Below are 40,411 nucleotides of genomic sequence, written 5' to 3'. Positions count from 1 at the left end.
TTGCTGTACCTCTTCTCGCATTGATTCTAATATGGCATCTACTTTTTCTTCGGATTTCATAACTCAGGTTTTGTCGGTTCATTTACAAGTTACGATTTTGTGCAATTTGTTATACACACGGCACATACCCTCTTTTTACGTAGAGGATCTGCGCCGGACCGTAATCCCGCGTCATACCGACGCCGATACCCGCCCGCACCGATACCCGCTTGATGCGCATTTCCGCTTCGTCCAGCAGCGCACTGCCGATCCCTCTTCGCTGGTATTTTTTCAACACATTAAAATCCACGATCTCCGGAATTGAAGCTTCCCGGAAAGGCTGGTAGTGAGAGATCCACTGGATGGTCAGGTATCCGGCAAAATCGCCGTCCCACTCGGCCAGTAGCACATCGCGGGTGCCCTCATTCTGTAGCCGGCAGTATCGCTCGTACTGGCTTACCGGTTTATTCCACCCCTGACGGGTAAAGGCCGCACTGATCATCCGGCAGTCTTCCGGACGGATCGGCCGTATGGCCAAGGCAGTCAAACTCATTCGGAATTTGTTTTAGACAATTTTCCCTTTTGGCAGGGAGATGAAGGACGCACGCTAAGGAACGAAGAAAAGCCGGTTAAAATTACGGGATTGAATACTGGATTATTTCAGGATTTGACCGCACCGCGAAAAAAGTCATACAGCAAATGCATTTCATCGTGCCCGAGTTTCTGCCCGGCCCGCGCCGTCAGGTAAGCCAGCACGAATAACGCCAGCAGTACCGGCAGGGCCCAGAGAATGCGGGCCGATAAGCCCAGATTGAGTTGGGAAAAACCCATGATCATTACGATCACGCTCAGGAAAGCCATCAGGGCGTAAAAGAAAATGTACATCAGCCAGACCGATTCTCTCGGTCCGAATAAGCCGTTGATCTGACTTCCTTCTTCCGCCGCCTCCACTTCCAGAGCAAGTTGCGGAGACCAGAAATGCTGGTCCTCGTGCGGGATGCGCAGGTAAACGTGATGATCAATCACCAGACCGTTGATGGGAGCATTTTCCCGGGATAAAGCCTCTTCCAAAGCCTGCAGGACCTTTTCCGGCGGCAAAGGGCTACTGTACTGAAAACGGGGACGGATCTCTATCTTTTCCATGTGATACAGCTTTATCAGTTCATCCAACAGTCAGTTTATTGATCCGTTCAATTTACAAACTCTGACGAAACCCGTATACTTTTCGGTTAAAGATTTAGCGAAAATAATAAGTTCTGAATTTGGAAATACGGTAAAAATGATAGCCGAGCAACAAACCAAAATGACGGGTCTTCACGGCATGAGGAAAGATCTCCCGGCGCTGTTGGTCGGATAAACCGTGCCGGTAAAAGACCCGCAAACTGTAAGATCTTAAATACTTCGGTAAAACGAAACCGACCGATATTTCCAGACCGGCATTCCAGCGGTTCCAGATTGCACGCTGGCGAACCTCCAGTTGCTCTTCTTCCGTACTTTGATCAAACAGGTTCCAGCGTTTCCGGCTAAGGTCTATTTTCGGATCGTTAAAGGTAAAACCTGCGTACCCACCCACACTGAAAGCAGTCTGGATAGATCCGTCCAGCCGAATGGCCGGCAGCAATGATAGGTAGAGCTGGTCAAAGGTGAACTGCCCCGACTGGCTGCTACCGCCGCCGTAAGCATTTTGGTAGAGTTCAACGGTAGGCTGGAAATGGGCCCAGGCAGCGTACAGGGAAGTTTTCCAGGCCCGCCGCTGCCATACGTCATGCTGCAATCCGATCTGAAAGCCGATGGGAGCACCAAGCTCTACCCCAATCCCCGGATCATCTTTGAAATCCGGAACTGCGAATAGCGTCCGGGCCGGACCGGCTTCGAACCCGATCACATAGTTGCCCTCTTGGGCAAAATTCGGGTAGACCAGAAACAAAAAGAGGATGAACAGAGAAAGACGAATTGCGGGCACCGTTTTAACATTTTTGGTACTCACACAATTTATCCTTTTTCTTTGGGAAGCACAAGCCGCAATAGGAAATGACACCAAAGGGCTTCTACTCCATCACGATCTGCCGCTCGGCAATCTGCGGCGAGTAGGTATCCAGTGCATCGTAAACGACCTGATGCATCCGTTCCCGTACCCGATTCTGGAACAATTTCTTGTTCCGTACGCTCGGATTGATCCGGTTGGACAGGAACACAAAGACCAGATCGTTATCCGGATCGGCCCACACGCAGGTGCCCGTAAATCCGGTATGACCGAAGCTTCTCTGGGAAGCACTTTCGGCGAAGGCCGAACGGCTGTCCGGATGGGCCGTATCAAAGCCATAACCCCGGTGGTTGCCGTGGTCGGCGGTGGTGAACAGATCAATCGTTTCGGGCTCCAGATACTGACGATCTCCGTAGTAACCCTTATTGAGCAGCATCTGGAAGATCACGGCCAGGTCCTCAGCATTGGCAAACAGCCCGGCATGACCGGAAACGCCCCCCAGGAGCGCCGCCGTTTCATCGTGTACATAACCGTGAACTTTCTGATGGCGCCAGCGATCGTCGTCCTGCGTCGGTACGATACGATCCAGTGGAAAGCGCTCCAGCGGACGGTAAGTCGTGTAGCGCAAACCCAGCGGGGTGTAGAAATACTGACGAACGAGATCATCCAGCGGGATACCGCTTACACTTTCCAGTACCTGCTGTACCAGAAAGAAATTGGCGTCACTGTAGCGATACCGGCGTTGGCTACCCACGGAGATTTTGTGAATATCTTCCCAGATCTTATCGTGGTTGGCTTTATTGAAGTAGAAATTATCGGCTATCTGGTAGGGATAATCCTCGCTGACCTGACTGCAGAAGAAACTGTCACAGCCAACATTGTCGGTATCCCGGTACAACAGATAGGGCACCACCGGCATATGCGGCTGCAGTCCGGACTGATGTATCAGCAGTTTTTTAACCTGAATATTCTTGATCGTGGAACCGGACGGACAGTCGATGTAATTTTTCAAGCGGTCATTCACCTCATATTTGCCCTGTTCGTACAGCTTCATCGCAGCGAGCGTCGTAGCGGCTACTTTGGTGATCGAGGCGACATCGTAGAGGTCGGTCATTTCTACCTTGCGCTTGCGGTCGTAATCGTGGTAACCGAAAGCTTTGGAATAGATCACCGAACCGCTTTTGGCCACCAGGACCTGACACCCGGGAAAAGCACCGTCTTCAATGGCACTCTTCGCGATGGCATCGATACCAACCAGTTTTTCGGGCGAGATGCCCAGCGCTTCCGGTATCTGATAAGACAAGCGGGTCACCGGCAGTTCATCCCCGATTCCGGCCCGAAAATAGGCATTGACGTCCTGCGGCAACTTGCCCTGCGGACTGGCCCCTCCAAACAGGATCTGGGCTGCCAGTTCCTGCGTGGTGCGGTTCATCTCGGGGAAGTGCAGGATGGAAAAGGCCGTATCCAGCGCGGCCAGCCCGGCTTCCGTACCGAAATGTAACAAGACCACTTCCCGGTCTTTGGCCAACTGGCGGAGATCGTGCAGCAGTACAGAATCCTTTTTAGCTTCCAGGTCCTCGTGCATACTCACCACACAGATCTCCCGCTTGGTAGGCGTGATCCGCAGGCGGGGATAGCGACCTTCCGCTTCGGGGAGGTGATAATATTTTGAAAAATCGGCATAATGACCGAAAGCGCTTTCCAAATCGTCACGACTTTCTCCTCCCAGATGGACCAGCCGGAAATAATGGCGATAAAGGTCCCGGAAGGGCAGCAACTGATGGCGGTTGTTCAGCAGTACGCTTGATCTTTCGTAGAACTGACGGCTCAGAAGACGCCAGCGATTTTTGTCGAAATGCTCATCGATCGTCTCCGGCTCCGATCCGGACAAGGAATCAGCAGTTTCCCGGCTTTTACCCAGCACAGGGGGCAGTACACTTGCCCGGTCGTAGGTTACATTTTCCGAAGCGGCTTTTGCCAACTGGGCGGCTTCCACCTCCACGGCCTGCTGCCGAAGCCACTCTTTGGCCTGCAGGACTTTAGAGACCCGTACTTCCAGTTCACGATCGGTCAGCACTTCGCTCCGGTAGGCTTCGCGGAGTTGATCGACCACCGGGATTGGATCCCCGTTTATACGTAAAAGGTCAACTGTGCCGGCCAGCAACAACAGTGCATCTTCGGGTTTGGCCTCCGCGACGAGGAGTCCTTTAAAATCCAGCTGATTGCGGAACAAGTCCGCCAGCTGGACCGGAGACAGATTATTTTTTTCCAGAAAACCGGTAGGCAGGGAAAAGCCGGCCACTCCGCGGTTCTGTAGGTATTGAAGTTGATTCTTAGCGGTGAAATCCCAGTATACGCTATCCTGCACCCGCTGAATGGCATCTGCGGGCAGATCTTCCACAAACTGTAAATGGTATTGGGCCAGCAGGTCTTCCGATGGATCTGCAAACAAGCGGTAAGGGCTGAACTGCGCATTGAAACCCAGGCCGCTCATCTGCTGCCGGAATAACTCACGGCTCAGCTGACGTAAGCTATCGTTTTCCGACAAATAGGGCAAAACGTCCGCTCCGGGCACCTCTCCGGCTTCCGCAAATTGATTGTTGAGCAGCACCTGCTCCTTAGTTCCGATAAGCGGTGAGATCCGGCTTTCGGTACGGATCTGCTGTTCCAGCTTCCGGTAATCCGCAACGGAAAGCCCGTATACCTGCAGTCCGCCGAAATAATTGATGCGGTTCCATTCTATGATCTCGCGGGGGCTGTGACGGGCCGCATTCACGTCCAGGTACAGCAATTGCCCCATTTTTTCATCCAGACTGAGGGATTGGAGGTTGGAATCAACCCAGGGTGAGCTTACATTAAGGTAAGGGGTATCCGACCATTCAAGTGGCTCCTCATGCCTACAGGCTACCAAACACAACATAACAAACAACAGGCCCAGAAAGGTCGTTTTCATCTTTTTCCTATTTTTCCAATTACAGTGGAGGTCGTTCGAAACAATGCGCGACGGTAATAGGTCGAGTCGCTTTGTGTAGTCTCAAACTAGCTCCTAGATTATGATTTTCCCGTCTTAATTTGGTCTTGGTGCAGATAGAATGATGTCGCTCGAAGGCTTCCCAAATATTCTTACGTCCGAGCTTCGCCCTAAGTTCCAAAAATTCGGGAAAATATTAATGCAAAAACCGTATATTTTTTGTTAAATAGCGTCATCAAAATCTTAAGAAGGGTTAATGTTTGAAAAAAGTCTTCTGGATGACAGCCTGGGTAAGGGAATTACCGACCGACTGCGTCTTGTTATTCACTCCTCTTCTTCGCCGGAAGTATTCACCATTTGGGCAAATTCTGCCGCCGCCTGCTCCGGACGTTTCCACCAACTGACCGACCAGACCGGATAGATCCGGTAGCCTTCCGCTTCCAACGCCCGGCGTTGATTCCATTCCCATTCGTAACTCGCAAAAGGCGTCTCGGCCAGATATCCGTTCAGCAGTAGAGCCAGGCGGCCTTCCTCCCGCAGCGGAGTGACTGTCAGGGGCAGATTGGCGCGCTGGAAAGGCACCGCAAAGGCCAGGCGGTCGGTGCGTACCTGATCCGCAACGTGCCAGGCGATCTCCGCCGCCAGCGGATGAACGGGATCCTCTTCTCCCCGTTGCGGGGGTGCATCTACCGGTTCGGCCCGCAGCCGGAGTAACCAGCGGGCGAGTTGCACGGTATTGCGATCGGAGCGATCGCGGGAAAGCCGGTAGAGGTCCTCCTCCGGAATAGAATGCAAAATGATCTGTCCCTCCCGCGCACGCGAGCGCAGCAGCGGTACCAGTCCGGGAGTGATTATATGGTCCAGATTTTGGATGTCCGTAGTCAGTTGATCCGCCGCCCCGGTACGACCGTAGGTACAGGAAACGATCAGCAGATCGGTCGTCAATCCGTAGAGTTCATCCGGTACGTAAACGCCCAGGCCGTTCCGTTCCAGCTGTTGTACCTTTTCAAAGCCGGCCAGCCGTTGTCGTTTGATCCGGTCCAGATACTGCAGGATCAGATTGCGCTGGGGTCGGGTGAAACAGACGATGCTCAACTTAGGCAGTGTGCGCTGGGGATTTTCCTCCACGGTATTCAGCAGACTCAGCAATTTACGAGCCTCTTCGTCATTGATCGACTGCCGGGAGTTGTAACGTCCTTCCACCTCCTCCAGTTGAATGTTCGGGAGGCGCTCCGAATAGTCTCCACCGAGTTCTATCTGTGGCCAGGCCTGCCGACGGGCCCATTCGGCCAGTTCCAGGTTACCGTAAGCCGGATTTTGGAACAGGACCATCCGGCGGCATTTTTGCTCCCAGACCCGAAGGAGATCAGTCGATAAAGTATGGGCTTCGTCCACCAGAATAAGATCGTAGCCCCGTTCGGGATCGAGAAAAGGATAATCGGACAATGGCGAGGAAAGGATGACCGGAAAAAAGCTTGACAGTGCTTCCTTGAAGGTGTGCAGGGACAACCGCCTGCCCTGGTCCTTTTTTGCGGTGAGGTAATCGTACAGTGGCCTCCTTTCTTTTTTCAGCTGGTGGAGTATCCCGGCGCGTCGATCGGCCCAGTGATCACGGATCTGATCGGGAAGTTGACGCCGTAACTGGTGCAGGCCCGTCACAAAATCCTCCAGTTCGCTCTCTTTCTCGGGCAGATTGGGATCAGCCGTATGGAGTAGCTGGTGGTGTAGGTACCAGGACGAAAAAGCGGCCGGCCAGTCGTCCGGTTTTACCTTCACCAGCGCTGTAATGATCCGACGGGCTTCGGCGGGCAGTCCGAACCAGTAGCGTTGCCACTCGTAAAAACGGTCAAAATCCCGCATATTGAACCGCAGCAGGTCCATTTTTTCCAGGATCTCTTCCAGGAAGCGCTGCCGCTTGGGTAGGGTCAGGTTCTTGTTTTCCAGGGGCAGCTGAAACAAGCCCGAATCGTTCAGTCCTTCAACGAGCAGGTCAAGGTCTGTTTCCAGTTCTTCGATCCGCTGGTAGCCCGGCAACTCGGCGTGCACCGTTTTGGAGCTGAGCCGAAGGAGTTCATCCTGGACAGACTGACCGAGTTGTTCCCGCCAGGCCCTGAGCTGATTCTGCAGACTTTCCAGGTTACTGCTCAGTTTGCCGAGTAGGTGTCTTTCCGTTAGCGGCAGAAAATCATGGTGGAAATAGGGACGGTCCTTTAGTGTCTTTTCCAGCTCCTGGTAGCTCCGGGCCAGGTCTTCTTTGGCAGCGAGTGTCCTGCGAAATTTATCGGAGAAACGGGCGTAGAGTTTCAGGGTCGTTTTGGTAGATTCCAGAGGATCGCGGCCGAAGGTCTTGCGGTAAGTATTGACTTTTTCGTAAAGACTTCTGGTTTGTTCATTCAGTTGCCGGTAAAACTGTTCGTAGCTCTCCACCAGCCGGTCTCCGTAGTCATTTTGCTCCAGGATAAAGCGATGCTGGAGCGTTGTTGCGGCTTCGGTGATCTCCCCCATTCTGGCAAAGATGAAGGACCGGGCTTCCTCTTTTTCCTGGTGCACAAATATTCCGGCATTGAGTACCGTCAGCGGATGATTTAGGGTTCTGATCTCATTGAACAGCGCCTGGCTGTAATCCAGTTTGTCGCGCAGCAGCTGGTAGCGTTCAAAGCCGAGATCGAAATCCTGGGCGTTGAGCTGGCTGCCCAGCAGGGCTTTGCTTTCCAGGCGGGCTGCGGCCAGGTACAGGCCGCTCACCTGGGTCCAGGTATAGGGGCCCAGTATCTTCTTGTTAGCGGCCCGGTAGGCGCGATCCAGTTGAATTTTCAGTTTGTCCAGTTTGCCGAGTTGCTGGCGAAAGGTGTTAGCGGCAAAAGTGCTTTTTTTCTTTTGTTTGGCACTATTTCGGATCAGTTGCAATACCAGCCCGGATTCGTCCCGCACCTGGTGGAAGAGCACCACCAGTTCCTGCAGGCCGATCTCCGCCAGGCCTTCCTGCACTCCTTTGAGTACCTCCATCCGATCCGACAGGACCAGGCAGCGTTCTCCCCGGCTGAGTGCATTTACCAGCATATCTTTCAGCAGGGTGGATTTCCCGCTTTTGGCGGCACCGTGTACGAGCGTGCCCCGGTTCGTCCGGGTTAGCTGAAAAGCGGTTTCCTGCCAGGGATCCCGTTCCAGTAGGCCAAAAGAATGTTCAATCGTTTTTTCACCCTTTTTCTCCGGCGGTAAGTCCTGCGCAGCGGCTGCTTCCGGAAAAGAAGGAGGAAAGATCCCCATCAGGCCGGACCAGATCAACTTCCGTCCGTCCTGCCCCGCGGGCAGAAAAGCTCCCGCCGACCAGGGGCTGATAGAAACCGACTGACTGTAACTGTCGATCTGCATCTTGTCCACCAGTACACTCACCAGACTGGAAAGTTCCGACAAGCTGTTGAGCTCTCCACCGGCAGATTGCCACCAGGGCGCAGCATCTTCCCACCCCAACTGTTCGCGAAAGATGGCGTCCAGGCGGGGATTCAGCTGGGGTGGAGTATCCGGCGCCGTTTCCAGCAGCCAGCCCTCCCGGGTATCGGTGGGCGCCTTCAGCTGCAGCGGCCACAACCAAAGGGGGGCGATAAAGGCCCGGTCCGCTTTTGCAACCTGAATAAAGGGAAAACCCAGCCACAGCCAGTGGCCACCGTACAGGCGGGTGCGGTTTTGGAGTTCCACACTTTGCTCGAAAGCCCACTTTACGGTCTTAAAATCCGTGGATAATTCCTGAGACAGTTTGCCGCGAACCAATTCTTCCAGCAGGGAAACGGCCATTTCGGGACGGCCGTTCGCGAGTTGGAAAATATCAACAACATCGTCCGGTAAAGGCAGAGGCATGACAAAATCAAATGCCTCAAATCCCCTGCGCTCCGTATTGCTTTTATTTTGACGATCCATATTGTTGCTTATGATTACCCGGTGGCGCTCCAAATATAGTGGACCCGCTTTGATTATGAAAATAAATTGTTTGCAGAGGACGGGGAAAGCGCCCGTGCCCGGAAATGGGCGTCAAATATGACGAAAATCATGTAAGCGTAGTGTTTTTACAAGTTAGAAATATTGGAATTGCCATTTTTTTTAAGTAGTTTTCCCTTAATAACTTGGACCTATCGGAAACATTATTTCGGTGCACCAAGTAAACTATTTTAGCTTTCATCTATTCTTATGAATAGAAACACAAATCGCAAATATGGTACCTAATATTGCGGTTATCCTGACGGACGCCAGAAAACATATACTCTGGGTAAACAACGACTTTACCGAACTTACGGGCTACACCCTGGGTGAAGCCATTGGTCGCCAACCCGGAAGATTGCTACAGGGAGCGGATACCGATCCCAATGATGTAAGGCGTATCGGTCAGGCACTGTCCGCTCAAATTCCGTTTAAGGACGAAATCCTCAATTACCGGAAAAACGGTGAGGCCTACACCTGTAGGCTGGTCATCCATCCGGTATTCGATGCCCAGCACGAATTGTGCAATTTTATCGCCTTCGAAGTAGATGGCGATAAGGTAAGTGACGACGAATTGAATATTCCGCTGCTGGACCTGGATAACAAATACAGCACCAGTAGCCTGAAAGGAGTGGAGGAAGTACAACTGTTCCTGAAACTGAAGCACTTCCTGGAAAAAGACCAACCCTATCTCGATCCCAACCTTACTCTCAAGTGCACTGCCGACCATTTGCATACCAATACCAAATACCTCTCGCAGGTAGTGAACCATTTATCCAACCACAACTTCCAGTATTTCATCAATACCTTCCGGGTGAATGAGGCCAAGCATAAACTACTGAGCGACGACTATCAGCACCTGACGCTTTACGGTATCGCTCTGCAGTGCGGCTTTAAGAATAAGTCTACTTTTTATAAAGTATTTAAAGAAATTACGAATCTGACTCCCCGGGAATTTATTATGTTCCACAAGAACCGTAACAATTAATTGCTTTTCTTTCGAAAATGAAACGACGTCGCCTTAGCGAATGGGTCAAGCGGCTGGGTGTGGCCGGCTTTTTATTTTTCCTGGTAAAGGGCCTGGTTTGGCTGGCTATATTTGCCGGTATTGGTCGTTGCGCGTTCTGAGGCTACCTCCCCGGCGATCGAAAACTTCATTTTTTTGCAAACTATTTCTTCGGCTCTCCACGTTTCCTTTGGTATGAGAAAATGGTCAACGTCAATGCTGGGCGTTTGTGTTGTATATAGCCTGGCCGCACAATCTACAGTCATCCAATGGAGTAACCCGTCTTTCGAAGATATTCCCGGTCCGGGAAGACCGCCTCTGGGCTGGTATTTCTGCGGACCACCGGAAGAGACCCCGCCCGATGTTCAGCCCGTCGCTTTGATGAACGTCACCCAGCGGGCGATCCACGGGAAGACCTACGCCGGATTGGTCGTTCGGGACAACAACACCCAGGAAACCCTCGGTCAGTCCCTGGAGCAACCCCTGCAAAAAGATAGCTGCTACCTGCTGCGATTCTACGCCTGCCGATCCAAATCCTTTGCCAGCTACAGCCGCCTGACGGGCGAACCGATGGATTTTTCCGAACCGGTTAAACTACAGATCTGGGCTGGAGACCAGCACTGCCAGCGTAAGCTGCTACTCGTCGAAACCCAGGCCATTCGCGATACCAACTGGCGGGAATACGAAGTCCGCCTGCAACCTTCCTACGACTGTTCCCAACTGTTTTTTTCCGCCACTTACTACAATACCGGAAAAGCGTACAACGGTCACCTGCTGATCGACCACCTGTCTCCGATCGTCCCGGCCAGCTGCAACGGACCGGCCGAACCTCGCGCTGTTCCGGTGGATTACGGTGGCGGATCAGAAAATGCGGATCTGAGCCGGAAAGTACAGGAAAAACTGGCGGGTATTCGCTGGGAAAGGAACGGATTCAGCCTGCATCAGGAATTTTTTACTGCTCCCGGCTCCTCCGGGCAATGGATCGCCGGCAACCGGGCTATTTACGAGATCAGCCAATATCTGAAAGCCGTTCCGGATGCGTTGCTGACGGTAGCCGTTGGGCCCCGGAAAGATCCCCTGGTCCAGCACCACATTCGCCTGTTGGCCGCAGAGTTCATGGCGGCCGGTTTACCACCGGAGCGTTGCCTCATCCGGCCGATGAAAAAACGGGATCTCAAAAAAGAAGACTGGCTGAATGCACCGGACGAGCCGGTGGATGTCCTTTGGGGCCTGAGTTACCAGTGATCCCCTGAAGGCTCAGAAATAGGTTTCGTAAAACTGCACGACCCTTTCGTCTACCATGACATCCCGCGGCCGGATGGGTTGGGTCAGCACAATGCCTTCCAGAGTACGACAGCGGCTGAGGGCCACGTAGGTTTGACCGTGTTCGAACGCTCCCCGGCCGAGGTCGATGATCACCTTATCAAAAGTCTGTCCCTGCGATTTGTGGATCGTGATGGCCCAGGCCGGCTTCAGCGGGAACTGGCAAAAGGTACCGATGGTTTCCGTTTCGATCTGACTGGGATCGTTCTCCTTCAGCTTAAAGCGCACGATCTCCCAGTCCATTTGTTCTACTTCCACCCGGCTGACGTTGCCGCGATCTTCCAGTTCTACCGTGATCTTTTCGTCCGTCATGTCCACGATCTTTCCGATGCTGCCGTTGACGAAGCGTTTTTGCGGATCGTTTTTCACCATCATCACCTGGGCGCCCAGTTTCAGCTGCAGACCGCCGTCCGTAGGGAACAGGTGTTCGGGAAACTGGCCGGTTACCTTGGCCACAAAAGTGCGGGCCGGCAGCGGTATTTTATCCATTTCCTGGCGATTGATGGAATCCACCCGGGCATTGCGGGCCGACAGCGTCACGAAATTGCCGTTGGGTTTGAATCCGGGAACGTGGCGTTCGTTCAGGTCTTCCAGATCTTCAAAATCCATCTGGTTGAGTCGCAAAGCGTCCAGCAGGCGCAGGAAATGGCGATTTTCCTGTCGGTAGACTTTACGCAACTCCATCATCTCCAGATCGTAACCATCGCGGAAAACGTTCGCGGAAAAGAAATAAGGAGATTCGTAAACGCTCTGGAATAGCTGGTGTTCAGCCGGGGAAGACACCACCGGCGGCAACTGAAAGAGATCACCGAAAAATACCATCTGGACCCCGCCGAAGGGAGCCGGATTCTCGCGGTTCAGCCGCAAGAAATAATCGATATTATCCAAAAGATCCGCCCGGACCATGGAGATCTCGTCGATCACCAGTACCTGCAGGTTCTTGTATAGCTTTCGGTTGCGTCGCTTTTTAATGTCCTCCCGGGCCAGCGGCCGCGGCGGGAAACCAAAAAAGGAATGGATCGTTTGCCCCCGTACGTTCAGCGCAGCCACCCCGGTGGGTGCTACCACCACGGTCTTTTTCCGGGTCGTATTGCGAAATAACTGTAAAAGCGTCGATTTTCCTGTACCGGCACGACCGGTAATGAACATGCTGTTGGGCGTCTTTTCCAGCGTGTCCAGTGCGTATTGAAAATCTCCGTTGAGTTCGAGTGGCGTTTTCGTCAGATCCATGCGGCGAAGATAGTCAATTGCGCCACAGCATCAAATCCTGCCATCACTCCATTCGTATTCGCTCGGCTGCTACCGATTCCACCTTCGCCCGGGAATAAAAGACCGGAAAATACTGATCCTTCGCCCAGATGTCGAATAAATTGCGGTAGTGGACATCGTCCGGATTGCCCGCCTGCCCCGGATTATTGGTGCCGAGCGAGTAATCCCAGTCGCCCGTATCGATCAGCATGCGGAAGGAGCCGCCACTCGACTGGTTATCGTTATTGCTCGTACTGTTTACGGTATAACCGTTGCCTCCACGGGGCACCGGACCGACTTCCAGTTTGGCCCGTACCTCGTCCTTAACGGCCATGCCGAATGGATGCTGCAGTACAATGTGTTTGTAATTCGGTTGTCCGTATTGCCATTTGCTCATATCATTGCCCAGGCGAAGTTTCAGACTGCGCACTGCCCGGCGCAGACTGGTAACCAGGATCTCGTCCCGGGCGCGGAGCGGATCGTCTCCCCAGTTCCCGTCCGGAGCGTACAACCATTGAATGATGAGCCTGAGTTGCGGACTTAAATACTCCCGGGCCCGGGCCGGTACCATTTTTTCCGTAACGGCGTCTTTCAGTTGCCGTTCCCATTCGTTGTAAATACCGGCAGCTACGGAGTTTGCGGCCAACACATGATCCCAGTCCCGGAGGTAGTCCATCGCCCGGTTCAGTTCCGGATCGGTTATAGGGACCCGCTTTAGCAAGGGAAGCAATTCGCGGGAAGGAATGGATAAATAATCGGTCTGCAGACGGGCCATATCCGCCATACTGAATTTATGCCCGGAGAGCAATACCTCGCGGATCCGGTTGCCGCGGTAGGGGTCCGCCCAGGTGTAACCCAGCGCTTCCGGATATTCGTATCCGGCCGGGGTTACATTTTCGTTCGCCGTGATGATCACTCCGGATTCCGGATTGTAGACGTGGGGTTTGGCCTGGATCGGCAGATAACCATCCCACTCGTAACGGCCGTCGCCGGGTACGGCCACCATGCCGCTGAAATTGCGCCGGATGGGTGCGATGCCCACCGCCTGCCAACCGATGTTTCCGGCCTTATCGGCCCAGACCATGTTCTCTCCCGGAATATGGCTGTAGGTGCACGCCTCCCTGAATTCTGCAAAATCCCTGGCCTGATTCATCCGCAGGCTCGCCAGATAAGGAGATCCGCCGATCTCCAGCCAGCCGCAACGCAGGGCACAGGCCTGCTGTCGATCCGGATTTTCGTACAATACCGGTCCGTGCCGGGTATATCGGTGTTTCACGATCACCGGATCCTGCCCCTTAACCGGGATAGTATCCGGTATGATCAGCATATTTTCCCAGGCGCCCCGGTACCAGTACTGATCGGGATTCTCCGGATGGGTCCGGTAGACGTACAGGTCTTCTGCATCCGTTTCAAAAACCGTAAGCCCCCAGGCGCCGTATTCATTGTGACCGATGGAAATGCCGGGAATTTCCGGTTCACCGCCTCCGATCACATTCCAGCCCGGCCCCACCAGATGAGCCATGTACCGCAGCGACGGTACCGCCTGGGTTCGGTGTGGATCATTGGCGAGCAGTGGATAGCCGCTCTGGCTGAGTTCGCCCTCAATGGCCCAGTTGTTGGAACCGATCGAACGGGTGGTTCTTTTTTCTTCCCGCTCCGCGGCTGCATCCTGGGCGGCCGCCCAGTTCCGGAATGCGTCCCGATCGGGATTAGCTACGGATGCTACAAAATCTTCCGGTTGAAATTTGACCCGCTGCCGGTAGGCGTCGTACAATTCCATGATATCCTTGAAGAGCAGTGCGGTATCGATGGCAGGATCCAGGGTCAGATCCGGTTCATTGGGATGGAACCAAAACAGTTCCTTCACCTTTTCCGGTCCGAGTAGGGCAACCGCCCGGGTGACATCCATTTCATCCCCGATATTGCCCAGTAATCCCTGGTGGCGGGAGATCACAACCTCCGGCGTCCAGGGTTCCGGCAACATATCCAGCATTTTGAACTCGATGGGCAGGGATTCCGGATCTTTCCGGGCTTCCGCGATATAAGCGTTCACGCCGCGCACAAAAGCGGTAATGATCAGTTCGCCGCGCGGATGGTAGTGGTTCATTTCCGCTTTTATATCCCCCCGAAATTGAAACAGGCGGGTGCCGATGTCCCGCTTCAGTTCCCGCGGCCCGAGCAGTTCGGCCACGGTACCGGTAGATTGGCGGCGCCATATTTCAAACTGGAACAGCCGGTCGCGCGCCGCATAATACCCCTGGGCGAAGAACAGGTCCGCTTCCGTCTGGGCGTAAATATGTGGGATGCCCCAGTGATCGACGATGATCTCTACAGCTTGTTCGAGACCTTCGACCTGGAGTCGTTCTTCGGTTTGAGCCAGGATCAGATTGGATGAAAATAAAAGTAGGAGCAAGAGTTGGTTTCGGAACATGGAAGATGGATTTCTTCCAAATATAAAAACAAAAACCAGTGCTGCCCGATTTTTGCCACCGGGAAGCGAAACGGTCCGGAAGTTCAAGCCTATCCAGAAACCGTTTTTGCTGTCGAAAATGAACAGATTTGGGTGCTCACGAAGTCACTTTCGAGTTTCGAAGCAGCGCTGCGGAAGGAGGAAATGACGAAATGAGGTTCCATAGATGGTTATTTTAAGACCAAAGGAAGGTTTTTGGATAGGCTCTTATTCCACTTTTTCCAGTCCGTCCAGCATCCAGGGCATCAGTTCGGATACCGTCGGATGTACCAGCACTACTTTTCGGTATTCGTAGCAGGGAATCTGACTGTACATGATCGCTGCGAACATATTGATGATCTCATCCCCGCCCGGACCGAATACGGTAGCGCCGATGATCAGGCTACTTTCGGGATCAACCAGTAGTTTGGCAAAGCCCCGGGTTGCTCCCATTTCCTTCGCCCGGCTGATCTCCTGCATCGGCTTGGTAGACTTCAGAAACTTTCTTCCCGCCTGCCGCGCCGCTTTTTCCGATAACCCAACCCTCCCCAGAGGCGGATCGGAAAACAAGGCATAAATGGGTATTCGATCGGAGATCTTTCGGTTTCCACCGTTCAGGAGGTCGAGCACGATCTCTGCGTCATTCACGGAGGTATGGGTAAAGGCCCCACGACCGTTTACATCCCCAACGGCATATACATTTTCAACATTGGTCCGGCAATAGTCATCTACTTTAATGTAATCTTTTTCATCCGTTTGGATCCCGGCCGTTTCCAGTTCGAGGTCCGTGCTGTTTGGCCGCCGGCCGGTAGCCACCAACAGATGGGTACCTTCCAGGGTGATCCTCCCATCCCCTTTTTCGATCTGGAAACGGATCTGGTCCCCTACCTTATCGATTTTCCGGGTATCAGCCTCCAGTAGCACCCGAACACCTTCCGCTTCCAGGATCTCCCGGATCGTCCGCCCTACTTCCTCGTCTTCCTCCGGCATCAATTGATCATCCCGTTGCAGTATAGTGACGGAAGCACCGAAGCGCCGGTAGATCTGGGCAAATTCGATCCCGATATATCCGCCGCCAATAATGACCAGGTGTTCCGGAAGCGAAGTCAGTTCCAGCAGCCCCGCACTGTCCAGAGCCGTTACCGTATCGATCCCCGGAATATCGGGAATTGCAGCCCGGGTACCGGTATTAATGTAGATGTGTTTTCCTGAGTATTCCTCCTCTCCTACCCGGATCGACCGCGGCCCGGTAAATTTGCCCCAACCCCGGATCAGATCTACATTTTCGGAAGAAGTCATCCATTCAACCAAGCTTTTGCGACTACCGTTTCTGATCTCGTTCATCCGTTCCCGGATCCTGGCGTAATCCGGCTGGACATTTCCCACCTTAAAGCCATAGTGGTCTCCGCAACGGGCCTGATGGATCGCCCGGGCACTGGCTACCAGCGTTTTGGTGGGTGTACAGCCGAAATTCACACAGCTTCCACCGACCGAATCGGCTTCGATCACGGCAATGCGGTCTCCGGAGGGGATCAGTTTTCCCAGCAGCGTTCCGGTAGCCTGGCCGCTCCCCAGGATGATGTGGTCGTAGGTCTTCATCTTTGAAATTGAGTAGTTAAGGGCAATGCGTGCTGATAACTTATGGGAGGTAGTTTGAACGTTTCCAAATCACCTTGGTCAGTATATGCTGCACTTAAACTGGTTTGGGATTTCCCAAAGCAATTTTACGTCAGTATAGAATGCGACTTCCATTGCTTTCGCAATCCGCATTTAATGCCTAATATACAGTCGGATAAACCAGTATGTTCGACTTATGAAAATTTGTCTGGCTCAGATAAGTGCCGTTCCGGGAGATATAGCGGCCAATATAAACTCCCACCGGGAGAGTATCCGCAGGGCGGCAGCCCACGGAGGAGAACTGATCGTCTTTCCGGAACTCTCCCTGTCCGGATACGAACCAACGCTGATGAAGGATATGGCGGTCGCCCCGGATGATCCCCGCCTACAGGTCTTTCAGCAACTCAGTAAACAACACGCCATTCGCATCGCTTTGGGAGTACCGCTCCAAACTGCCGACGGGATTGCCATCAGTATGCTGATCTATTATCCCGACCGGGAGCGGCAGGTGTATTACAAGACCTATCTCCACGCGGATGAAGAGCCGTATTTTACCAGTGTGCCCAATGAACAGGTAACCCTCGCTGATCATCCCGAACTGGCCCTGGCCATCTGCTACGAGATCTCTGTGCCGGGCCATATTGACCGGGCCGCCGCGGATGCTGCCCGTTTTTACCTGGCGAGCGTGGTAAAGTTTACGAACGGGATGGAAGCCGCGGCGGCTCGCCTTACGGACATCGCGCGGAGCTACGGAATGACGGTAATGACGGTCAATGCCGTTGGCCACGCTGACGGCGGGCTCTGTGGCGGACAGTCCGGTGTTTGGAATACGGATGGCCGTTTATTGGGAAGTTTGGACAGCACTGAAACCGGATTGCTGATCTACGATACGGAGACCCAGGTCATTAGCAACATTCCTGAAAATGAGTAGGAAGGTCATAGAACATTTGCCGAAAAAATCCGGTTCCCAAAAATAAAAAATATCATTATCAAGAAGCTAACCGAAAAAGGCAAGTCTGCCGTAAAAAAACTCGCGGAACAACATCAGATCAGCGTTGATTCCGTCACCACGCTCCTCCACGCTATTGTCCGCGGAGGAGGAACCATGGCCCAATTTGACATTCGCGAACTGGGTGGTTCCGGACAGTGGATGAAAGGTGGAATGACCATGGTCAGCGATATGTTCAATGCCAACCTGAAAGCCAAAGTAGAACAGCTTTGCAATCAGCTTTCCCTGCTCATCGGTTCTGAGGAACTGTTTATCGAGGAAGAAGACGCTGAAAATAAAACGGAGTACCGGATCGCCGATAACTGGTGGCCGACGGATCTTGGCATTCCCGCCACCAGCGGATCCCAGAATAACCTGCGCTATGCATTTTTCCCCGGCAGCAGCCGGTTGGCGGTAGAGGATACCGGAAAAACGACCGTTTACGATACGCTCGATCATCATATTTCCGGGGTGTCTCAGCAACAGGGCAACGGTCATTCGCTGATCTTCACCAGCCAGCACGGCCGGATCGATCTGGAAAAGCTACCGGTTATTACCAAAAGCTCCGCAAAGTCTACTTCGGGCGACAAACAAGTCGATAAAAAGGTACCCAAAACGAAAACGCCGGTAAAAATGAAAACCGAAATGCTGCCGGATGAAGATCCGCGAAAAGTACTAAAGCTACTGGAGCAGCTGTCCGAACTGCATAAAAACGGGGTACTGACCGACGAAGAATTTCAGGATAAAAAACAGGAATTGCTGAGCCGGATCTAAAAGCTGATACCCGCCGCCAGTTCCGCAATTTTCTCCGGGCTAACTTCCGAAAGTTCCGGTATGCGGAACCAACATTCCAGACCCGTCATCGTCGTTATGATGGATTCGGTAGTAGGTACACTTTCTCCGTTGAAGACCAGGCCGGCAATGGGGATATTTCTGCTCCTCAGAGCTTCAATACTCAGCAGGGTATGATTGATACTCCCAAGATAATTTCTGGATACCAATACAACGGGAATATTTAGACGGGCGATCAGGTCGATCATACAGTCTTCCTGGTTCAGCGGTACCATCAGTCCGCCGGCCCCCTCCACGATGAGGTCGTTTTCCGTTTCCGGCAGTTGGAAGGCGTCCAGCCTGATCGCTACCCCATCCGCTTCGGCACTGGCGTGGGGGGACATCGGTAGATGCAAGCGGTACGCTTCCGGGTGAATGCGATCGGCACTCATCCCCGCCCAGTCACTTACTTTATCCGTATCTGTATGATGAAGGTCGCCCGATTGAACGGGTTTCCAGTAGTCCGCCTGCAACGCCCGCACCAGTACCGCACTCACCACTGTTTTCCCGATCTCCGTACCGATACCGGTCACAAAGTATTTTTTATTCATAGCAATTCTCGATTTATTCAAAGGGTATCCATTTCCTTAGGAAGCCGGCTCCATAATAGCGTTTAGGGTGCCGGCCAGGCGGTCGATATCCGCTTCCCGGTTAAAACTGTGCAGACAGATCCGAAGTCGTTCGCTTCCTGCGGGGACCGTAGGGTGTAGAATCGGCAGGATCCGGTAGCCGGCGTCCTGTAGTTTACCGGCAACTGCTTTCACCGCTTCGTTTCCCGGTACAATGAGGCTCTGGATAGCCGATCGACTGGGGATCAGTTGCTCGCGTACCCCCGGGTGCAAACCGTCTTTAAAACGACCGATCAACTGGTGCAGCCGTTCCATCCGGTCCGTTTCCTGCAGATAAGCAATGGATTGCCGGATGCGTAGTACGGTATCCTGCGGAAGCCCGGTGGTATAAATAAAAGGACGGGAAAAATTCACCAGAAACTCCCGTAAAAGTTTACTGCCCAATACCGCCGCGCCGTGTACGCCCAGGGCTTTTCCGAAGGTAAAGATCCGCGCCCAGACCAGGTCTTCCAGTCCGAGCAGTGCACTAAGCCCTCTGCCGGCTGGCCCCAACACGCCCAGTGCGTGGGCCTCATCCACGATCAGGGCTGCGCCGGCGGACCGGCAGCAGTTAACTATATCCGCAAGGGGCGCTTCGTCCCCATCCATGGAATAAACACTCTCCACAATAACGAAAACCCGGCCGGAAGACCGATCCAATCGCTGGCGCAAGTGCGCTACATCATTATGGCGGAAGGAAAAAGAGCGGGCATTGGTCAGCCGCAGGGCATCGCGGATCGAAGCGTGCACCAGTTGGTCGTACAGAATGGTATCCTGTCGTCCGGCAATGCAGGAGATCAGGCCCAGATTTGCCTGGTAACCCGATCCGAAAACCAGGGCCGCTTCGGATTGCAAAAATTGGGCCAACTCCAGTTCCAATCGTTCGTATTCTGCGTGGTTGCCACTGATCAGACGCGAGCCCGTGGCTCCGTGGCGGGGAAGTTCGGAAGTCGGGAAATGTACTTCCGCCAGACCGAGATAATCATTGGAACAGAAATCCAGTCCACCCTCCGCGGGCGGGAGCTTTCGCAGGCTGTTGGCTTCCCGGCGTTGAGCCAGTTGTTCCTTCAGATATTCATCGATCGGGTCCATAGATCTCGGGTGACGGCATTATTTCTGACTATCGCTACACATGGCGGTACCGATAAGCAAAGGCAGTATCATGGGGTAGAATTCCGGGCGTATTCGGCCCGACGGCTACTCGACCACTTCGCCGATCAGATCGTATTCATTAGCGTCTACGATCTTTACGGTGGCAAAGTCCCCGAGACGCACGTATTGGTCCTGGGCGGGGATCAGTACTTCATTATCTACCTCGGGAGAATCCCCTTCGGTACGACCGACGAAATAACCGCCTTCCTTACGGTCAAAGAGCACTTTGAAAGTTTTTCCAACCTTTTCCAGGTTTTTCTCGTAGGAAATTTCCTGCTGGATCTCCATCAGTCGGTTGGCCCGGTCGGCTTTTACTTCGGCCGGAACATCGTCTTCCAGGTCATACGCCCGGGTATCTTCTTCGTGGGAATACTGGAAAACCCCAAGCCGGTCAAACCGCTGCTCCCGGACAAAGTCGCAAAGATCTTCAAACTCCTCCTCCGTCTCTCCCGGGAAACCCACCAGCATAGTGGTACGCAGGGTCAGACCCGGAACGCGCTTTCGGGCTTCGGCCAGCAGCGCCGTGGTTTCCGCCCGGGTGATCTGCCGGCGCATCCGGTCCAGCACGGCATCATTGGCGTGTTGCAGCGGAATATCGAGGTAGTTGCAAACTTCGGAATGGGCTGCCATCGCATCGAAAATTTCCAGCGGAAATTTACTCGGATAGGCATAGTGCAAACGGATCCATTCGATGCCCTCCACTTCCGCCAGTGCGTGCAGTAATTGCGGTAGCTGGCGTTCTTTATACAGATCCAGTCCGTAATAGGTCAGCTCCTGGGCGATAAGCATCAACTCCTTTACTCCTCTCCTCGCCAGATTTTTTGCTTCCCGTACCAGTTCTTCGATCGGGCGGGAGATGTGTTTGCCCCGCATCAGCGGAATGGCGCAAAAAGAACAGGTCCGGTTGCAGCCTTCCGAGATCTTCAGATAGGCGTAATGCGGCGGAGTAGTAATATTTCTTTCCCCGATCAGATCGTGCTGATAATCGGCATCCAGGCGCGAGAGTAAAGCCGGAAGTTCCAGTGTACCGAAGTAGGCATCCACCTCCGGGATCTCCTTTTCCAGATCATCCTTATACCGTTGACTGAGGCATCCGGTCACGTAAAGTTTATCAATACCGCCGTCTTTTTTCACGTCGGCGTATTCCAGGATGGTATTGACCGATTCTTCCTTGGCCAGATCGATAAAACCGCAGGTATTGACAATGATGATATTGGCATCTTCATTACTGTCGTGCCGCACCTCGTAATCGTTCGCCCGCAACTGAGTGATCAGGTTTTCCGAATCCACCAGATTCTTGGAACAACCCAGTGTGATCACGTTTACTTTATCCTTGCGAATGCTTTTTGTCTTCATGTAATTGGTAGTCAGTAATCCTTGGTCAGTGGTCGAACCGGCCACCGACGCCGCTTTCCGCATTACTCATTTTGTAAAAAGAAGTGCAAAGATACCTATTTTCGCGTTTCCGGAATACTGTCGTTTTATTTCGGACGTTTGAAACATAAAAAAGAAGGAACAGTTTATGAAAGCTTTACCGGTAATAGCCCTTTGCCTGTTTTTTGCCCTGAGTGCACAGGCCCAATTCGGTCTGAACGCCCGCTACCTCATTCCCGCCGAAGATAACTGGCCGTACGTGACCGAAAATGGTGGACAAAGTTCCATCAGCCGCCCCTACGATAAGGGCTGGTCGGCAGGTCTGGATTTTTGGTTCCGCCTGAAGAACAAGCGGGTGGAATTCCTGCCGGAACTCAACTACACCCAGCTGACCAACTCCGAAGGCAGCCTGATCGAATTCGAGAGTGAAACCAAGATCTACAGCTTCTTTTTCAATACCAATTTCTACCTCTGGGATTTTACCGGTGATTGTGACTGCCCCACCTTTTCCAAGCAGGGACCAACGCTGGGCAAAGGTCTTTTTATCCAGGTATCGCCGGGGATCTCCTACTGGGATGGTGTGTACCGCGATGCCGTATCCCTGATTGACGACGAAGCGCTGGCTTTCAGCATCGGCGGTGGAGTCGGCTTTGATATCGGTATCACGGATCTGGTGACCTTTACTCCGATGGCCAATCTTCGCTATTTCCCCGAAGTGAAGCTGGAGGGAAGTATTCCCACCTCCGAGAACAACCCTCTACCCGATCTGGTCACCCTGACCAGCACGGAGAGTCCTTTTCTCTGGAGTGTCGGCCTGCGGCTCGGCTTCCGACTGGATACCAGCCGTTATTGATCGGGGAACCATCTCCTAAACCGAATGCCAAAGCGGCTATGCACTGTTTTTAGGTCATCTGACCTTTTTAGCGTGCATAGCCGCTTTTCCATTTTGGAAAGACTTCTTATCTTTGCGCCATGTTTGTAACTCCTTTCAGATTCGTTAAAAAAAGAGATTCATTTCCGGTCTGAGTCCTTCGTCCTGAAGGACCACATATCCTTTTTCTATCTGTATCCTGGGTTTTATTTAGGTCTTCTAAGACGCTGGTCTCGGGATGCGCTATCCGTTTATATCTATGATCTTAAATTTCAAAAATTGTCATGCAATTACCTACCATACCTCCGTTCAAAACTAAAGTTGTAGAACCTGTATATTTTCGTACCCGTGAGGAAAGAAAAAAAAAGATCCGGGAACAGCATTTCAACCTTTTCAATATCCACAGTGACTGGGTGATCGTCGATCTAATGACAGATTCCGGCACCGGGGCCATGAGTGAGCAGCAATGGTCGGAGATCATGCTCGGCGATGAAAGCTATGCCGGTTCGGAATCTTATTTTAAGCTCATCCGGGCCGTAAAGGATATTATGGGCTTTGAATACGTTGCCCCAACGCACCAGGGAAGGGCGGCAGAGAACATCCTTTTTTCCGCCACCGTCAGGGAAGGTGATGTCGTACCCGGCAACGCGCACTTCGATACCACCAAGGGCCACATTGAATTCCGTAAAGCCCGCGCCATGGACTGCACCATCAAAGAAGCCTACGATACGGGACTCTACCACCCATTCAAAGGCAACATTGATCTGGAAAAACTGGAATCGGTGATCAAGGAGTATGGTAAGGACCGGATCCCCTTCATCAATATCACCGTCACCTGTAATACGGTCGGAGGCCAGCCGGTTTCCCTACAGAACATCCGGGAGACGAGTGCCCTGGCTAAAAAATACGGCATCCCGGTTTATATGGATATTGCCCGTTACGCGGAGAATGCCTACTTCATTAAAAATCGCGAAGCGGCCTATAAAGACTGGAGCATCCGGGATATCATCCGGGAAATGTTCAAGGATGCCGACGTAGTCTGGATGAGTTCCAAAAAAGACGGTTTGGTCAACATCGGTGGCTTCATCGCCCTCAACGATCCGGATCTCTACGAAAGACTGGGCCAGTTCACCATCGTATACGAAGGCTTCCTGACCTACGGCGGCATGAGCGGCCGGGCCATGGGTGCCCTGGCGGTAGGGCTGTACGAAGGCGTCGATTTCCACTACCTCCAGGACCGCGTCCATCAGGTACAGTACCTGGGCCAGAAACTAAAGGATTACGGTATTCCGATCCAGGAGCCGGTGGGTGGCCATGCCCTGTATATCGATGCTAAAAAAATGTTGCCCCACATCCCGCAGACCCAGTATCCGGCCCAACTGCTGGCTGTAGAAGCCTACATTGAAGGCGGCGTCCGCGGCGTAGAGATCGGCACCCTGCTCGCCGACCGCGATCCGGAAACCGGCAAAGATCGCCTGGCCGAAATGGAATTGCTGCGACTGGCCCTACCCCGCCGGGTGTATTCCCGTTCGCATATGGATTACGTGGCCGCGACCATGGCCCGTGTGGCCGCCAGAAAGGAGGAACTGAAAACCGGGTTCAGGATCACCAAGCAGGCCCAGATCCTGCGTCATTTCACAGTAGAACTGGAAAGAATCTAAACCAACGGGGGCAGGAGACGACAATCACTGCCCCCACTCCCCTCTTCCCTGACACCTCACACCTCTCCCCTCGCCCCTGAAACCTGACGCCTCGCCCCTCACACCTCGCCCCCCAATTTCCCACATAATCCCCCCAAAACTTGATTCTTAAAAATATTTTACACACATTTGTTCCAGCAAAAGCAAAACTGATGCTCAATAATCGTATTTCTATCGTACTAATTCTTGTCGTGGTCGTCATTATCCAGATGCACCCGGAGGGATGGTATTGATCATATCGATGTTGACATCAAAAAGCCGTTCTTCCGAAGAAGAGCGGCTTTTTTTTTGCTGACAGGCCAAATAATAAGGACTTAAGACTCGTAAGAACATGAGATTTAACAAACTGATTTACAAAATCTTGCAAACAAATACGGTCCTTGTCCGGTTCGTAACACTAAACTAAATTAATTGGGTTTTGCACCCCGGGAAACTTATTTTTAAAGTCCCGACGGTTTTTAACACCTAAAATACTATAACCAAAGACGATCTATACAATAATTCCAAGATGAAGAAACTGAACAAGTACAGTCGAAGAATAACGCAGGACGAAGGGCAACCCGCCTCCCAGGCCATGCTTTACGGCACCGGGATGACGGAAGCAGACATGGACAAAGCACAGGTAGGTATTGTGAGTACCGGATGGGAAGGCAACACCTGTAATATGCACCTGAACGGACTGGCCGAGCAGGTAAAGGCCGGCGTAAAAGCGAGTGATCTGGTAGGCCTGATCTTTCACACGATCGGGGTAAGTGATGGGATCTCCATGGGTACGGACGGCATGCGCTATTCCCTACCCTCCCGGGATATCATTGCCGATTCCATCGAAACGGTTGTTTCCGCGCAGTGGTACGACGGCGTGGTCGCCGTAGTGGGCTGTGACAAGAACATGCCGGGTGCCATGATGGCTATGGGCCGGCTGAACCGCCCCGCGATCCTGGTCTACGGTGGTACGATCAGTCCGGGTTGCCACCTGGACGAAAAGCTGGATATCGTTTCGGCTTTTGAAGCGCTCGGTAAAAAGAACAACGGAGAGATCACTCCGGAAGACTTCAAAGCAGTAGTGAAGAAATCCTGCCCGGGCCCCGGTGCTTGTGGCGGTATGTATACGGCCAACACCATGGCTTCCGCCATCGAGGCGCTGGGCATGTGTCTTCCTTTCAACTCTTCCTATCCCGCCAACAGCGAGGATAAGAACTACGATTGTGAGCGGGTCGGTGCCGCTATGCGTAATCTGCTCGAACTGGACCTCAAGCCACGGGACATCATGACCCGTCAGTCCTTCCTGAATGCCATTACCCTGACCATCGTACTGGGTGGTTCTACCAATGCGGTCATGCACCTCATTGCCATGGCCAAATCCATTGATGTTGAACTGACCATCGACGATTTCCAGGAGATCAGCGACCGCACACCTTTCCTGGCGGACCTCAAACCCAGTGGCCGCTACGTAATGGAAGATCTTTACCAGATCGGAGGCGTACCCGCCGTGCTGAAGCTCCTGCTGAAGCATGACATGATCGACGGCAGCTGTATGACCGTTACCGGCAAAACGCTGGCCGAGAACCTTGCCGAAGTTCCCGCCCTGCAGGAAGGCCAGGATATCATCCGTCCTTTCGACAATCCGATCAAAACCACCGGTCACCTGCAGATCCTGTACGGTAACCTGGCCGAACAGGGTTCGGTCGCCAAGATCACGGGCAAGGAAGGAGAAATGTTCACCGGGCCGGCCCACGTTTTCGATAGTGAAGATGCATTGAACGAAGCGCTGAAAGATAAAGCCGTGAAAGCCGGTGAGGTGATCGTGATCCGCTACTGCGGCCCCAAGGGAGGTCCGGGTATGCCGGAAATGCTGAAACCGACCTCGACCATTATGGGTCAGGGACTGGGTAAAAAGGTAGCCCTGATCACCGACGGGCGTTTTTCCGGCGGTACGCACGGATTCGTGGTGGGCCACATCACACCGGAAGCCCAGCGGGGTGGATTGATCGCCCTGTTGCAGAACGGAGATATCATCACCATTGATGCCGTCAATAACGTGCTGAACGTCGATCTTTCGGACGAGGAGATCGCCCGCCGCCGGGATAGCTGGACCATTCCGCCGCTGAAGGCCGAGACCGGTATCCTGCGCAAATATGCATTTACCGTATCCACCGCGAGTGAAGGTTGTGTCACCGACCAACTGCCCGCTCCGGTAGAAGCGTCTGTCACTCCCTGATCGTTGGGGGTGATCACAATTTGATCAACCGGAGGAAAAGTTTTTGGGATGCTCCGAAGCTTTCCGCGCTTTTCCTCCTGCTCATAATTGAACACGTATAATACCCTAATCATTTTAGCACGAAGCTAACGGCCTTAAAAAACGGGCCCCGCTTATTACAATTGTTACCAAACCATGAAAGCACAGACTGAATTTAATACCAAGCCTTCTCCCGTATCCAAGCCTCAGATCAATGGCGCCGAAGCAGTTCTGCGGTGCCTGATCGCCGAAGGGGTCGATACGATCTTCGGCTATCCGGGTGGCGCAATTATGCCGGTTTACGACGAGTTGTATCACTACGAAGATCAGCTCACGCACGTACTCCCGCGCCACGAACAGGGAGCCGTACACGCCGCAGAAGGCTACGCCCGGGTCACACGCCAGACGGGCGTCTGTATGGCCACGTCCGGCCCCGGTGCCATGAACCTCGTTACCGGCCTGGCCGATGCCCTGCTGGATTCCACACCTCTGGTCTGCATTACCGGCCAGGTTTTCCGGAAACTGCTGGGTACTGATGCTTTCCAGGAGACGGACGTGATCAACTGTACCATGCCGGTCACCAAGTGGAATTACCAGATCACCAAAGCGGAGGAGATCCCGGCTATTTTTGCCAAGGCCTTCTATATCGCCAATTCCGGCCGACCCGGCCCGGTGGTAATCGACATTACCAAGAATGCCCAGATCGAGTTGATGGATTTCGAATACCGGAAGATCTCCGTGATCCGGAGCTACCATCCGTATCCGATGCCCGATCCGGAGAGCCTGAAAGAAGCGGCCAAACTGATCAACGAGGCCAAGAAGCCGATGATCCTGGCCGGCCACGGTATCCAGATCGCTCACGCCCAGGAAGTTTTCAAGACTTTTGTGGAAAAGACCGGCATTCCGCTGGCCTGTACCATTCACGGCCTGTCGACCATTCCTTCCGACCACCCCCTGCATACCGGTATGTTGGGTATGCACGGCAACTACGGACCGAATTTAAAGCAGAACGAGTGCGATGTCATGATCGCCATCGGTATGCGCTTCGACGACCGGGTGACGGGAAACTTGGAAAAATACGCCAAGCAGGCCAAGGTGATCCACATCGAGATCGATCCATCCGAGATCAATAAAAATGTCAAAGCGGATGTTCCGATCCTTTCGGACGCCAAACTGGCCCTGGAGAAGCTGTTGCCGATGGTAGAACAGCGCTCCCATTCCGAGTGGGTACAAACTTTCCGGGATTGCGATAAGATCGAATACGAAAAAGTATACAAACACGCCCTGTCTTCTTCCGAAGAGGGACATCTGCGGATGGGACAGGTGATCAAGGAAGTGTCCGACCAGACGGAAGGGAAAGCGATCGTAGCGACCGATGTCGGACAGCACCAGATGATGGCGGCCCGTTATTACCGCTTCATGGATACCAACCAGTGGGTTTCTTCCGGTGGCGCCGGTACCATGGGTTACGGTCTGCCCGCAGCCTTCGGTGCGAAGTTCGCACAACCCGAGCGCGAAGTGGTTGCTTTCATCGGTGACGGCGGTTTCCAGATGACCATTCAGGAACTCGGTATGTGCGCCCAGTGGAAAACCGGAGTAAAGATCGTTCTGCTGGACAATAACTACCTCGGTATGGTACGCCAGTGGCAGGAACTGTTCCACGACCGCCGCTACTCTTCCGTAGAGCTGCAAAATCCCGATTTTATCAAGATCGCCGAAGGTTTCGGGGTGAAGGGTAAAACGATCACTTCGGAAGAGGAGCTGAAATCCGGCGTGGCAGAAATGCTGGCCCACGACGGCCCCTATCTGCTGCACGTGATGGTAGAAAAAGAACACAATGTATTCCCAATGGTCGCTTCCGGTAAAGCGGTAGATGAGATCGTTCTGGAAGCAGCGGACGTGAAATGATTTTAAAGGACTAATGGTAGACGGCGAAAGGAGACCGCCAGGTCAATGCTTTTGATCGGTTTCCTTCCGCCGTCGGACTAGTATAAACACAGAACATGTCAGAAAAACTGAAATATACGATAATCGTATTTACGGAAAACGAGACCGGTATGTTATCCCGGGTAGTTTCCGTTTTTACCCGCCGGCACATTAATGTCGAAAGTCTAACGACCTCCAAATCCTCTATGAAGGGCATCTACCGGTTTACGATCGTAGTCCGGGTCACCCGCGATATGGTGGAGAAACTGGTCGCTCAGCTGGAAAAGCAGATCGACGTGGTCAAGGCTTTTTACTACGAGCCCGATGAGATCGTTTACCAGGAGGTAGCTCTCTATAAGGTACCGACCCACATTTTTGCCAACAGCAACAAGGTGGAGACCCTGATCCGGCAACACAACGCCAAAGTGCTGATGATCGAACCGGAATACATCGTCATCGAAAAAACCGGTCACGAACACGAGACGGAGGCTTTACTCGAAGAATTGACCAATATTGGTATTTATGAATTTGTCAGATCCGGACGGATCGCGATCGTGAAGCCAATGGAACGCCTGAACAAATATCTGGCTTCTCTGGAAGAGCAGGTCAATACAAACGGCACGGGTCACTAAAAATAAAAAGGAGCAGAGCACACACTTAGTGCTCTGCTCCTCCCTTCGGATCGATTGCTGCGAATTAATTCAGCAGGATCACGATCCCATCCAGCAAATAGTCCCTTTTGTAACGGGCCAGCTCACCGGTCGCCGTTTCCTTATCACCGAAAGGACCATTCAGCACTTTATACAGCTTGTCTCCTTTGTAATCTGTTTCCAGCAAGTAGGCCGTAGCCATTCCCATTTGCTTCAACTTCTGCAACTGACGCTGTGCGTTGTCAAAGTTGCGGTAAGAAGCCATTTGAATAGCGTAGGAACCCCGGGCCGATACGGACGCCAATGGCGACTTTGCCGTCAACTGCGGAGAGATCCGGGAAGATTCGGCACCGTACGACTGCGGCTGTACCAGAGAAGTCGGTGAATTGCTGTACTGCACGTAAGCCTGCGGATTAGGAGTAGCCCCCCGGGCCGTGATCTCCGGTTCATCGTAGCTGGAAGGCTGTTGTAAACCTCCTCTGTCGTAGAACGAAGCGTCGTTGTTCGTGGCGTTCTCCTCGGGCAACAATCCCCGGGCACGCAGGCGCTCGTAAGTTTCCGCTTCGGAACGTGCGGTATTGTTCACCGCTCTGCGCTCCGCCTGCTGGGCTTTATAGTAATTATAGGAATCGAAAGCTTCGATCTGATTGTAAGCATTCAGTCCTCCCTTAGCCTGCAGGTTGGAATTTCCGCTAGCCGTATTCGTCGTTGCCGGTGCAGCCGGGGTCGGACTTACATTGATCCGCATGGGCTGCGTCTCTCCGTAGCTGGACGGTGCAGATTTCGCGTAGGTATTACCCGTCTGGAAACCGGCATCCGGTCTTGGATATGAAGAATGACGATTGGCCGGAACGGTACTGTAGGTCGGCCGTTCGTACAGGGCGATATTCTCACGCTGTAAACGGGTATCCGCAGCTACGTTCGGTGCCTGCTGACCAACCACATCGACGGAAACCATCGCTCTACCGGAGCGAATGAGATCGAGTTGGATGGCCGCTGCTTTGGAAAGATCCACCACGCAACCGTCGCAGAATGCTCCGCGGTCATTGACCCGTACTACGACGGACCGTTGATTGTCCAGACGGGTCACCTTCAGAAGGGTCCCGGCGGGCAGGGAGCGGTGGGCGGCAGTCAGCTCATTACGGCGATAAACTTCGCCGTAAGCGGTCGGCTGACCTTCCAGGTAATCGGCATAGTAAACAGCTATTCCACGCTCGGCCGTACTGAAATTCTGGGCCGACAAGGGGGAAAACCATACTGCCAAAAATGTGCAAATTATAGTATTAATTAGTGATCTTTTGGTCATGGGTAACCTAATTTGATTATACATTCGTGTATTTAGACGTAAAATAACCAATAAAGTCAACTTTTTCGTATACAATTTTAGAGTTTATACTCGATTTATCAACAAAAGGTTTCTATTTTAACAATATTTTGCTATTTCGTCCATTTTTGCTTCCAACCAGGACTGATTTAGTATGCCTCCGGTCGTTTCCAGCTCTCTTTTCAGACGATCCAGATCCTTTGCCGTTTTCTCCTTTTTATCGTATCCCAGACGGGAACGAATGTGGGCAGCGCGACGCGTCATCCGGAAGAGATGATAAAATCCTTCCCGGCGGGCGTCCGACATTTTTTGGTTGCGTTGCAGGTACTGCAAAAAGGAATCTACAAGCGAGTAAAGCGCTTCGTCTTCTTCCAGTTCGTAGTAGGTCCGCAGCAATAATGCCTTGGCTCCCAGGTTGTAACGGGGATCCCGATATTCCACCTTTATCAACAGATCAAGTACTTTTCCGTATACTTTGGCTTCATGGTAATAAGCCGCCAGGTTGAAGCGATACGCATTGTCCGCTACTTCCGGCCGCAATCGGTCCCGATAAGTCCGGATGAATTCATGGACCCAGTCCAGTTCTTCCAGTCGCAAACCTACCGTGACGATATTTTTATAATGCCATTCCGAAAGATAGCCCTCCTCCAGCAGGAGTTCCTGCTCCAGTTGGGACTGGTACAGTCGGAACAATTCCTGCAGGAACTCCAGATTGTTCTGGTTGATCTCCCGGATGCAGTAATTCTGAAAATAATTATAGAGGCTCGCCCGCTCGGGGGGCGGAAAACAGGATTCTCCGCTTTTCAGTTCCTGCAGGGCCTCGTAATAGTGCCGGTGATCTTTTTCACGCAGCATTTCAAAGAGTTTGTAATAGAGATAGATCGCCGGGATATTCCGGTATACTTCCAGGTTTTCGGCTACCTCTCTCACGGCGGAATCCAGCATCCGGCTTTCGGTTTCCACCTTCACCATATTCCGGCGCACCTGAGCCTCTACGGCGTTTTTCAGTTTTTCCGCCAGATAGAAGCGATCCAGCTGCTCCTCCATCACATTCAGCCCGGAAAGATCCCGCTTGGCAATAATGTGATTGAGGAAGTAATCCCGCTCGGAGGCCATCTGGTAGCGATGCCACCAGTGGGTACTGGACTGCTCGCCCGCATTTTCCAGTTGAGCCCCCGAACGATCCAGCACTTTCTGGTAGAGTTCGAAGGCTTTTACCTGCCGCATACCACGCAGCAGCAGGTGGTTGGTTTCCGCCTCCCCGGAACGGAGCATTTCCTGCGCCAGGAACTGTTCGGCCAGCCGGTAGGTGTAGGTAAACACCACGGCCAGTTTGCCCTGATCGTGCGCTTTTCGCGGGAATACTTTTTTATAAACCCGGTAGCGATCACACTGAAAAGCGCTGAATTCCGGATAGCAGCTATCCAGGTATTGGGTGAGCGCCCGCACGTCCCGGTGCTTGTTGAAATAAGGCGAATGCACAAACTCCCGGAATCGCGTCATTTCTTTTCGGTTGAATTGCCGTAGTAAATCAATTAATTTGTGCTGGATCATAGCCAATTTCAGCGTCCGGGAAAATCAAATATTAAAAATAAAAATCTCAAATTTTAATTCCTCACAAATTTCGGTAAATCAGGACTCTAAATCAAGTTTTTAACTAAACTTTAGGCATTTTTTTCCAAAAATAGAGCGTAAACATTTTTTTCATTCCTTTTTGGAAACCGCATTTTTGTAACATGAAGATTTCATGAACACGTAATAAACACCAGCCATGCTCAAATTCCTGAAAATTAATGGGTTGCTTTTTCTTTTTTGTTGGATCAACATACTCTCACTACATGCACAGAACGACACTTGTATCCGTTTTGAAGACCTGCCGGCCAATGCCGTTTACGGCCGGGATGCCGGTCAGTCGGCGGGAGACCTCGCTTTTAACCTAAAAGGGGTCGACGTTTATCTGGAAAATTTCATCTACAGTAACAGTGATGAGATCGGTTTCTGGAACGTTTCCGTTACCGAAGATATCTTCGGCAACCAGACCGCTCTGGACGGCCAGTCCCTGTTCATCAGTAACATTAACCTCAAATTTGATTTCACTCAACTGGACCTGCCCGTCAACGGGCTCTGTTTCAACATCGTAGACGGCGGCGGTGAAGAGAATATCGCCGTTAACGGTCAGCCGATCCGGGTCATTCCGGATTTTTCGGACGTTCCCGCAGAGATCGCGCCGGGAGTATTTCTCGAAGTTAGTCCGCTGCCCAATAACGACAGCAATTTCCCCTTCAACGCTCAGGTCTGCCTCCGCGGTAAGATCGAGGAGTTGCTGATCGGCGGGCAGGAATTTGCCTTCGATAATCTTTGCTTTTACCACGAGCCCTGTACCCTATCGGACCTGAAAGCGGAGATCCTCAACTGCGATGCTAACAATAGCGACGTAAATGTCTATACCGTCGGTATTGATTTTGCGCTGCCCTCAACGACCAACACTAACTTCGATGTCTATATCAACAACAGCTTCCGGGGTTATTTCAGTACAGCCGACCTGCCGCTCCAACTGGAGCAGATCCGCGTACTGAGTGATCAGGAGGTTTTTGATGTGACCGTTTGTGTGAACGATCGCCCCGATTGCTGCGTAAGCGTAGACCTGCTGAATGCAGGCTGCCCACCGGAATGCCGGATCGAGGGCGTAGAACTCGGAGCGATCGAATGCAGTTTTGACGGGAATTACTATACCAAGATCAAGGTGAAGGGCGCCAATCTATCCGGTGCCCTGCACATCACCAACGAAGCCGGGGAGGTCTGGCAGGGCAACGCGGACGGAAGTGAGGCCGTCAGCTTTCCGATCCCCAGCCAGAATTACGACAAGTGGATCGTATGCGATCCCCAGTACCCCAATTGCTGCTATACTTTTGATTTCGACGTCCCCTGTCCCACGTGCCGCATCGGGCCACTCCAAGCTGAGGCCACGGAATGTACCGATGACGGCATGTTTTACATCAAACTGGACTTTGATCACTTCACACCGACCGGCCAGTTTTATGTATTTGTGAACGACGAACAATATACCGCCCAGGCCTACGCTAATCTACCGCTGCGTCTTGGGCCATTTCCCGGCGACGGCAAAACCGGCTATAAGATCCTCGTACGCGACGCATCCGAACTGTGCGACCAGGATATTTATCTGGAACCGGTAGCCTGTCCCCCTAACAACTGCGAGATCGGTGCGCTGCACATTACCGAAAGATCGTGCATCGATTCCGACCAGTTCTATTTCAAACTGGATTTTGAACACGCCCGTACTTCCGGCACGTTCCAGCTATTGCTCAATCAGGAAGTTTACAAGAATTACGCCTACTCGGATCTGCCCATACGGGTCGGGCCGCTCCCGGCCGACGGGCTTACCGACTGGCACGTACTGGTGCAGGACGCAGCCGGTCCCTGCGCCAGCGATACCAAGTTTGAGGCGGTAGATTGCCAGCCGGCCGACTGTGAGATCGGTCCGCTCCATCTTTCCGGCCCGGTCTGTAACGACAATGGCGCCTTCTTCTTCAAGCTGGATTTTAAATACCGCAATACCTCCGAGCGATTCCAGGTTGTACTGAACGGTGAAGTTTTCGAAAGCTACGGTTACGATCAGCTACCCGTGCGGGTGGGGCCGCTTCCGGCCGACGGCACCACGGACTGGCATGTGCTCGTGCAGGATCAGTACGAACACTGCGCCAGCGATACCAAGTTTGCGGCGGTAGACTGCCAGCCCAAACAGTGTGAGATCGGCGACCTGAAGTTGTCGGGACCGATCTGCACGCCGGGTACCAACAACGAATTTTACCTGCAACTGGATTTCGACCACTGGAATACCTCGGAAACCTTCGAACTGCGTATCAACGAAGAGACCTACGAGACCTACGCCTACGCGGACCTGCCGGTGCGCCTGGGGCCCTTCACCACGGATGCCAGTGAGATCCAGTGGGGTATTCGGGTGGTCGACGCTTCCGACAGCTGCGAGCAATTCTCGGTAGTCAGCGGCGCGGTTTGCAATTTCACCCAGTGTGAGATCGGCGCGCTGGATATTTCCGGACCGGTCTGTCTCGATAACGGCGGGTTCTATTTTAATCTGGATTTCGATTACCGCAATGTTTCCAACACGTTTCAGGTAGTGGTGAACGATGAGGTGTTCGGGGTATTCGATTACCCGGCGCTCCCGATCCGGGTGGGACCACTGCCGGCCGACGGGGTAACGGATTGGTTGATCACCGTAAAGGACGCCTCCCAGAACTGCGGACAGGAGGCCAAACTACCGCCCGTAAGCTGCTACCCGGACGAATGCCGGATCGGTCACCTCCGGATCTCCGAACCGATATGCGGTGATGTGCCCGGGGAATTTTTCTTTAAACTCGATTTTGATCACAAAAATAATACCGACGCATTCAAGCTATTGCTCAACGGCGAACTCTACGAACAATACCCGTATCAGGAACTGCCCGTAACGGTCGGTCCGCTACCAGCCGACGGCACTACCGATTGGCATATTCTGGTGGAAGACCTGTCCGGTCTTTGCGCCGAAGATGGCAAATTGGCGGCCGTCAATTGTAATCCCGAAACCTGCAAGATAGGAGAGCTGAAACTCTCCGAAGCGATTTGTACCGAAGACGGGCAGTTCTTTTTTGAAATGAATTTCGAGCACGAGAACACCACGGATAAATTCCAGCTGTTCCTGAACGGGGATCTGTACGAGAGTTATGCCTACGTGAGTCTACCGATCAAAGTCGGTCCGCTACCGGTTAAGGATCTGAAGGACTGGCACGTGCTGGTACGCGATGCCGGCAGCGACAGCAATGAGCACTGTGCTTCGGACGCTCATCTGATCGTAGATTGCCCCGTACCGGTTTGCGAGATCGGCGCGCTGAAATTATCCGATGCGATCTGTACGGACGACGGCAAGTTCTTTTTTGAAATGAACTTTGAGCACGCCAATACCTCGGATCGATTCAAACTCTTTCTCAACGGAGAGCTCTACGAAAGTTATGCGTACGCGGATCTCCCCCTCAAAGTCGGCCCTTTATCCCCCGAAGGGATCAAGGACTGGCATATCCTGGTCCGCGATGCGGAGAGTACCAACAATGAACACTGCGCATCGGACGCCCACCTGCCAGTGAATTGCCCGACGACGGTCTGCGAGATCGGCCCGCTGAAGTTATCAGAACCGATCTGTACGGATGACGGGCAGTTCTATTTTGAAATGAATTTCGAACACGCCCACACTTCGGAGAAATTTCAGGTGCTGCTCAATCAGGAGGTTTACGAAAGTTATGCGTATGCCGACCTGCCGGTGAAGATCGGGCCGTTGCCGGCCAATACGGATCTCGACTGGCACGTACTGGTGCGCGATCTTTCCAATACCAACTCCTCCCCCTGCGCTTCGGATGCCAAACTGGCCGCACCGGTTTGCCCGGGCGGAGCCTGTAAGATCGGTGAGCTGCACCTAGTGGAAACCTACTGCACCGATGATGGTCAGCAATTCTACACCCAGCTTGATTTCCAGCACGAAGGGACTTCCCAGGAATTCCAGTTGTTTCTGAACGACGAGAAATACGGCATTTTTGCCTACGAAGATCTCCCCCTGAAACTCGGTCCTTTCAACGCCCTGATCGACCTGGAATGGAAATTGCTCGTCAAAGATATCAGTGGCAATTGCGCGGCGGATATTCACTTCAGTGCCCCCGATTGCCCCGGCGGCGGTAACGATTGTAATATTTCCAACCTGCAGATTGAACGCTATCCCTGCATCGGCGGACAGTTCCTGGTGGACCTTTCATTTGACATCCAGGATCCGGGTGCCAAAGGTTACTACGTCTTTACCAACGGACAGATTTCCGGTCCGTACAGCTACGAAGCGCCTTTTATCACCCTGGGCCCCTTTGCCGGTGACGGCAGCACGGTTTACGATTTTCTGGTGATAGATATTGACGATCCGTCCTGCTACGGCTATTACGAGCTCGGCCCGGTTGATTGCAGCAATCCCTGTTCCATCGGTGAGGTGTTTGCCGAAGCCCACGAATGCGGCGCAGACGGCGGCTTTATGGTCGATGTGGCTTTTGATTACGATAAGGTTGGTAGTTCCGGCTTTACGATCCGTACCAATGGCCAGCAATTCGGCTCCTTCGAATATGGCCAAGACTTTTACACCATCGGGCCTTTGGCGGGAGACGGAACGACCACCTACGAGATCGTAGTGATCGACAATGATAAGCCAGATTGCCGTAATTTCACGACCATCGACCCGATCGACTGTCTGCCTTGCCGCATCGGAGCTCTGGACTATTCTGTACAGTGCCTCGAAAACAGCAAGACGTTTGTCCTCAATCTCGATTTCGAGTACGAAAATCCTGATAGCGACCGCTTTACCCTGGCCATTGGGGATCAGGTAGTCGGTTCGTTCCTGTATACCGATCTTCCCCTGGAAAAAACGCTGGAGCTACCCGGATCCGGCGAGCTGATCGTAGCCGTCTGGGATTCCGAAAATCCTTCCTGTGCCCAGAAGGCGGAATTCAGTATTCCCTGCTGCTACCTGTCGGAACTGACGGTAGAAGCCGCCCCCTGCGAAAACGACGGGGAGCTTTGGGTCGATCTAGATTTTGACTACTACAATGTCAGCAACACCTTCCAGGTGGTTTACGGCCCGGCGGGGGGTACGCTGGAGGTGCTGGAATTTGCCTACACCGATCTGCCGATCACCCTCGGCCCACTGCCCGGTCAGGCCGCAACCGACTGGTATTTTGAAGTTACCGATCTGGGGTACTTCTGTCAAAGTAGCGCCGAACTCAGTACCCAATACTGTGACAATGATGCCTGTGCCGAGTGGGACCAGACCCCGGCCGGCGCTTACGGCCCCATAACGGGTTACGATCCGGGAGACCTCATTGATGAAGAAGACGGGCTTCAATTATCCTTTGCACCGGCCAATGCCGCCAACTGTGACTGTGCGGTATTTGTGACCAAGGCTTCCACCTTCCCCGCCTTTAGCGCCGGTAACGGGCAGGTGGTGCTACTCGATAACAGTGGAGCAATGATCAGTGCTCCGGGTTATGAGATCCAGCAGCTCAGTGTGGATTACTACTTTACCGGCAACGAAGTCCTGCTGGCGGTCAATGATCAGCCGGTGGTAGCGGCCGCCCACCCACTTGATCTGCCGGCCGCTATTGCTCCCGGTGTCAAACTTGAAGTAACGGCCAGCAGTAATGACGGCCGCAACGGTCGCATGGTCTTCAGCGGTGCGATCTACCGGCTCGGCTTCCTGTCCCGCGGCAAATGGGTGCTGGATAACTTCTGTAACGACAAGACGGAAAAAGAAGACGAAGTATGGCCGGGAGATACCAACCTGGACAACGTCGCCAACCACATCGATCTCCTGAATATTGGTCTGGCCTACGGACAACAGGGCCCTCCGAGAACCAATGCCGAGATCAAGTGGGAAGCCCAGCAGTCGGAAAACTGGTCCGATCAGTATTTTGACAGTGATCTGAATTACAAACATGCGGACGCCAACGGCGACGGACGGATCGACCGGGCCGATCGCGGGCCCATCATGGAGCACTATGGCCTCGTCCACGGGCCGCTCCCGGTATTTACCGATGTACCCGCCACCGAAAATGATCCGCCGCTATACGTCGATTTTGCGGCCAGCAGTTCGCCCATTCCGGTGGGAGGAACCTTCCAGGTACCCATCGTATTCGGTACGGAAGCAATACCCGTGGAAGACATTTACGGAATTGCTTTTACCATCACCTTCGATCCGACCGTGATCGACCCCGCCAGCATCGAAGTAGTCTATCCGGAAAGCTGGCTCGGACAAACCGGTGAGGATCTGCTGACGCTCGATCGGACGCTGGAAGCCTCCGGCCGGATCGATGTGGCCCTTACCCGGATCAATAAGGTGAATGTAGGCGGTTACGGAGCAATCGCCTCCCTGATCGGAGCCATTGACGATATTGCCGGCAAACATACCGTCGTCGAGATTACCGAGGTAGTAGCGATCCGGGCTAATGAGGATCGGGTACCGGTGAACGGCATTCCCACCAAGGTGGAGTTTACCGAAGAGCTGAAGCCCGAGATCGGTTATATCGACCTCAACGCCTCGCTGAATATTTTCCCCAACCCTACCTCCGGCGAAGTATTGATCACTACCCGTTTCAACTATCCGATCGAAAAGATCCGGATCCTGGACGGCTACGGTAATCCGACGGGCATTGAGGTAGCGGGTAAAAATCGTATCAACCTGCAGGATCTGCCTTCGGGCATCTATATGCTTCGGATCCAGTTGGGCAAATACACCATCAGCCGGAAAGTAGTGAAAGTGAATTAGGTAAGTGCTTCCTGCAATTTGTATGGCAGGAAGCGGTATCATCAAGATATTTGATAGGGTACTTTGAAGGAATTATTTTGGCAGTGCCGGTCCCGGGTGGACCGGCACTTTTTTTATTTATTCGTTCTCCCAATGGCTAAATTAAGCAGGAAAAACGGGTGGTTTTAAGCAGTATCCGCCTCACCACGCTAAATCGCAATTATATTTTTTTATGGAATTTTCTTAATTTCCCGTCTCAATTCCAAAGCCTCCCACAGTTGCCTTCGGGCATGAAACGGGCCTTTTATCTACAACCACCGCCTTTTTTGAAGAATAACGCCCCTCCCTGCCAACCGGTTTTCCCGGACTGGTGGTGCTTAAGATTTGTACACCTATAACATACTATTACATGAAAAAACCAAACTTCAAAATTACCAAAGCTCACCTGAAGAAAGGATTAAAGTACGGAGGAATTGCGCTCGGCGTCATTGTAGTGCTGGCTCTGATCGGCGGGTTTACCATCAATTACCGGGGCATCCCCTCCTACGAAGTAAATATTCCGGATTATCAGCTGAACAGCACGCCGGAAAGCATTGCCCGTGGTAAAAAACTTACCCTCACTTTATGTGCAGGCTGCCACCGGGACCCCGAGACCGGGCAACTGACCGGAGCGCAAATGAAAGATGCTCCGGCGGAATTCGGCACCATCTATTCGCAGAATATCACCCAGGATAAGGAATACGGTATCGGCGACTGGACGCCGGGAGAACTCATGTACCTGTTGCGTACCGGCATCAAAAAGGATGGCCAGTACGCACCGCCCTATATGGCCAAGTTGCCGCTCATGGCCGATGAGGATATCCATGCGATCATCTCGTTCCTGAAATCCGATGATCCGATAGTGGCCGCGATCAATAAGCCGGATCAACCCAGCGAGGTAGGTTTCCTGACCAAGTTGCTCTGTAACATAGCCTGGAAACCGTTCCCACTACCGGAAAACCGGATCGAAATGCCCGATACTACCAATAAGGTCGAACTGGGTAAGTATCTGGCCCACAACCTGGATTGCTATTCCTGCCATTCGGCGGATTTCAAAACCAACGACTTTCTGGAACCTACCCAGAGCGCCGGTTATTTCGGCGGTGGAAACCCGACCCTGAACTTAGAAGGCGAGGTCGTCCCAACCGCCAACCTCACCCCCCATCCCACCGGCATCGGCGACTGGACCGAAGCGGAATTCATCCTGGCGGTCAAAAGCGGGATCAAGCAAGGCGAACCGAAGTTAAGGTACCCAATGGCCCCCTACGCCCTGCTCACCGATTACGAAGTAGGCGCCATTTTTGCCTACCTGCAGACCATCCCGCCGGTCGAGAACGAGGTGGAACGGGTATTCGAAGAAAAAGAAGCCAAAATGGATTGATCACCGCATTCGTGCAGAACGATCATTCATCGAAACTAATTCAACCGGTTCCGGGTAGCCCCTCAAAGTTACCCGGAACCCTCCCCTGACACCTGACACCTCTCAACCCTCACTCCCCAAACCCTGACACCTGACACCTCCCAACCCTGACCCCTCGCATCTCCCCCTCAAAACCGATGCCCAATCGACAAAAAAGATTTCACCCCCGGCTGTACCGTACCATCCGTTTTCAGAGGCAACGAAAAGGTTAAAGTAATTGGGCCGAGAAAAGACTGATAGCCAATCGTAGCCCCAAAACCCCAAAGTGGGATATTGCGATCCCGGGGTATCTGCAGGTTATCGGGCGACTGGAAAAAGCCGAAATTGGTTTCCAGTCGGAACATCAACGCCCGGCTGACGAACTGCTGCCAGCCCAGACTACCACCAAAAGCTGCGGCTGCT

The 40,411-nt window shown here is 52.9% G+C and carries 25 protein-coding genes (1 of these 25 running past the window's edge); 11 read left to right on the top strand and 14 right to left on the bottom strand.

Annotated elements, in window-relative coordinates:
- Nucleotides 1-109: 109 nt before the first annotated feature.
- From CRP01_RS35570 to CRP01_RS35550, 5 genes are all read right to left on the bottom strand, one after another.
- Nucleotides 110-532: a GNAT family N-acetyltransferase gene (locus tag CRP01_RS35570; protein WP_099154855.1), complete on the bottom strand. Its 423-nt coding sequence runs from the start codon at nucleotides 530-532 to the stop codon at nucleotides 110-112.
- A 107-nt stretch (nucleotides 533-639) separates the two neighbouring features.
- On the bottom strand, nucleotides 640-1,122 hold the full coding sequence (locus CRP01_RS35565; protein WP_143473687.1) for a hypothetical protein: 483 nt from the start codon (nucleotides 1,120-1,122) through the stop codon (nucleotides 640-642).
- Nucleotides 1,123-1,216: 94 nt separating this feature from the next.
- Complete coding sequence (locus CRP01_RS35560; RefSeq protein WP_099154853.1) at nucleotides 1,217-1,966, bottom strand: hypothetical protein; 750 nt, start codon at nucleotides 1,964-1,966, stop codon at nucleotides 1,217-1,219.
- 61 nt (nucleotides 1,967-2,027) lie between these two features.
- Entirely contained in the window at nucleotides 2,028-4,916 is a 2,889-nt protein-coding gene (locus tag CRP01_RS35555) for a serine hydrolase (RefSeq protein ID WP_099154852.1), read from the bottom strand.
- Between the two features lie 342 nt (nucleotides 4,917-5,258).
- Nucleotides 5,259-8,849 carry a hypothetical protein gene (locus tag CRP01_RS35550; protein WP_143473686.1) on the bottom strand — a complete coding sequence of 1,197 codons (3,591 nt, stop codon included), beginning with the start codon at nucleotides 8,847-8,849 and terminating at the stop codon, nucleotides 5,259-5,261.
- 292 nt (nucleotides 8,850-9,141) lie between these two features.
- Here CRP01_RS35550 and CRP01_RS35545 point away from each other — a divergent pair, with 292 nt between their 5' ends.
- Entirely contained in the window at nucleotides 9,142-9,894 is a 753-nt protein-coding gene (locus CRP01_RS35545; protein ID WP_099154850.1) for a helix-turn-helix domain-containing protein, read from the top strand.
- Nucleotides 9,895-10,068: 174 nt separating this feature from the next.
- A complete protein-coding gene (locus CRP01_RS35540) occupies nucleotides 10,069-11,157 on the top strand; it encodes a hypothetical protein (protein WP_170110681.1) in 1,089 nt (362 codons plus the stop codon).
- Between the two features lie 12 nt (nucleotides 11,158-11,169).
- On the opposite strand, the gene CRP01_RS35535 is transcribed toward CRP01_RS35540, so the two are convergent.
- The 3 genes from CRP01_RS35535 to CRP01_RS35525 form a co-directional block, all read right to left on the bottom strand.
- Nucleotides 11,170-12,465, bottom strand: coding sequence for an ATP-dependent DNA helicase (locus CRP01_RS35535; RefSeq protein WP_099154848.1), 1,296 nt, complete (start codon nucleotides 12,463-12,465; stop codon nucleotides 11,170-11,172).
- Nucleotides 12,466-12,508: 43 nt separating this feature from the next.
- Nucleotides 12,509-14,914, bottom strand: a complete 2,406-nt coding sequence (locus tag CRP01_RS35530; protein WP_099154859.1) for a penicillin acylase family protein — start codon at nucleotides 14,912-14,914, stop codon at nucleotides 12,509-12,511.
- A 246-nt stretch (nucleotides 14,915-15,160) separates the two neighbouring features.
- A complete protein-coding gene (locus CRP01_RS35525) occupies nucleotides 15,161-16,531 on the bottom strand; it encodes a mercuric reductase (protein WP_099154847.1) in 1,371 nt (456 codons plus the stop codon).
- 214 nt (nucleotides 16,532-16,745) lie between these two features.
- Between CRP01_RS35525 and CRP01_RS35520 the strand changes: the two genes are divergently transcribed.
- Nucleotides 16,746-17,480, top strand: a complete 735-nt coding sequence (locus tag CRP01_RS35520; RefSeq protein WP_099154846.1) for a carbon-nitrogen hydrolase family protein — start codon at nucleotides 16,746-16,748, stop codon at nucleotides 17,478-17,480.
- A 174-nt stretch (nucleotides 17,481-17,654) separates the two neighbouring features.
- The gene (locus CRP01_RS35515; RefSeq protein WP_222845893.1) at nucleotides 17,655-18,311 is read left to right on the top strand and encodes an SHOCT domain-containing protein; all 657 of its coding nucleotides are present in this window, start codon (nucleotides 17,655-17,657) and stop codon (nucleotides 18,309-18,311) included.
- Here CRP01_RS35515 and bioD read toward each other — a convergent pair.
- The 3 genes from bioD to rimO all read right to left on the bottom strand — a co-directional run bounded on the left by bioD (nucleotide 18,308) and on the right by rimO (nucleotide 21,484).
- Nucleotides 18,308-18,919, bottom strand: a complete 612-nt coding sequence (bioD, locus tag CRP01_RS35510; RefSeq protein ID WP_099154844.1) for a dethiobiotin synthase — start codon at nucleotides 18,917-18,919, stop codon at nucleotides 18,308-18,310. The two genes, CRP01_RS35515 and bioD, sit on opposite strands and share 4 nt — an antisense overlap.
- A gap of 36 nt (nucleotides 18,920-18,955) precedes the next feature.
- A complete protein-coding gene (locus tag CRP01_RS35505) occupies nucleotides 18,956-20,068 on the bottom strand; it encodes an aminotransferase class I/II-fold pyridoxal phosphate-dependent enzyme (protein WP_099154843.1) in 1,113 nt (370 codons plus the stop codon).
- Between the two features lie 105 nt (nucleotides 20,069-20,173).
- Nucleotides 20,174-21,484: a 30S ribosomal protein S12 methylthiotransferase RimO gene (gene rimO, locus CRP01_RS35500; RefSeq protein ID WP_099154858.1), complete on the bottom strand. Its 1,311-nt coding sequence runs from the start codon at nucleotides 21,482-21,484 to the stop codon at nucleotides 20,174-20,176.
- 166 nt (nucleotides 21,485-21,650) lie between these two features.
- On the opposite strand from rimO, the gene CRP01_RS35495 reads away from it, so the two are divergent.
- From CRP01_RS35495 to ilvN, 5 genes are all read left to right on the top strand, one after another.
- Entirely contained in the window at nucleotides 21,651-22,355 is a 705-nt protein-coding gene (locus CRP01_RS35495) for a hypothetical protein (RefSeq protein WP_099154842.1), read from the top strand.
- A 302-nt stretch (nucleotides 22,356-22,657) separates the two neighbouring features.
- Nucleotides 22,658-24,034 carry a tryptophanase gene (locus tag CRP01_RS35490; protein WP_099154841.1) on the top strand — a complete coding sequence of 459 codons (1,377 nt, stop codon included), beginning with the start codon at nucleotides 22,658-22,660 and terminating at the stop codon, nucleotides 24,032-24,034.
- A gap of 547 nt (nucleotides 24,035-24,581) precedes the next feature.
- Entirely contained in the window at nucleotides 24,582-26,291 is a 1,710-nt protein-coding gene (gene ilvD / locus CRP01_RS35485; protein WP_099154840.1) for a dihydroxy-acid dehydratase, read from the top strand.
- A gap of 174 nt (nucleotides 26,292-26,465) precedes the next feature.
- Nucleotides 26,466-28,217: a biosynthetic-type acetolactate synthase large subunit gene (gene ilvB, locus CRP01_RS35480; protein WP_099154839.1), complete on the top strand. Its 1,752-nt coding sequence runs from the start codon at nucleotides 26,466-26,468 to the stop codon at nucleotides 28,215-28,217.
- A gap of 95 nt (nucleotides 28,218-28,312) precedes the next feature.
- On the top strand, nucleotides 28,313-28,867 hold the full coding sequence (gene ilvN / locus CRP01_RS35475; RefSeq protein WP_099154838.1) for an acetolactate synthase small subunit: 555 nt from the start codon (nucleotides 28,313-28,315) through the stop codon (nucleotides 28,865-28,867).
- Between the two features lie 64 nt (nucleotides 28,868-28,931).
- Here ilvN and CRP01_RS42575 read toward each other — a convergent pair whose 3' ends face one another.
- Together CRP01_RS42575 and CRP01_RS35465 are read right to left on the bottom strand one after the other, a co-directional pair.
- The gene (locus tag CRP01_RS42575; RefSeq protein ID WP_222845892.1) at nucleotides 28,932-30,149 is read right to left on the bottom strand and encodes a septal ring lytic transglycosylase RlpA family protein; all 1,218 of its coding nucleotides are present in this window, start codon (nucleotides 30,147-30,149) and stop codon (nucleotides 28,932-28,934) included.
- 159 nt (nucleotides 30,150-30,308) lie between these two features.
- Complete coding sequence (locus CRP01_RS35465) at nucleotides 30,309-31,712, bottom strand: hypothetical protein (RefSeq protein ID WP_143473684.1); 1,404 nt, start codon at nucleotides 31,710-31,712, stop codon at nucleotides 30,309-30,311.
- Nucleotides 31,713-31,980: 268 nt separating this feature from the next.
- Here CRP01_RS35465 and CRP01_RS35460 point away from each other — a divergent pair, with 268 nt between their 5' ends.
- Nucleotides 31,981-38,571 carry a T9SS type A sorting domain-containing protein gene (locus CRP01_RS35460; protein WP_099154836.1) on the top strand — a complete coding sequence of 2,197 codons (6,591 nt, stop codon included), beginning with the start codon at nucleotides 31,981-31,983 and terminating at the stop codon, nucleotides 38,569-38,571.
- 388 nt (nucleotides 38,572-38,959) lie between these two features.
- Complete coding sequence (locus tag CRP01_RS35455) at nucleotides 38,960-39,970, top strand: c-type cytochrome (RefSeq protein ID WP_170110679.1); 1,011 nt, start codon at nucleotides 38,960-38,962, stop codon at nucleotides 39,968-39,970.
- Between the two features lie 167 nt (nucleotides 39,971-40,137).
- On the opposite strand, the gene CRP01_RS35450 is transcribed toward CRP01_RS35455, so the two are convergent.
- Nucleotides 40,138-40,411, bottom strand: the final stretch of a protein-coding gene (locus tag CRP01_RS35450) for a patatin-like phospholipase family protein (RefSeq protein WP_170110678.1). The gene runs 2,003 nt beyond the window's last position; the window shows 274 of its 2,277 coding nt (coding positions 2,004-2,277); its start codon lies off the right edge, out of view; the stop codon is at nucleotides 40,138-40,140.

Source organism: Flavilitoribacter nigricans DSM 23189 = NBRC 102662, from assembly GCF_002646595.1.
GTDB classification, from domain to species: Bacteria; Bacteroidota; Bacteroidia; order Chitinophagales; family Saprospiraceae; genus Flavilitoribacter; species Flavilitoribacter nigricans.
The sequence above is the reverse complement of the archived record's forward strand: the minus strand, read 5'-3'. Positions and strand labels throughout refer to the sequence as shown.

What these genes read in the sequence shown, in the direction of transcription:
- CRP01_RS35525 (WP_099154847.1), bottom strand. Translation starts at nt 16,531, where the DNA reads ATGAAGACCTACGACCACATCATCCTGGGGAGCGGCCAGGCTACCGGA.
- CRP01_RS35535 (WP_099154848.1), bottom strand. Translation starts at nt 12,465, where the DNA reads ATGGATCTGACGAAAACGCCACTCGAACTCAACGGAGATTTTCAATAC.
- ilvD (WP_099154840.1), top strand. Translation starts at nt 24,582, where the DNA reads ATGAAGAAACTGAACAAGTACAGTCGAAGAATAACGCAGGACGAAGGG.
- CRP01_RS35565 (WP_143473687.1), bottom strand. Translation starts at nt 1,122, where the DNA reads ATGGAAAAGATAGAGATCCGTCCCCGTTTTCAGTACAGTAGCCCTTTG.
- rimO (WP_099154858.1), bottom strand. Translation starts at nt 21,484, where the DNA reads ATGAAGACAAAAAGCATTCGCAAGGATAAAGTAAACGTGATCACACTG.
- CRP01_RS35455 (WP_170110679.1), top strand. Translation starts at nt 38,960, where the DNA reads ATGAAAAAACCAAACTTCAAAATTACCAAAGCTCACCTGAAGAAAGGA.
- CRP01_RS35495 (WP_099154842.1), top strand. Translation starts at nt 21,651, where the DNA reads ATGAAAGCTTTACCGGTAATAGCCCTTTGCCTGTTTTTTGCCCTGAGT.
- CRP01_RS35570 (WP_099154855.1), bottom strand. Translation starts at nt 532, where the DNA reads ATGAGTTTGACTGCCTTGGCCATACGGCCGATCCGTCCGGAAGACTGC.
- CRP01_RS35545 (WP_099154850.1), top strand. Translation starts at nt 9,142, where the DNA reads ATGGTACCTAATATTGCGGTTATCCTGACGGACGCCAGAAAACATATA.
- CRP01_RS35555 (WP_099154852.1), bottom strand. Translation starts at nt 4,916, where the DNA reads ATGAAAACGACCTTTCTGGGCCTGTTGTTTGTTATGTTGTGTTTGGTA.
- ilvB (WP_099154839.1), top strand. Translation starts at nt 26,466, where the DNA reads ATGAAAGCACAGACTGAATTTAATACCAAGCCTTCTCCCGTATCCAAG.
- CRP01_RS35460 (WP_099154836.1), top strand. Translation starts at nt 31,981, where the DNA reads ATGCTCAAATTCCTGAAAATTAATGGGTTGCTTTTTCTTTTTTGTTGG.
- CRP01_RS35550 (WP_143473686.1), bottom strand. Translation starts at nt 8,849, where the DNA reads ATGGATCGTCAAAATAAAAGCAATACGGAGCGCAGGGGATTTGAGGCA.
- bioD (WP_099154844.1), bottom strand. Translation starts at nt 18,919, where the DNA reads ATGAATAAAAAATACTTTGTGACCGGTATCGGTACGGAGATCGGGAAA.
- CRP01_RS35465 (WP_143473684.1), bottom strand. Translation starts at nt 31,712, where the DNA reads ATGACGCGATTCCGGGAGTTTGTGCATTCGCCTTATTTCAACAAGCAC.
- CRP01_RS35515 (WP_222845893.1), top strand. Translation starts at nt 17,655, where the DNA reads ATGGCCCAATTTGACATTCGCGAACTGGGTGGTTCCGGACAGTGGATG.
- CRP01_RS35490 (WP_099154841.1), top strand. Translation starts at nt 22,658, where the DNA reads ATGCAATTACCTACCATACCTCCGTTCAAAACTAAAGTTGTAGAACCT.
- ilvN (WP_099154838.1), top strand. Translation starts at nt 28,313, where the DNA reads ATGTCAGAAAAACTGAAATATACGATAATCGTATTTACGGAAAACGAG.
- CRP01_RS35520 (WP_099154846.1), top strand. Translation starts at nt 16,746, where the DNA reads ATGAAAATTTGTCTGGCTCAGATAAGTGCCGTTCCGGGAGATATAGCG.
- CRP01_RS35530 (WP_099154859.1), bottom strand. Translation starts at nt 14,914, where the DNA reads ATGTTCCGAAACCAACTCTTGCTCCTACTTTTATTTTCATCCAATCTG.
- CRP01_RS35505 (WP_099154843.1), bottom strand. Translation starts at nt 20,068, where the DNA reads ATGGACCCGATCGATGAATATCTGAAGGAACAACTGGCTCAACGCCGG.